This is a genomic window from Roseibium sp. SCP14 (assembly GCF_040329475.1).
Lineage (GTDB): Bacteria > Pseudomonadota > Alphaproteobacteria > Rhizobiales > Stappiaceae > Roseibium.
Window position 1 is genome coordinate 57,672 of the sequence record NZ_JBDZYH010000005.1, and the last position, 57,270, is coordinate 114,941.

The window sequence follows — 57,270 nt, forward strand, 5'->3', positions numbered from 1 at the left end:
TCGGTGTGCCATAGGCTTTCATATACACATCGCGCCTTGCAATCATTGCCCCCACGGCGGCCTTGCCGGCCCCAAGGGATTTTGCAAGCGCCGTCACATCCGGAACCACGCCGTAATGCTCGAAGGCATAAAACTTGCCGGTTCGGCCGTAACCGCACTGAACCTCATCCGCGACCCAAAGGACATCATGCTTGTCGCAAAGCTCCCGGACACCCTTCCAATAGGATTCCGGCGCGGAAATGATGCCGCCGCCGCCCTGAACGGTTTCCAGAACGACAACGCCGATGTCGGGGTCGCGCTCGATGACATCCGTGAGCGCCTGCAGATCCGCAAAGGGAACCCTGACACGGTTTTCAACCAGCTGAAAACTGCCCTGGTAAAGTTCCGAATCCGTCAGGGACAGCACACCTTTGGTTTTGCCGTGGAAGGAATTTTCCGCATAGACAATTTTGCAGTTTTCGCGACCCGATGCTCTTTCAGCGACCTTGACCGCGGCTTCCATCGCCTCCGATCCGGTCGACCCAAGAAACACCATGTCCAGATCACCGGGAGAGCACGCGGCAAGGTTCCTGGCAAGCGCAGTCGCATATTGCGACAGGAAGGCGATGGCGATTTCGTGCCGGTTCTCTTCCTGGAACTTTTGCCGTGCAGAAATGACGCGCGCGTGATTGTGACCGTGGGCCAACGAACCGAAGCCGCCGAAGAAATCGAGAATTTTCCGGCCATTCTGGTCGGTGTAATACATCCCTTCCGCGGTTTCGATTTTCACCTTGTGGAAGCCGAGCAACTTCATGAAATGATACTGACCGGGATTTATGTGATCCTTGAACAGATCCGCCATGGTCTTCGTATCAAGCGACTTTGCTTCTTCAACCGTAATCAGGTCTGGCTTCAGATCCTGCGGAACCTGATCCCGGTGGCTTTCAAGGTCTGATGCAGTCGTGGACAACATGTGTGTTCCTATCGTTACGCTGTCTCAGCTGTACCGTGCTTGACCCGGCTCTCAGCTTCCTTCGGTGAATGATATTCGTCGTAAGCGGCAATCAGCATGTCCTCGTCGCGGTAAGCCGGAACCCAGCCAAGCTCGCGCTCCCCCTTCGAGACATCAAGAACACACATTTCGTCGGCGATCAGGTACTGCTCGGGATCCATCAGCGGCAGATTGACCGCATCAAGTAAATCGAGTGTCCGCTTGACCGCGAATCCCCATGTCGGCAGCAACAGGGATCTGGAGTTTGCGTGCTTGATCAGATCCCCAAGCAGCTTTTTCACCGGCGGCGGATTTAGAGAGCCGAGATTGTAGGCCTCATTGGGCACTCCGGCCTTCCACGCAAGGTAAGCAGCGTCAGCGCAATCGAATACCGAGATAAACTGGTACGGATTTTTGCCGGAACCGATCATCGGTACCGGCAGGTTCAAATCGATGAGCTTGAAAAGCTTTGTCAGAATGCCCAGTCGGCCCGGCCCGATGATCAGCCGGGGACGGAACAGGGTGATATCCATCCCCCGCTTGCGCCATTCGGCGGCCAGAAATTCGGTATCAAGCTTGGACTGGCCATATTCACCAAGAGGAGCGACCGGATGGTCTTCGGTCATCGGGAACGTTACCGTGTGGCCATAGACCATGTCGGTCGTGTAGTGCACGAGCTTTCCGGCCCCTGCCCGATCCATCGCCTCGATGATGTTTTTCGTGCCGTCGTAGTTGACCGGATAGAAAAAGTCGTGCCGCTTTGCGCGAACCTGGATCGGCGACAGCATCTTTGCCGACAGGTTGTAGATCATGTCATCAGCCGCCATTGGCACCTGGGCAATCGCCTGCGGGTCGGTCACGTCACAAGTGATGAAATCGGCCTGAGCATAGATCGCACGATTGCCATCTGTGATGTCGGCGACGACAACTTCCTCGCCTTCATCCAGGAGACGCTTGGCGAGTTGTCTGCCTACAAATCCATCTCCGCCAAAAAGGATATGCTTCACTTTGAGGTCTCCTTGAGAGCAACTGTTTGAACTTTCGCGTCCAATTGGCCGTCATTGTGGTTTGAGCCGCCCTGCGCAATGAAAACAGTTCCTACGCAGATCAACCCAATTCCCAATATTCTCATCACATTCAGGTCTTCCTGGAAGATAAAATACGCATAAACAGCAACGACAACATAAGCCAAGGACAAAAACGGATAAGCGAACGACAGCTCTACTTTTGACAAGACGTATAGATGCGATGCCATGGAAATAACAAAGGTACACAAACCCAAGAATACAAACGGCGTGAACACCACTTGAAACAGTTTTATTACGATGTTGCTGGAGAGCGTTTCAAACCCGCCTATCTGCGTCATTCCATATTTGAGCATGATTTGAGCAGCAGCATTCGTCAGAACGGTAAATAAAATAAAGGGTAGGTAAACGCTCATATGACATTTGCTCCGCTTGCGTTTGTGCAACAGCGGGACTATCGATCGAATTCAATTAAATTACCTTAATTTCAGGCCAATTATCGTGAGGTGTTTTTCTATAAATAATAAATGGTTATCAAGAAACACCACACCCTACCTTTAATTATACAAAAAATTTACTATAACTTAATTTGAAAGCACTGTTCTTCTCCAGAAATCCGAAAGCAACGCCGGATCGCGCATCTCCTCCAGAAGCTTCCACTGCGGGAATGAGGTCTTGAATGTTTCCGGTGACATTCTGCGATCCTTGTAGGGATTGATGCCGCCGCCCGCCGAAAGTGTGATCTCGTCAAGACGTTGTAAAAGATGAAGGGTCTTGAGGCCTTTGTCCGGAAAGTCCAGCGTCAACGTGTAGCCTGCGCGCGGGAAACTCATAAACCCGGGGCTGGCGACGTCCCCAAAGCGTTTCAGCACCGTCAGAAAGGAACCATGCCGATGTTTCTGGGTACACTCCAGAAGCGACTTAACAATCTCGAAGGCACCTTTCTCTGGAATAACGCTCTGATGCTGGTGCAGTCCCCTCGGGCCGTAAAGGCGGTTCCACCGTCCGATCCGGTCCAACGGGAAAAAAAACTTGCCGGAAGGCACTGTTTTTGCCGACACGCCGGGTGGACTGCCGCGGAAATAGGTTTCGTTGAAAATGCTGAGGAAAGGACCCTGCAGTGGTGAGATCGGAGGCGTGAAGGGTACTCTGAACAATTGCGCAGCGGCCACCTCCGTGCCGACATCTCCCCCCACATGGTCCCCGGCGATCAAATGCCCGCGACCGAAGTACTTCCCAGTGCTGAGGGAGTCGATCCAAGCCACCGCATATTCGTGCTCCTGATCCGCAGCATGAACCAGATCGAAATATGTTTCCAGATTGTCAAAACGGGTCGTGACCTGACGGATAGATGATGAACCGACCGGCATCAGCTGAAGCACCGCCTTTCGGATCAAACCCGTCAGGCCCAGTCCGCCAACCGTTGCCGCGAACAGACCGGTTTGGTCATCCGGTTTGAGGATCAGCCTGCCTTCGCCAGATCTTTCCAGATGGATTTCCGTCACATGACGGCCGAATGTTCCCTTCCGGTGGTGGTTCTTGCCATGAATATCATTCGCGATTGCTCCCCCAAGCGTCACAAACTGCGTTCCGGGCACGACCGGAGGAAACCAGCCCTGTGGCGCCGACAAGGCAATGACCTCGGAAAGCAAAACCCCTGCTTCGGCTTCCAGAAGACCGGTAGAAGGATCGAACGACAGAACCCTGCTTTCCGCCCGCGAGGTAATGACGTTTCCTTCAGCGTTCAGACAAGTATCGCCATAGCTTCGACCGTTGCCGAAAGGGAGCGCGGATCCAGGCAAAACGGGTTGCGAAAGATATTGGGCAGGCACCATCGGATCAGGCACATCGACAGCTAATCCGCCCCAGCTTTCAATACGTTGTTTTTTCACTTCAGATCACCAGACGGCGGCAATGAGGAACAGCATGGCACCGCACGCGATCATCAGCTGGCTCCGCCAATCCTTCAAAATGAACACAATCGGATCTTCATGCATTTCATCCCGCCGTGCGAGAATCCAGATGCGCATGATGATGTAAAGGACAAGCGGACACAAAAGCCAGATCAACTGCGGAACGGCATAAGCCCTCTCGATTGTCGGGCTCTGAATGTAAAGGGCGAGAACAAGAACCGCGGCAAATCCGGACGTCATTCCCGCCTGAGAGATTGTCTCAAGATCGACATGCCGGTAACCGCGTCCCGTTACTTCCCGACTTGCAGTCTCGCCAACCTGCTGCAGCTCCGTAAAACGTTTCACGAGCGCAAGAGACAGGAAAAAGAAAATGGAGAATGCAAGCAACCAGAACGAATATTCAATGCTCCCGGCGACACCTCCGGCAAGGACACGAATGGTGTAAAGCCCCGCAAGCACGAAGACATCCAGGAGCAACATGCGCTTGACGGAAAATGAATAGGCAGTGGTAACCAGCAGGTAAAGCAGCAGAATGCCGGCAAATCCGATCGGAAGGAAAAGGGCAATGCCGAATGCAGCCGCAAGAGATCCGAACCCAAGCCAAAGCCCGTTCGGAACGCTCAACCGTCCACTGGCAAACGGCCGTTTCCATTTGCTGTGATGCCTGCGATCCGCTTCAAGGTCCAGAAGGTCGTTGAGCAGGTAGATAGCAGAAGCCGCCAGGGAGAAGGCAATGAAGGCCAGCAGTGCGCTCAACAGGACCGAGCCGTTAAAAATCTGATGCGCCATGATCGCCGGCACAAAAACAAGTGTGTTCTTGAGCCATTGATGTGGCCGCATCGCCTGAATGGCTGCCTTGAGACCGTTGCCGGTGTCTTCGATCCTCTCTGCTCCAGACTGTTTTTGCCACCGGTCTGCAGACCTGTCGGGAGCAACCACGGTCGCTTCCGATGCGGCTTCGAAGAGACAAATGTCATGCTTTGAATTGCCGAAATAGGCAAAGCTTTCGTCACCGGAAGTTTCCCTGATGCGAGCCAGCTTGCGCTCTGCAGTCAAATTGGTCCGCTCATCCGATGCAAAAACCTCATCGAAAATTCCAATATGGTCAGCAATTGCCTGGGCAAGTTTTTCGTTTGATCCGGTCGCAAGAACGATCCTGCATCCCGCTGCCTTTTGCTGCTTGAGCCGTTCAACAATATCTTCGCGATATGGAAGCAGGGTGGCGTCGATTCCGGCAACTTCCGCCAATCTCGCCTTTGTGAAGGCAAGCCCGTGCAACAGCCATCCGAACAAAGAAAAAATTACCGTCGGGTGTTGGCGGAGGGCATGAAACAAACTTTCCCACAACAAGTCTGTTCGAAGAAGCGTCCCGTCCAGATCCACATAAACTGTTCGTATCGGAATTTCTGAGCGCTGATCCATTAAGCTGATGCCCTAAAGCCAAATCCGACAAATTTGTCAGTTCAAAGCACTTGAACTTGAACGACAGCACTGTCGCTCAAACTCAGTCGCGTTGTACTTTCTCGATCGGTTCTATTGCTTGCTTTACAGCCAATTTCTTATCATGCGCTTTAAAAACAGTTTGATTTGGCTCCCAACCAGTAATTTTCGGCATAAAACCGATTATTATTCAACCACAAATCCAGATATACTTACCAAGATGTTAAGTGCAAGTTGACAGAGACCAGCACAAAGCAAATGGCCTCTCACCGGGTATCGATCACGTCACTCTGGAAATGCTGCAAAATCGATGTGTCCGATGACCACGCGAAGTTTTCCTTGGCGGATCTGCGCTCTACGCTCCTGCCACCAGATGTCCAGCGTGGCAGGATCAAGTCCGACTTCCTGACCAACACGAACCCAGCCGCCCAGAAACTCGGTCAGAAAATCGCGGGATGACGGCTCCACCTGCCAATCCGACAAACCTTGAACCACACGGTATCCCTGCTGTTCGAAAAGCGCGATCGCCCTTTGGGCAGCATCCGGTCCGAGCGCCGTGCCAAATCCTTTTTCGATCTGCTGATGGGTGTTGAGCGCCGTCAGCAGATCACCATCCAGCGCATGGTCAGGTGAAAACTGCGCGCGTCCGTCATAAGTGAGGCTCGCAAGGAACGGTTTGCGTGCTTTGATCACTTGACCGACAAGACGGGCAAGAAAACTCTCGGAAACCAGATCGAGAAAGGCGGACGTCGTCACTGCGTCGACCTTGTCGAACGGCAGCTGCTCCAGATCGGCCGCCAGATCGATCGTCCGGACAGCGACATCGCTGCCGGCAAGACTATTCCAACGGTGGCTGGCCACCTCCAACAATGCAGGATCGTAATCCGTCAGCAGCCAGTCGACCTTTTCCGGCAGGCGTTTGCCGAGGGCCGCAACGGTCGACCCCGCACCGCTTGCCAGGTCCAGAATGCGCGAGCGACGCACAGGAAGTTGAGCAAGGAAAGCCTCTTCAACCGATTTATCCCGGGCATTCAGATCAAGTGGTTCACGCAGCGCGAGCCATTCGGAAGAAAATCCGCTCATGTCTTAGCAACCTTCAAAACATCTGCAAATCTGGTGGCGGCATCTTCCCAGCTCGGGAGCTTCAATGCCGCAACTCGTGCTGCCTCTGCCATCGTCGACCGCTTTACACGGTCCGACATCATCAGCTCGAGAGCCTCCCGAAGAAGACCTACATTTTCCGTTCCGCAATAGATCGCGGCTTCTTCCGGCAATGTGTCCCTGACCGCGCCGCCGCCACTGCCGATGACGGGAAGGCCATGCGCCAAGGCTTCCGTATAGGCCATACCATAACCTTCGTAACGGCTAGCCAGGACGAATACGTCTGCTCTCCGGTAAAAGCCCGACAGTTCATCAGGCGAAATTGCGCCGTGAAACGTGATGCAGTCGGCAAACCCGCACGCGTCAACCTGCACCAACAGAGAAAGATAGCATTTTGGGTCGACATCAATCCCGCCGACGATATCCAGCTGCCACTGGTGGGTAGACAGCTCCTTAAGTGCCTCAAACAGCAAGTCGTACCCTTTTCGCGGAACGACCGTACCGACGGCAAGAAGTTTCAACGTTTCCGAGGGCTGACGAAGAACAGGTTCCTGTCTTTCGTTTCCCGGCAGGATTACCGTTATCTGTTCCTTCGGTATCGTGAAGAGTTCTTCGACCTGAGTTGCCGTCGCCGCGCTGGTGACAATCACGTGCCGGGCAAAGCTCAATGCTTGCCGTTCACTAGCCAGCAGGTCCTCTGCATTGTCGGACCCCAGACCATTTTCCTGACAAAGCGGATGGTGCACCAGTGCGATCAGTGTCATCCGACGGCTGACAGCTTCAGCCGCCTCCGCCAGGACACCGTAGGCGAGGCCATCGACAACCAGACAGGTTTCAGAGGGAAGGTCTTCGAGTTTCCTGCGCACGTCATCCAGGGTTTCCGCCGAAGGAAACGGGAATCCCGGCCCGAGCGGCAGCAGCTCGACCTGCCATCCAAGCGCCTGCAATCCTGCGATTATTCGCCGGTCATACCCGTAACCGCCCGTAGGCGTATCGATGTCACCCGGATAGGCAAAGACAAGCTTTTGCATCTGTGTGTCAGATCTTCGCTTCGTACCAGGCACGGGCCACATGGGATTCCGAAATCGTCACGCGAATGGCATTCAGCTCTGTTCCTGGACGCCCAAGACGGTCTTCACGAGCTGCTGTTGCCAGATGGTCATGGACATGTTTGGTCAAGAACTCCGTTGTGGTGTTGATACCCTCAAACTCGGGAACCTCGTCCAGGTTCTTGTAGTTCAGAGGCTGCAAGACCTCCTTCAGAGCCTCGTGCGCACGGCCTATGTCTATGACGACACCGTTCGCGTCGAGTGTGTCGGCCAGGAAGGCCGCGTCGATGACAAAGGTTGCACCGTGCAATGCCTGCGCGGGGCCGAACAGCTCTCCCTTGAAGGAATGGGCAATCATGACGTGGTCGCGAACTTCAACTGCAAACATGTCCAGGTTCCTGAAACTTATGACTTAATGTCGGAAGGTGATTTGTGTAACGGTTATCTCGACGACTGGTCATATACAACGAGCGCGGCGAGCACATCTGAAGCTTTGTTCAACAAATCGGGAAGTTGGTGCGGAAGGTCCCTGAAAGGCACCCGATGGCTGATCAACCGATCCAGGACAGGGTCCTGCAGAAGCGTCAGGGCGGTTTGAAGGCGTCGGCGATAAGTCCAGCGCGGTTGCCGGTCAAAGGGTATGGTTCCGACCTGACTTGAAACCAGTTTCAGGCGCCGGCAATGAAAGTCTGCGCCGAGCGGGGCCGAGACCTCCTGTGCCCCGTACCAGCTCATTTCGACAACCGATGTCCCGTCCCCGGCGCAGGTCAATGCGGTTGCGAGACCTGCGGGGCTCGCACTCGTATGGAACACAAGATCTTGATCGCGTGGTGAAGCCTCGGGCAGCGAAAAGGCGATACCGAGCGCCTCTGCAATTGCCGCGCGGCGAGGGTTTGTGTCGACTACAGTCACTTTTGTTCCAGGTATCCGGCCCGCAATATAGGCCGTGAGCAGGCCAACCACTCCGCCTCCGACCACGCAGATGTGATCCCCAGGTGATGGTTTTCCGTCCCATAAAGCATTGAGAGCCGTTTCCATATTGGCTGCCAGAACAGCACGTTCGGGCGAAATGCCTTCAGGAACCGGCACACAGGAAGCAGATGGGAGCGTAAATTCATTTTGGTGCGGAAAGAGCGAAAAGACGATGCGGCCGACGAGATCGGGGTCTCCTTCATGGACACGGCCGACATTGGCGTAACCGTATTTGACGGGAAACGGGAAATCACCGGATTGGAACGGAGCCCGCATGCGTTGCCATTCGCTTTGCGGAACTTCACCCCTGAAAATCAGCCCTTCCGTCCCGCGGCTTATACCACTATAGAGCGTGTGCACCAGCACTTCGCCGGGTTGCGGGTCATCACAAAGGACAGTTTCAAGTTTGCAAAGTTCCTGACCCACATACCACAGAGCCTGCGGGTGGGCTGTGTCGTGCGACACCACCTCGTTTGCCGTCATTCCCATACCATTTCCGCTAATTCACCTTGCGATTGTCAATATTAGGACATTTTGACATGCGCACTATCGTTACGATTGCCCTGATTGGAAGTCACAATAATGTTTCAGGTCTTTGACATGTCCATTTCAGAGAAAACAGACACCAAAATGACGGTCAGACGCTTCATCTTTCTCAGCCTCCTTGTCGTGAGCTTTCTGTCATTAACCGCCTTGATGACCGTTACCTTGACGCCAGGCGGGCTCACACCACTCGATCTGTTCATTCTGTTCTGTTTCATGGTCACCCTGCCATGGACCATCATCGGCTTCTGGAACGCCGTTATCGGCCTCCTGGTCATGCGAGTGTCAAAAAATCCGGTGGAGGCCGTCTGTCCGATCGACGCCGGGGATCCGGACAGTCCACTAAAAAGCTCAACGGCCCTGCTTTCCTGCATCCGGGACGAGGACACGGAAAGCCTGGAAGTCAATCTCAGCGCGATGGTTTCTCACCTGATACGCGCTGGCCAGGCGGATCATTTCACGCTCTACGTTCTGAGTGATACGTCAATGGACGACATTGCCCTTCAGGAACAACAGATGAGCGCGCGTTTGTCCGAGCGGTTCCAGGGCCAGATGGACGTCATCTATCGACGGCGTTCCCTGAACACCGGTTTCAAGGCGGGGAACATCGAGGATTTTTGCGACCGCTGGGGGGATGAACACGACTTTGCACTGGTTCTGGATGCGGACAGCTACATGTCCGCTGAAGCAATGGTCGACCTTGTCCGACGCATGGAAGCCAATCCCAAAGTGGGTATCCTGCAAAGCCTCGTTGTCGGATTGCCGACCGACAGCGCATTTGCGCGCATCTTCCAGTTCGGAATGCGCCTCGGTATGCGCTCCTACACGATCGGCAGTGCCTGGTGGCAAGGTGATTGCGGCCCTTACTGGGGACACAATGCGCTTCTGCGGCTGAAACCGTTTAAGGAGCATTGCCGCTTGCCCGTGCTGCCGGGCAAAGGACCGCTGGCAGGAACAATCCTCTCACACGACCAGGTTGAAGCTGTCCTGATGCGCCGGGCCGGATATGAGGTTCGCGTGCTGCCGCTTGAAACAGGCAGCTACGAAGTCAACCCGCCACACATCCTGGAATTCATCAGGCGCGATTTGCGCTGGTGTCAGGGGAACCTGCAGTATCGTCGTTTGCTGAGCATGCCGGGGCTTAAGCCGGTCAGCCGGGCACAACTCTTTTTGGCCATCCTGATGTTCCTAGGCTCTCCGGCCTGGATCGGCTTTATGACGGCCGCGGCGGTTCTTGGCATGACCACGGACTATGCACCCTATCGCACCGATACCGGTCTGGCCCTGTTCGCCACGATCCTGACGATGGTGTTTGCACCCAAGCTGGCCACCGTTGCGGATGTGCTGGCGCGAGCTGACCTCAGGAAGGCGTTTGGCGGGCCCATCAGGGTGGTTACGAGCGTTTTTACCGAAATTCTCTATTCGGCAATGCTGGCACCAATCATGGCCGTAGCGCACACATTGTTCATGGGTGGCCTCATTGCCGGCAAGACAATCGGATGGGGAGCGCAGGCACGAGGAGTTCAACGTCTGCCCGTGGCGCTTGCCGCGCGCAAACTGTGGCCGCAGACACTGTTCGGTCTTTCCGGCCTGACATGGCTGTACACGCAGCCGATTGATCTCGTGTGGCCAGTCATTCCGGTGGCTATCGGTCCGCTGCTGGCGACAGTGATCGCGGTGACGACCTCGACAAGATCCCTTGGCAAACTCGCAATCCGGTCAACGTTGTGGCGCATTCCCGAAGAATCCGCACCACCGGAAGAACTGGCGGACCTGCAATTGCCCGCCCTCACGCAAGGCCCGTTGCCCGTACCCGGCAAACACGGACTGGTGCAGGGCGACGCCAAACCGGCAGAAGCATAAAACAAAAAAAGACCGGCTCCCGCCGGTCTTTTTTTGGGGAGAGTTTTGGCCCGATTAAGCCGCGTTGGAAGATGTCAGAGACTGGGTCAAAAGACCGTACATTTCCTCAACATCGGAAGAGCCGCGCAAACCTTGCGTTACATTGGCATCCCTGAGTTGACGGGCAATTCGAGCCAACGCCTTCAAATGATCGGCTCCCGCACCTTCAGGTGCCAACAGCAAGAACACCAGATCGACAGGCTCATCATCCAGCGAATCAAAGTCGACCGGCTTTTCCAACTTGGCAAACAGGCCGACAAGGCGGTCGAGACGCGTCAGTTTGCCGTGCGGGATCGCGATGCCGTGACCGACACCTGTTGATCCCAAACGCTCGCGCTGAAGCAGCGTGTCAAAGATTTCGCGCTCTGAAAGACCGGTGAGACTCGCCGCCTTCGCAGCAAGCTCCTGAATAGCCTGCTTTTTACTCTTTACTTTCAGTCCGGCAATTACCGCATCTTTAGCTAGAAGATCACCAAGATCCATAAGTTCGCCTACAAGTTTCAGAAGCCGGCTTCTTAAGGGAAGCCGACTTCTTCCGCATTAATTATTGGGCAGCTTCACTCGCTACCAGTGCCGGGTCTATCCACCCTATATTGCCATCAGCACGGCGATAAACAACGTTTACACCGCCATTTGCCGCATTTTTGAACATGACAACGGGGGCTTCCGTCAGATCCAGCTCCATAACAGCCATACCGACAGTCATGGTTTTTACCTTCGCGGAGGTCTCGGCAATGACAAGCGGATTGAAGTCCGCCGGCACTTCCTCATCATCCTCCGGTGAGGCAAGCACATAGGAAGCTGCCTCGAATGTCTCGCGACCATTACCATTGTGGCTATGGTGGTCCTTAAGCTTACGCTTGTAGCGCCGCAACCGCTTTTCGATCTTATCCGCGGCCTGGTCGAAACTGTTGCGCGGGTCCTGATCCTGTGCGGACACCTGAAGCACAATGCCGGTATTCAGATGCACGCTACATTCGGACTTGAAACCCGTGCCCTCCCTACTGAGAGTTACGTGGCCAGTGAATCCGCCTGTGAAATACTTCGACAAAGCATCTTCGATTCGGTCTGTGATGTGCTCGCGCATTGCATCGCCGACATCAACATTCTTACCCGAAATCCGCAAAGCCATGGGGACCTCTTCTTTTTCTATTGACCGATAGGTCACCGGCGGGCAGCCGGTGTCGAAACGCGAAACGTTTCAGGCCCACAGAATGGACCAGTAAGCGCCGAAGCGCCATCCCCTGATTACGCCATGAGGGCGGTGCTATAATTGCGGTAACGCAAAGAGTCAATTCTTTATGAAAAAACCTTGCAACCAACGTTGAATAACCGCGTAAAGCCACTGTATTGTTTCAGTGGAAATCCCTGATTTATTTAAAAATTTTTATTCTAACGCGCTACCTTGCGTCACGGCAGTTTTCTAAAGACGGACTTTTTTCTCTCTTCTGCGCTGTACCGAAGATCCGATTTTCATGGCCTCGCGATATTTCGCGACGGTTCGGCGAGCGATGTCTATCCCGTCGTCCTTGAGTATTTTGACAATCGTATCGTCTGAAAGGATGGCCTTCGGATCCTCAGCGTCGATCATCTGCTTGATCCTGTGCCGAACGGCTTCGGCCGAGTGGGCATCGCCACCAACCGTGGCCGAGATTGCTGAAGAGAAGAAGTACTTCAGTTCATAAATGCCGCGCGGCGTTGCCATGAACTTGTTGGACGTGACCCGGCTCACGGTAGATTCATGCATGCTGATCGCCTCGGCAATCGTCTTCAGGTTCAGCGGTCGCAGATGTTCAATGCCATAGGTCAGGAAGCCGTCCTGTTGCCGGACAATCTCCGTGGAGACCTTCAGGATCGTTCGTGCCCGCTGATCCAGGCTTTTCGCCAACCAGTTGGCCGTCTGCAGGGAATCTGTGAGATATTCCTTCTCAACCTCGTTCCTCGCCGTCTTAATCACCTTGGCAAAGTAGGTTTGGTTGACGAGAACCTTCGGCAAGTTGTCGGAGTTCAGTTCAATGGCCCAGGTGCCGTCATTTGCCGGGCGCACAAAAACGTCCGGGACCACCGGTTGAACCAGCGACGTTCCGAACACGCTGCCCGGCTTGGGGTCCAGTGCCCGGATTTCCGAAATCATCTCAATGAGGTCTTCATCGTCCACACCGCAAATTTTCTTCAACGCGGCGAGTTCGCGCTTTGCCAGCATTTCGATATTGTCGATCAATGCTTCCATGGCCGGATCGAAGCGGTTTTTGTCGATTAGCTGTAGCTTCAGGCATTCAGCCAGATCTCGTGCAAACACTCCTGCCGGTTCGAAGGACTGCAAAACAGCCAGTACACGCTCCACTCGCTCGACATCCACACCGAGCTGATCGGCAGTATCTGTCAGATCAAGATAGAGATAGCCGTTCTCATCTAGAGAATTGATCAGGTGTCCACCAATCAACTTGTCTACCTCGTCGCTCAGAGCAAGATGCATCTGCTCTTCAAGAGTGGTCGCAAGCGAGGCTTCCTCGGCAACGAACGCTTCCAGGTTGTAGTCTTCCGAAGCACCGTTCGAAGCGTTGTTCTTGTAACTGTCCCCCGTCTTCAGAACCGCCGGCTCAGGCGAGGCCGGCACACCTGGCTCATCGGGAAACACATTGCCAAGATCGGTGTCCATGCGCGAAGCAATAGCTTCAGAACCGGTTTCCAGATCGCTTTGCATCCAGTCGTTGGCACCCGGCTCTTCGCCTTGCGGATCCAATGCCTCGTTGCCGTCTGAATTTTGCCCGGCGCCAGTCCCCGGCTCAGCTTCGCTTGAATCAGTCGTGCCGGCCGCATCCCCTTCTCCCTTTTCCAGAAGAGGATTGCGCTCAAGTTCCGCTTCCACGTAGGCAACCAGATCGAGGTTGGACATTTGCAACAGCTTGATCGCCTGCATGAGCTGCGGCGTCATGATCAGCGACTGACTTTGCCGCATCTCCAGCTTGGTTGAAATGGCCATGGATTTTCTGTGCGCCTATTAGGTCGTTCTGGTCTGCTTTTTGCTTCTTTGTTAGCGACCGAGTTTATAACCTAGCGCACCGCCTGTCATCAAAGCGTAAATTGTTCACCCAGATAAAGCCGCCGCACGTCGGGATTGGTGACAATCTCTTGCGGCAGGCCTTCCGTCAGAACTTCACCGGCTGCAATGATATAGGCGCGATCGATCAGGCCTAGCGTTTCACGCACGTTGTGATCCGTTATCAGAACTCCAATGCCACGCTGCGTCAGATGCCTCACGAGTTGCTGAATGTCACCGACTGCAATCGGGTCGATACCGGCAAATGGTTCATCGAGAAGCATGAAGGATGGACGGCTCGCTAGAGCGCGCGCGATTTCAACACGCCGCCGCTCCCCCCCCGACAAGGCGATGCTGGGAGACTTGCGCAGATGGGTTAGACCAAATTCGGCAAGCAGCGAATCAAGTTCTTCACGCCGTTTTTGCCGATTTGGTTCGATCACCTCCAGGACTGCCCGAATATTCTCTTCAACGGTCAGTCCCCGGAAGATTGAAGCTTCCTGCGGCAAGTAGCCGATTCCGAGCCGGGCACGGCGGTACATGGGCATGCGGGTGATGTCGAAACCTTCGAGAGAAATCTGCCCCTGATCCGGCCTGATCAGACCTGTGATCATGTAGAAGGTCGTGGTCTTACCTGCACCATTTGGACCGAGCAGACCGACGGCCTCCCCCGGCTTCACGGTCAGGCTGACATACTTCACGACCTGGCGGCGACCATATGTCTTGCCGATGCCCTCGACGACCAATGCCTGCGAGAGGTCTCCCCGGTCATGTTCATGACCGGGTGTGCTTCCCTGCAACCCGCTAAAATCTGTAGGGTTAGTCTTCACCGATGCGCCGTCCATCCGATCCTTGCCGAAGCTCCAAATAGGGTCTGTGACAGGTTCTGTCGAGTCAGCTTGCCCAACAAACTCAATTGCCCTGAACACTGTTTGGCTGAATCCGAACCTTGACCCGGCCGCTACCACCGCCTTGTCCGGAGACTTTTCCGGAGCCTGCCGTCAGGTTTGCCTGACCTGTTTTCAGATTGACGGTAAGCTTGTTGCCGACAACCACGTTCGGCCCCTGGGAGAGTACGACTTCCTTGCCGGTCATCACCATGATTTCGCGGTTCATGTCAAAACTCGCCGCATCCCCTTTGGCGGTTTGGTCCTTGGAGGTGATATAGACCCCTCCTTCGGCCTCGAGGCGTGAAATCCGCTGCTGAACGGCACTTTCCGAGGCCTCGGCACCTGATCCGGCGTAAAACACCTTGAGCCGTTGGGTTTCCAGGCTGGTTTCGCCCTGCGTAACCACAACGTCGCCAACGAAGGTCGCGGTGCTGTTGTTGTCTTCCACACGCAATTCGCCTGCTTCGATCTCGATTGGTTCGCCGTCATTGGAGCCAAAGCCGGCAAAAGCGTCCGAAAATGTCTGAGCCTGCGCAGCACCGGCAATGAGCGCCGCCGCAGATGCAATCACGATGCGTTTCAATAAGGTCATCTTTACCGTCCTTCCGAGGCCGGATTGAGGGTCATCTTGATCCCGTCGGAAAATCGGACGAGACCTTTGTTCTGATCATAAGAGAGTTTGCCGGCGACAACGTGCCCCTGGTCAGAGCGGATCGAGACCGGTTCCGTCGTCGACATGGCGCCGTTGTTCAGGTCTATTTCCACTTCCGACAGGTCCACCTTGTAACCCTCGCTCCATTCAAGTTGAATACCGTCATAGAGGCGCAAGGTTTCCGCGGCATTATTGTACGTGCCTTTCAAGGCGATAATATCGGCGTTCTCATCCTTGCTGAGAACGATGTCTGCCCGAATGATCTCCAGATCGATAATCCGCGGATCGCTCAATCTCTGAATCGCCCGGCGCGCCGTCACCTTGTAGGAACGGTCATCGTCGTGACCTGAGAGTTCGGGATGATCCATCACCAGACCTTCGCTGGTCAGCATCATGTTTGCAGCGCCGAACCCGCTCAAGAAATTGAAAAGGACGACCAGACCAACCATTCCGCCCAGGATCAGAAGTCCGATTGCAGGAAACAGCCACCGCAATATCCGCACGAGCACGCTGTGCCTTCGCGCAGAACGTTGCACACGACTTAGCTGCCGCCTGGGAGCCTTTCCTCCCGGAAAATCGCTGGTGACGCTCAACGCGACCTCCGAAACCAATGGCACCCGCTCATATGGCCGGGATGCCCTTTCAAATCCTACGAATGAGCGAAAATGTCCGTTTCGTCCCATCCCTTCAAGTCGAGTTCTGCACGTACCGGCAAGAACTCGAAGCAAGCTTTGGCAATATGGCTGCGCTCTTCCCGCTGAAGCATGAATTCAAGCTTTTCCTTCAAGGCGTGCAGATGCAGCACGTCCGAAGCTGCATAAGCCAGCTGAGCATCTGACAACGTTTCCGCTGCCCAGTCCGAACTCTGCTGCTGCTTGGACAATTCCACTCCCAGGAGTTCGCGCGTAATATCCTTCAATCCATGTCGATCCGTATATGTGCGCACCAGCTTCGAAGCTATTTTGGTGCACCAGACCGGTGAAACCTCGATGTTCAGATAGTGCCGCAACACGGCAACATCAAATCGGGCAAAATGAAATATTTTCGGTTTTGACGGATCGGTAAACAGGGCTGCGAGGTTTGGGGCCTGTGTCTGGCCGCGAGCTATCTGGACTACATCCGCGCTTCCGTCCCCCGGCGACAACTGCACGACACACAACCTGTCCCGGTGCGGATTGAGGCCGAGGGTTTCAGAATCCACAGCCACCGCGCTTGCCGTTTCATAGGCTTTCAGGTCGGGGAGATCCCCCTTGTGATAGCGAATGGTCATGTTTTTGGTCTCCTGTTGCCGCGTCGGCGAAGCACATATTCTTCAATTCGGCCACGACCTTATAACCGAATATCATGACCAAGTTGACCGTCAGGTAAAACATGCGGCCTGCTGTGGCAAGCAGATTGCTGTGTGCGGCAAACAGGAGAATGGTTTAAGCGGCTATTTCTTGATCCGGAACGCCTCGTGACACGACTTGCAGGTTGCCGCAACCTTGCCAAACGCGCCTGCAACGGCCTTCTTGTCCGCGCCCTGTCCGGCAAGTGTCTTAAGATCAAGCGCGGAGGCTTGCAGCAGACCGGCCATTTCGGAAAATTTCGTCCAGTCGGACCAGATAGCCGGACTGGCTTCGGTCGGTGCCTGCAAACTTCCTTCGGGAAACAATTTCGTCAGTGCTGCGCCGCCGTGATCGGCAATTGCTCCGCTCGCGGTCTCTATCGTCGCCGGATCGTAGGCCGATTTCCCTTTCAGCATTTCACCGATCGATTTCACGTTCTTGCCGATTGCGGACATCGCGTCCATGCGTTCCTTGACGATACCTGTCGCTCCGCCATGCGCCCAGGCTGCGCCCGCCATCAAGGCTGCCGCAATCAGAACTCCTCCTGCGTATCTGCGTTTCACGTCCTCAACCCTCCTCAATAAATTCCATTTGCGCGTTGGAGCGCCCGTACGTACTTGACGATTTTGCCGATGTCCTGCCCGTTCACGCCCGAAACAGGCGGCATGTCGCCAAATGTCCAGTGGTGTGCCCGCACACCCCGGTTGGCTGCCAGAAGAAAGGCACCGTCGCCGTGGTGGGAAGGTTTGTAGATATTGTGAACCAGTGGAGGCCCGAGCCCTTGCCTGCCTTCGGCGTTACCGCCATGGCAGGCTGCGCAACTTTCCTGAAACGCAATCTGGCCCTCCAGCGCTTCACCTGTAAGGTCCGGGACGGTAACGATCACGATAGGCCCTGCCTCTACCGGTGGCAGACCAGCCCGTGAGTTCTGATCTTTCCAAAACATTCCGCCGGCAACAAGCACAGCAACTGTTACCGCGAGAGCCGCAATCAGCCTGATGTTCAATGCTGATCGCTCCCGGATTTCCTGGTGTTGCCCGAGAAAGCTCCCGCAAGGTCGTCAATGATCGGGCAATCCGGCCTGTCGTCGCCATGACAGGCTTCCATCAAGGTTGTCAGAACGCGCTTCAGCGAATTGAGTTCGTCGATCTTCCGGTCGATTTCCTGAATTTTCGTCCGGGTGATAGCTTTGACATCGGCGCTTGCCCTGTTCCTGTCCTCGTAAAGGGAAAGCAATTCCCGGCATTGTTCAATCGAGAATCCCAGACTGCGCGCACGCTGAAGGAACTTCAACCGCTCGACATCCGTTTCGGAAAAATCGCGATAGCCATTTCCTGTCCGCCCTGGATCAACCAGTCCGATTTCCTCGTAATACCGGATCGTCTTGACCGGGAGCTGACTGAGTTCAGATGCTGTTCCAATGTTCATGGGTCGCCCTCACAGTTTCAGAGCCCGCAAACGCAGGGCGTTGCTGATCACGGATACGGACGACAGGCTCATCGCCGCGGCTGCAAGCATGGGCGATAGCAGAATTCCGAACACCGGATAGAGAATACCTGCCGCGATCGGCACGCCGACCGTGTTGTAGATGAAGGCGAAGAACAGGTTCTGCCTGATATTGCGCACAGTCTCACGAGCAAGCGTGCGTGCTCGCAAAATGCCTTCAAGGTCACCTTTCAGAAGAGTCATTGCCGCACTCTCCACGGCAACATCCGCTCCGGTTCCCATGGCAAGGCCGACATCGGCCGCTGCCAGAGCAGGTGCATCATTGACGCCATCACCCGCCATGGCGACTGTATGCCCTGCGGATTTCAGATCTTCGATGAGCCTCTGCTTTCCTTCAGGAAGCACACCTGCGCGAACTTCATCGATCCCGAGGGATTTAGCGACCGCTTCAGCCGTTCTCGGCGCATCACCTGTGGCCATAACGATCCGGATACCGTCATCATGAAGGGCGTTGATCGCGGCCCTGGCGTTTGCCTTGACCGGATCCGCCACAGCAATCAGGCCCAGCAAACGGGCATTATCACCGGACACCCTGACCAGATGCATGACTGTCTTGCCAAGCTCTGCCAGCTCCTCGGCCCTGCCTTCCAATGCTGAAATGTCTGCGCCCGCATCCTTCGCAAAGGCGGCGTTTCCGAGAAAAACCTGCTCACCATTGATAGAAGCCCTGACACCCTTGCCGGTAACCGCCTCAAATGCTTCCGCTTCCGGCAGTTCCAGGGCCCGGTTTTCGGAGGCAGCGAGGATTGCTTCCGCCAAGGGGTGTTCAGACCCCTTTTCGAGCGCCGCTGCCAGCTTCAGGACCTCCTCCTCGGTGCTGCCTGATGCGGGCAGGATGTCGCTCAATGCCGGTCGGCCCTCTGTAAGCGTTCCGGTCTTGTCGACGACAATCGTGTCCACGGAGGCCAGTCGTTCTAGTCCTTCCGCTGTCTTGACCAGAACACCAGCCTGCGCGCCCCGGCCCGTTGCCGTCATGATCGACATCGGAGTTGCAAGTCCGAGTGCGCAAGGACAGGCGATGATCAGAACCGAAACGGCTGCAATGACCGCATGAACCAGAGACGGCGTCGGGCCGAAAATCAACCAGACGACAAAGGCGAGAATTGCAACGGCAACGACAGTCGGCACGAAATATCCGGCAACACGGTCGGCCAGACCCTGAATCGGTGCGCGGGAGCGCTGTGCCGATGCAACCATGTCCACGATTTTGGAGAGCATCGTGTCTTCGCCGACCAGCTGCGCTTCCATAACGAATGTGCCGGTCTTGTTCAGCGTACCACCGGTTACCGAATCACCTGCCGCCTTTTCCACCGGAACGGGTTCTCCCGTCACCAGGCTTTCGTCAATCGACGATCCACCTTCCAGAACCATACCGTCCACAGGCACGGCCTCGCCCGGTCGGACCCTCAACTTGTCTCCTGCAAGGATGTTTTCCAGTGGCGCATCATACTCCTCCCCTTCGGGAGTGATGCGGCGGGCGGTCTTGGGAGCAAGGTCCAGAAGTGCTCGAATTGCATCTCCGGTCCGCTCCCGGGCATTCAGTTCAAGCACCTGCCCGACGAACACCAGTGCGACAATGACAACCGACGCCTCGAAGTAGACCGGCATGTGACCGGTTGGTCCTTTGAGGGTATCAGGAAACAGAAATGGCAGAAAAGCGGCGATCATCGAATAGAGATACGCCGCTCCCACCCCGATCATGATCAGGGTCCACATGTTGAAATGACGCGTCACCAGGGAGGTCCAGCCGCGCTGGAAGAAAGGCAACGCCGCCCAAAGTACGACCGGAGTTGCCAGAAACGCTTCCAGATAGATCGCAACACCTTCACCGATCCAGTCGCGGATCGGCACACCCACCATCTGCCCCATTGTCAGGATCAGAAGCGGGATTGCGGCAATTGCACTCACCCAGAGCCGGCGCGTGAAATCGATCAGCTCGTGATTGGGTTCATCGGAAACACCACTCATGGGCTCCAGCGCCATGCCACAGATCGGACAGGTCCCGGGTCCTTCTTGCACGATCTCGGGATCCATGGGACAGGTAAAAAGCACGCCGCCCGCGGATTTTTCCGCTTCCAGCGCCTTCTTTTTCTGGTTGTTGCCAGACAGGTAGAAGTAAGGGTCGGCCTCGAACTTGTCGTGGCACTTCGGATTGCAGAAATGGTAGTCTTCACCCTTGTATCTCAGGGTCGGCTTGCCCTTGCCCAAGGTCACCGACATTCCGCAAACTGGGTCGGTCACCTTTTCAGGCTCCGTGGACTGTGCGGGCTGAATGGCTGTTTCCTGCATTTTCTCTGACGCTCTGCTCTGAAGACTATATGGGGACGCGGTCCCCAAAACACGATCTTGAACATCAGTTAGGGCTTCCAGTCGCTGGAAGGTCAAGCCGGAGAATTGCGTAGACAGGAGATCTTTGATCGGCCTTGTGAGTTTCGCCTGATTCCGAAACGCAAAAAACCGGCCAGAAAGGCCGGTTTCTTTGTGTCCCAGAGCCTGAAGCTCTGAGGGAATTGGTGCCCAGGAGAGGACTCGAACCTCCACGCCCATAAGGGCACTAGCACCTGAAGCTAGCGCGTCTACCAGTTCCGCCACCTGGGCTGTGAGGGGGGCTTGTAAGGGCCGTACCCTGCCTTGTCAATCACTGAAACGGACTTTTTTTATTCATTCACAGCAAGCACTTCACACACAGGGCACAAAGGTCTAAGAAACGGGGTAATTGACCTGGCGGATTTGCTTGGCCGGGTACCTTTTTTGGACGCGACAAAAGGCATTTCACGATGTCCACATCTCTTAACGGCAAACTCGTTACCGTTTTCGGCGGATCCGGTTTTCTTGGCCGTCATATCGTTCAGGCGCTTGCAAAACGCGGCTACCGCGTTCGCGCGGCTGTCCGCCGGCCGGATCTGGCGACGCATCTGCAACCGCTCGGCGCTCCGGGCCAGATCATGCCGGTGCAGGCAAACCTGCGTTACCGATGGTCCATTGACCGTGCAGTAATCGGTTCGGATGCCGTTGTGAATGCCGTCGGCATCCTTGCGCCGACCGGGAAACAGTCCTTCGATGCGGTCCAGGCATTCGGACCGCGCGCCATTGCCGAAGCAGCGCGTTCTGCCGGTATTTCCGGCATCACTCATATTTCGGCTATCGGAGCGAATGCCGACAGCACCTCCGCCTATGCGAGGACCAAGGCTGCGGGCGAAGCAGGTGTCCTGGAAACGCTTCCCGACAGCGTCATCCTGCGCCCATCCATCGTTTTTGGCCCTGAAGACAATTTCTTCAACCAGTTTGCCGGAATGGCGCGCATCTCGCCGTCCCTGCCACTGATTGGCGGCGGTGAAACGAAGTTCCAGCCGGTTTATGTCTGCGATGTTGCCGAAGCAGTCGCCCGCGCTGTGGATGGCGATCTGAATGCCGGCGCGACATACGAACTCGGCGGGCCGGAAGTCAAAAGCTTCCGCGAATGCCTGGAAGACACGCTCGAGATCACCAGGCGCTCAAGGTTCCTGATGCCGATACCTTTCCGCATTGCCTCGATCATGGGCAGGATCATGCAGAATTTCCCGGGAGCTCCCCTGACCGCGGATCAGGTGGAACTGCTCAAGTCGGACAACGTCGTTTCGCAAGCGGCGAAATCGGAAGGCCGTACCCTGGAAGGCATAGGCATTGCTCCGGCAACGCTGGCGACCATCCTGCCAACCTATCTGGAACGCTTCCGTCTGCACGGCCAGTACGACGCCCATCGGCCGGCCTGAGGCAAGCCGCATTCGAACGTGAAGAACGGGCCGGATCGGCCCGTTTTTTTTGTGCCGGATTGCTCTTACTGGGCAACCAACGCGGCTTTGGGCAGCTAACCGCCTGTGAAATTTACAGCTTTCCATTGCCGGTTGCCCCAGCTTCGCCTACCCTCTTTACGCAAGGGAGGGGCTGATGCCATTTCTTGCAAAAGTCACAATGCTTTTTGTCGTGTTCGTCGACCTTTTGGGTCAGGGGCTGGTATTTCCGATCATCAACAGTCTGATCATGGAACCCAGTACGTCGATGTTGCCCAGGGACACGACGGACGCAGTACGCCATTTCAACTACGGCCTGATCATCGGCGTGTTTTTTCTATGCTGGTTTTTCGGCGCACCCTATATCTCCAAACTGTCCGACGTTATCGGCCGGAAAAACGCAATCCTGATCTGCCTTTTTGGCGCTCTGGGCGGGTATGCGTTGACGATTGCCGCGCTCTACATGAACAGCTTCCTTCTGCTGATCCTGGGCCGCGCCATTACCGGACTGACAGCAGGCAATCAGCCCATCGCGCAGGCGGCCATGGTCGACGGCAGCGTTGATGACGAAGATCGCAACCGGAACATGGGATACATCATCACCGGGGTCAGCTTCGGCCTGGTCGGCGGTCCGATCATCGGCGGGTTCCTCTCCGATCCAATCCTTCTGGGCAGCATCGCGAGTATCAAGCTGCCCTTCTACGCAAGCTTCGTGCTGGTGGCATTTGCGATTTTCATGGTGCTCACCTTCTTTAAGGACCAGCACGACCAGGTCGCCGAGCGTCAACCCTTCGTTTTTCGCCCGGCAGAGATTTTCGAATCTCTCTGGTTGATCAAGAACTATCCGATCGTGGTCAGGATAACGGTGGTGTTCTTCTTCTTCCACATCGCCAATCTTTCCTTTTATATTTTTGTCGACAATTACCTGACCAGCCGGTTCGGATACGGGACGCTTGGCGGCAGCATGGTGATGCTGACGATCGGTGCCGCACTGGCATTTTCCAGTACTTTCCTGGTTGTTCCGGCACAAAAGCGCTTCAGCAAGGAAGCGATCCTGGGCATCACCTTCGTCGTCTGGGCCATCTCCGGTGCAGCCTTTGTTGCCTCGCCGGTCGCGATCCTGACTTTCATTCCCGTATTCTGCTTCTATTTCGTTTTCGGCATTGCCTACCCGACGTTCCTCGGCCTCTATTCCGCGGCCGTGAATGATGAGGAACAGGGTTGGATCATGGGGGTCACGATTGCCGTCTTCACCCTGATTGCCGGGATTATTTCACTCATTGGCGGTGAGTTGATCGGCCTGAACCTGGATATTCCGTTCTATGTCGTGATCGTGGCGGCACTGATAGCGCTCCTCGTAATGTTCCTGGCGTGGAACAAGCCGGAGTTGAAGGCGCTAACGCGCAAATCCGGCGGCTGACCCGAGCTGGATCAGCCGTCTAGATTTCACAATCTCCTGGCTCTGTTGAATTCGTAATCATCGAGCTTCCGATATCCAAACTCGGTGCGCTCCAGTCCGATGTCCCGCAACTCATTGCAGGTCAGGCCAGATAATGCGCGATTGGTTGCCCGGCGATGCATGTAGTCGCGTACAAATCGGGCAACAACAGCAAGGGCTGACCATAAAATGCCGCGGCTGCGCGCACGACTGCGAAATACGGTATCAATCTCAAGGCTCATCTCACTTCTCCTGGAAACATATGTCCTCACTCTCCTGGGGACGAAGAGACAATGACGGATCAATCCTGACAGCTGCGAGTCAGGTTTGATCTCGTTATGTTCTCGCGGTATGATTTTTTTCGAACCAACGCCTCAAGAGCCATTTCCATGAACCCGATTGAACGCGCACTCGGCATTTTGTTGCTGCTGACAGGAGGAAAACTTGTTCCGGCAACCGTGCTTGCCGAAAGGTTTCAGGTCTCACTGCGGACGATCTACCGCGATATCGACCGTTTGATCGCACTTGGCGTGCCTGTCGATGCCGAACGTGGCGCGGTAGGCGGCTACAGGCTTGCAAAGGGGTATCTGCAGCCACCCGTCGCTCTGACGCGGGACGAGACAGCGGCCCTCCTGGCAGCCATGGCCCTTGTCCGCAGCAGCCGGACAGTCCCGCTGGCAGACGATCTCACCTCGGCAGAGAAAAAGCTGCTCGCAACGCTGCCAAAGAACCTGCATGGGCTTTTGAAGGAAGCCGACCGGATCGTCGGCATCGAGCCGATTCCACCGGATATTTTTCATTCCGGAACAAAGGCCGAGCCCACACAGGACTGGCAAACCGCTCTGGACGGGTTCATGTCCGGAATTCTGGACGGCAAGCGGGTTCGGTTCGATCACGTCAATCCGTCCCGCAAAACCGTGAAATCGCATGATGTGGAACCGCATGGCGTCATGTTTGACCGGGACCTTTGGTATCTCGCAGGCCGTTGCGTCGACACGGACCTGGTCAAGGTTTACCGGGCAGACAGAGTTCGAAACCTGGAAATCAGCGGGCTGTTTTTCCGACCTGCCAAGGATTTTTCGATCCAGAACCTTCTGGGCGGAGCCTGGCTGTCCCAGGCCATGCGCCGCTGGGAACAGGAAGAACAAATCGCCGAGATCCTGATTACCTCCCGGCAGGCCAAGAAGCTCAGCGCCGACTGGTACTATCGTCACGCGATCTTCACGCCGGCAAGGGATGGCAGGATCCTGATCAGCATTCCAAGCACCGAGCGAGCCCGTATCCTGCCTCTGGTGCGCTGGCTGGGTCCCGGAGCCGAGCTTCTAACGCCTGACACACTGCGCCGCGAATTGGCCGAAGAGCTGGCGGAGCTTTCCGGTCTTTACGGCGATGCCGCATCGTTTGAAAAGTCAGCCTGAAACGCGCCTAGCCCAGAAAATAGAGCCCGGCGAAGCCGGCCAGGCCGACAAAGATCCGCCACCAGGCAAACGGTGCAAAACCGTGCCGTGAAACAAAATCCAGAAGCCCCCTGACGACGAAAACGCCGGCGATGAAAGAAGCAACAAAGCCGACAGTAATGATCATCGCATCATCCATCGAAAGCACGTTGCGGTTCTTGTAGAGGTCGTAAGTGAATGCACCGGCCATGGTCGGCATCGCAAGAAAGAACGAAAACTCTGCGGCGGACCGTTTGTCTGTCCCCATCAAGAGGGAACCGGCGATGGTCGCGCCGGATCTCGACACACCCGGAACCATGGCAAGACACTGGCAAAAGCCGATCTTGAGGCACAGAGACAGAGGATAATCCATCACGTTCGTATAGCGCGGTTTGAGCGGCATGCGATCAATCCATAGAAGGATGACACCGCCGACCAGCAAAGTTGTGCAGATCAATGATGGAGTTTCGAACAGAACTTCCTTGATGAAGCTGTGCAGCAGAACGCCAATGACCGCGGCAGGCAAAAACGCGATCAGAATTCCAAGAACGAACCGGCGGCTTGACGCATCGCTCGGCAGCATGATCGCAAGTTGCCAAAGTCTGCCGAAATACACAGAAAGAATCGCCAGAATCGCACCAAGCTGAATCAGGACTTCAAATGTCTTGCCCGTGCTTTCAAATCCAAGGAAATGCCCCAGCAGCAGGATATGCCCGGTCGAGGAAACGGGGATGAACTCCGTCAACCCTTCAACAATTCCCAAAATGAGAGCGTTTACAATCGTTTGACCGTCCATTGCGTATGTTGTCTCCAACAGGCTTGATGATTTTTCCCGGGCCGAGCATGAATTCCGGCGTGGGAAAGGACCGGAGCGGTCGCCTATTTGCAGGAACCGTCCCGTCTCGTCAAACCCTTGATAACCATATGTGGGGCAAACTATCCGTTAACGCGATTTATTAATCCCGGCCTGGGTCGATGACCTAAGTCTTGCCACAGTTCAGGCTCTAAACCGTTTCATGCTCACGCTATACCATCACCCGTTTTCGCCTTCGTCCCGGTTTGTCAGGCTCATATTGAGCGAGTACGGCGCTGCATTTGAAGAACATCACGTCAATCCGTGGGAACGGCCGCGGGAGCTGTTGATGCTGAATGCGGCCGGAACAGTGCCGGTGATGGTGGAAAATGAAGGTCCCGCCATCTGCGGGCCGAGCCCGGTCATGGAATATCTGGACGAAACCAGGGGATATGCCGTCGCTGACCGCCGCCTGATGCCGGACCATCCCGAAGCTCGTGCCGAAACCCGGCGCCTGGTGGAGTGGAGCCTGAACAAGTTCGATCAGGAAGTGGTCGGACACCTTGTCCGCGAACGACTTTACAAGCAGATCATGCCAAAATCGGCCGGTGGCGGTGAACCCGACTCCGCTGCCTTGCGGGTCGCGCGGGCGAACATTCATCATCACCTCAAGTATTTCGGCTATCTGGTCGCGTCACGACGCTGGATCGCCGGGGAACGACTTTCCTTTGCCGACTTTGCACTGGCCGCCGCACTCTCCTGCGCCGACTATCTGGGAGAAGTTCCCTGGAGCGAGCAGGAGGACATAAAAAGCTGGTATGCACGGGTCAAATCACGACCGAGCATGCGTCCTCTCCTGGGCGAGAAAGTGCTCGGCATGCCTCCGGCGCCATCTTATGCGGATCTGGATTTCTAGCTTTCAGCCTCATAAACTGAATGCATGAGCGGCCCAGCGGCCGCCGCAACACGCGCTGCACACGAAATTGGACAAAAAGACACAAAAGCTCCTGGCCGCCTTTCGGGAAAAGGCAGAGAAGCTCGGTTTTGACGGTGTAAACATCGCCCCGGCGGACGGCATTCCCCAGGCAGGGGGGCGCCTGCAGACATACCTGGACAGGGGTTATCACGGCTCGATGGGCTGGATGGCCGAAACGGCGGAACGCCGCAGCTCTCCGGCCGGACTGTGGCCGGAAGTCAGATCTGTCATCATGCTGGCCATGAACTACGGGCCTGATGCAGCTCCGGAAAACCATCCCCTCGCTCATCTGAAGGACAGAAGCACGGGCGGAATTTCCGTTTACGCGCGGCACCGGGACTATCATGACGTCATGAAGGGCCGCCTCAAGGAATTGGCGAGTTTCCTGATTTCGCGTGCCGGCGGTGACGTGAAGGTCTTTGTCGATACTGCCCCGGTAATGGAGAAACCTCTTGGCCAGGCGGCCGGTCTCGGCTGGCAGGGCAAGCATACGAACCTTGTTTCCCGTGACCTTGGTTCCTGGTTCTTCCTGGGTTCCATTTTCACGACGCTCGAACTGCCGCCGACCGGGGCTGAACGAGACCATTGCGGCTCTTGCCGGGCCTGCCTGGACAGTTGCCCGACGGCCGCCTTTCCCGCGCCCTACCAGTTGGATGCAAGACGGTGCATTTCCTATCTCACGATCGAGCATCCAGGCCCGGTTCCGGCGGAATTCAGACAGGCAATCGGCAATCGGATTTATGGATGTGATGATTGTCTGGCGGCCTGCCCCTGGAACAAGTTTGCAGAGGCTGCCAGGGAGGCGAAGTTGATTGCCCGGGACGATCTCAAGAACCCGAAGCTTGGCGACTTGCTGGACCTTGACGACCCCGCGTTCCGGAAGCTCTTTTCAGGTTCTCCGGTAAAACGCATCGGCCGAAACCGGTTCTTGCGCAACGTGCTGATCGCGGCCGGAAACTCCGGCCGACCCGATCTGCTGGAAAAGATTGCCCCACTTCTGACCGACCCGGATACAACTGTGAGGAGCAGTGCCGTTTGGGCATTCTGTCAGCTTGCGTCAGCAGAAGACGTCAGAAGCCGCAAAACGGAAATCCTGCCCCTTGAAATGGACGAAAACGTGCGAAAGGAATGGCTCGCACATCCATCGTGAATATTGCCATGTGATTCGACCTTGTCATAAGAATGGTCCATAGTCATGGAATGGCCAAAGATGCGTCACTATATCCGGTCTGACCTGTTCTTAAGTGGTCATTTCCGATCATCCGATTTGGAGCCAAGACATTGATTTCTATGCCCTCATCCTCCTCTTCAATCCAACCTGCCAGGGCCCGCGCAAGCCTTCTTTCGCTGAGCACCGCGCTGGTTCTGATTTCAGGATCCGCCCTTGCCGAAGACACCGGTCTGGCGGCCTTCAATGCCTATGTTGAAGGCCTGAAAAAACTTGGCCTGGAGGTCGAAAACGGCGCCATCAATTATGATGAAGGCAGCGATACGCTGACCGTGACAGACAGCAAACTCGTGTTTGCGGGCACCATTACCGAACCCGGTTCACAGACGACAGATACGACCGACACGGACGATGCGACGGATGCCACGCCAGATGAGCCTGGCAGCCTCGATTATTCGATTTCAATGGCCTCGGGGACTGTCACCATTACCGGGCTGTCTCACGACAACAACGAATTCTCAGCAGGCAGCTGGACCTATTCGGACGACACGAAGCTTCTTGTTACCGGTGAGGCGAAAGGCGAAGGTCGCTTGAAGATCGATAGCCGTCTGTCCGGCATTTCGGCCACGAACTACAGTTTCGTCATGCCGGAAATTCCGGCAGAAGACCCTGACAATCAGGTGAGCCGCTGGCTGCCGTTCCTGAAAGCCACCTTCCTGACTTCCTATGACGAAGTCAGGGTAGACAACACGGGAATGACCGTCGAAGCCCATGCCACGGAAGATGGCAAGGATACGCTGGTTCTGTCGGGAACCATGCAGATGGACGGCTACCGTATGGCGAACGCCGTGGACGGCCAGATTGGTGAATACTCCCTCGACCGGCTTACTCAGGACCTGCGGACGATCGACCCAGCTTCAGGTGAGATGCTTGCCCAGACGACCAGTCAGGGCAAGACCGTCTATCAGGACATGAATGCCGCAGCCATTGTCGACCTGATCGATCCGGACGTACCGGAAACCGGTGAGGAAGTAACCCTGATCGGGTCCGCTTCCGCAGTTGATTACAAGAGCACCCAGGAGATTACACCGGGTATTGCAATACAGGCGGACATCGAAAAGGCAACAATCGATAACGTCACCATCGTCAAGCGGGAAAACAACTTCCTGAAGATGTTCGACAGCATGCTGAGCGACAAAGAGCCGGTCGCTCCTGAAGAGCTGATTACCAATATTTTCCAACTCTATCGGTCTTTCGCTGTGGCCGACGCACGTGTGAGCGGAATTACTGTCACCGTCCCACCGATCGCTTCGCCGAAAGAAACCGTCATTTCCATCAAGGAACTGGCGATGACCGACTTCAGCTCGGACGGCATTGGCGAAATGATGCTGGTCGGACTGAACGCACCAGACTTGCCGGAAGGTGCCTCGGTCAAGCTTGACTGGGCCGCGATCGGCGACATCGAATTCGCTGACTACGCGCCAATGCGCTCGATGATTGATACTCTGATTGCCGACCCTTCCTTCGGTGAAGATAATCCACTCGATGTCGCCCGCGCATTCATGCCGCGTTCCTTCGGATACGAGGTTGAAGGCCTGGACGTAAATGTGCCGAATGAAGGACGCGTTCAGATCGGTCAGACCGAAATGAAAGTGTCCACGACCGTTCCGCCTATCCCGACAAGTTTCTACACGCGAAGCAGTGGCATCCGGATACCGGTCCAGGCGATTGACGATGCCGAAGCGGTCGCCATGCTCCAGGCCCTTGGGCTGGATGAAGTTGTCTGGTCGGACGAAACGCGCCTTTACTGGGATGAGGCAACGCTTGAACTGCGCCTGGAACGGCTGATGCTTGAAGTCGAAGGGCTCGGCATGGCGGAAACTTCGGCCCGCTTTGCAAATGTGCCGAAAGAACTGTTCGAAGACCCGGAAGGACAGGGACAGATGGCTGCCATCGTTGCCCAGTTTGTCGATGCTTCCTTTGTCTTCCGGGACGGTGGTCTCACTTCCAAGGGCCTGAAGCACATTGCCGAAGCTCAAGGCGTTCCGGAAGATGTCTTCCGTGAAGTCCTGATCGGCCAGGCTGCGGAGGCGACAGCACCGATCCAGAACGAAGCCTTCACCAAGATGGTGCAGGATGCGGTATCAAAGTTCCTGAATGACCCGAAAGAATTCAAGATCACGCTCGCACCTGCAAACCCGGTGCCTCTGGCCCAGATCCTCGGCAGCATGGCAGCACCGCAAACCCTGCCGGATCTACTGAATGTGAAAGTCGACGCTAACTGAGTTCAAACAAGCATCTTTACAAACAAAAAGGGCGGCCTGCGGCCGCCCTTTTTTCTTTGATTGCCAGCTGACCGGTTACTCGGCTGCCTGCTGCTGTTGAGCCGGACCGATCCGGGCCGCGCAGAACTTGAATTCCGGGATCTTTCCGAACGGATCCAGCTGCGGGTTCGTCAGGAAGTTCGCCGGTGCTTCAAAGAAGCAGAACGGAATGAACAGCATTCCGGCCGAGACATCCCGATCGGCACGCAGTGTGAGCGTGATCGCTCCACGCCGTGTTTCCACGGTAACCTGCTGTCCACCTTCCAGACCGGCGAGCTTGATATCGCGCGGGTTCATGGAAACGACCGGTTCCGGCTCGATGGCATCCAGAACCGCAGCCCGGCGGGTCATGGCGCCGGTGTGCCAGTGTTCCAACATCCGGCCCGTGGTCAGAACCAGCGGGAAATCTTCGTCCGGCACTTCGTCGGGCGGCACCAGATTGGTCGGGACGATCTTGCCTCTGCCATCGGCCGTCGGGAACGAATGACCGAACAGGATTTCGTTGCCCGGCATGTCCGGTGCGTCCGCCGGGTATGTGACCGTTCCGTCCCGTTCCAGCCTGTCCCAGGAAATGTTGTTGAGCGAGGCCATGTGTGAGCGCATTTCCTCGTAAATGGCCGGAACACCGTCATAGGACCAATTCAGGCCAAGTCGGTTGGCCATTTCGATCATCAGCTCCCAGTCGGCGCGCGCCTCTCCCGGCATTGGGACACAAGGCCGACCGATCTGGACCTGACGGTTCGTGTTGGTATAGGTGCCGAGTTTCTCCGCATGGGCAGAAGCCGGAAGGATCACGTCCGCGTGCCAGGCAGTTTCGGTGAGGAAGATGTCCTGCACCACCAGGTGTTTCAGGCTTGCCAGAGCCTTGCGTGCGTGGTTCTGATCCGGATCGGACATAGCCGGGTTTTCACCCTGGACGTACATCGCCTCGATACCACCTGCCAGAATGTCGTCCATGATCTCGACGACTGTCAGGCCACGTACGGGATCAAGCGTCCGTCCCCAGGCATCTTCCGTCTTTGCACGGATGTCCGGATTTTCGACGGACCGGTAGTCCGGGAAGAACATCGGGATAAGGCCGGCGTCAGATGCGCCCTGCACGTTGTTCTGGCCACGAAGTGGATGCAGACCGGTACCCTCACGGCCGATCTGACCTGTCGTGAGCGCCATCGCGATCAGACAGCGGACATTGTCCGTGCCGTGAACATGCTGCGACACGCCCATGCCCCAGAAAATGATGGATTTCTGGCTGGTTGCGTAAAGCCGGGCGACGTCGCGCAACGTCTGGGCATCGATGCCGCAGACCGGTTCCATCGCTTCAGGGGTGAACTCCTTGATCGATTCCTTGAGAGCTTCAAAGCCATCGACATGCGCAGCGATATACTGCTGGTCGTAGAGCTCCTCCGTGATGATCACGTTGAGGATCGCATTCAGCATGGCGACGTCGGTACCTGGCTTGAACACCAGGCCGTAATCCGCATAGCGCATGAGGCGCTGGCCGCGCGGGTCCATCACGATCAGCTTGGCGCCGTTCTTGACTGCCTGTTTGATGTAGGTTGCTGCCACCGGATGGTTCTGCTCCGGCCGCGCACCGATCACGATCATGCAGTCGGCGTCTTCCGCCGCGTTGAACGGTGCCGTCACCGCCCCGGAGCCGATGCCTTCGATCAGCGCCGCAACGGATGATGCGTGGCAAAGCCGGGTGCAGTGGTCGACGTTGTTGGTCTGGAATCCCTGACGGATCAGCTTCTGGAACAGATAAGCCTCTTCGTTCGAGCCCTTGGCCGATCCGAAGCCGGCGATACCGGCGCCACCCTTGGCATCGGAAACAGCTTTCAGGCCGCCTGCTGCCCTGTCGAGAGCCTCTTCCCACGTCGCTTCACGGAAGTAGTCGAGGTAATTCGACAGGTCCATGGAAATGTCACCACATTTCGGCGCATCGTCCCGGCGAATGAGTGGTTTGGTCAGGCGTTCCGGGCTGGAGACATAGTCATAGCCGAACCGGCCTTTCACGCAGAGCCTGTTCTCATTGGCCGGACCATCACGGCCATCAACCTTGACGATCCTGCCATCCTTCACCGAAACGGTGGTAAGACAGCCGACGCCGCAGAACGCACAGACGCTGTCGACGGTTTCCTCGGCAAATACCTCACGTTTCCTGGAAGCATCGTCCAGCAGGCTCTTTTCCATGAGCGCGCCGGTCGGACAGGCGGAAACGCATTCACCGCAGGCCACACAGGTGGAAAGACCCATCGGGTCGGCCAGATCGAAAACAGGTGCCGTGTGAGATCCGCGATCGGCCATGCCGATTACGTCGTTGACCTGAACTTCGCGGCATGCGCGTTCGCACAGGTTACAGGCGATGCAGGCATCCAGATTGACTGCGATTGCCGGGTGTGAAATGTCCTGTGCAGGTTTGGCGCAGGGTGCAAACCGGCTTTCGGTGACCCCGACGGCGTCGGACCATTTCCAGAAGTCGCTTTCCGGGTCCGGATGCTCGTCGCGGCTCGGCTGATCGGCTGCCAGCAGCTCAAAGACCATTTCACGCGCCTTGCTGGCGCGTTCGGTTGCCGTCTTGACGACCATACCTTCCGCAGGTGTGCGGATGCAGGACGCGGCCAAAGTCCGCTCACCTTCGATATCCACCATGCACGCGCGGCAATTGCCGTCCGACCGGTATCCGGGTGAGTCCTTGTGACACAGATGAGGAATGGCGACGCCTTCGCGCTTTGCCACCTGCCAGATGGTTTCGCCTTCCTGGGCGGTGACGTCTTTGCCGTCGAGAGAGAAAGTGACCTGGCTCATTTCTCGAACTCCTGCGGGAAAAATTTCAGAACAGAGGTCACCGGATTGCTCGCTGCCTGACCCAGGCCGCAGATGGAAGCAGAGCGCATGACCGCGTCAAGATCGCCGATCTTCGTTTCGTCCCAGTCACGCTCGGACAAAAGCTGTTCCATCTTGTCGGTGCCGGAGCGGCAAGGCGTGCACTGGCCGCAGCTCTCATGCTTGAAGAATTGCATGAGGTTGAGCGCAATGTCGCGCATGTCGTCCTGATCCGAGAAGACCACGATGGCGTGACTACCGATGAAGCAACCGTGCTTGTCCAGCGTGCCGAAATCGAGCGGCTCGTCGGCCAGTGACGCCGGTAGAATACCACCGGAAGCGCCACCTGGCAGGTAGCCCTTGAAGGTATGCCCCTCTTCCATGCCACCGCAGAACTCTTCCAGGAGTTCGTTCATGGTGATGCCGGCCGGTGCAAGCTTCACACCCGGTTCTTTCACCCGACCTGACACGGAGAAAGACCTGAATCCCTTGTGATCACGGCGTCCCTGAGAAGCGAACCATTCCGGTCCCTTCTCAACGATATCCCGGATCCAGAACAGGGTCTCGACGTTGTGGTTCAGCGTCGGACGGCCGAAGAGGCCGACCTGCGCAATGAATGGTGGACGGTGGCGCGGCAAGCCACGCTTGCCTTCGATCGACTCGATCATGGCGCTTTCTTCACCGCAGATATAGGCTCCGGCACCTCGGCGTAGCTCGATATCGATGCTGGTGATGATGCCCGCGGACCGCAGCGCTTCAATTTCGGCCTTCAGAATTTCCAGAACCGCCGGATATTCGTCGCGCATGTAGAGGTAGACACGGTCGGCCGCAATCGCATGTGCGGCAATCAACGCACCTTCCAGCAACCTGTGCGGATCACGTTCCAGATGATAACGATCCTTGAACGTTCCCGGCTCGCCTTCGTCACCGTTGATCGTCAGGTATTTCGGGCCTGGAAGATCGTTGACGATCTTCCACTTGGTGCCGGTCGGGAAACCCGCGCCGCCGAGACCGCGCAAACCTGCTTCCAACGCCTTGTCCGCGATCGCGGTTGCGTCCAGCTCCCCTGCCCGCACGCGCTCCAGAAGCTTGTAGCCGCCGTCCGCGCGATAGGCATCCAATTTGACATAGTCGGAAACAATTGCTTCGGATTTGCCTTCGAACAGGGCAGAGCGAACGGAAACTTCGCTGGCGTTGTCAATGGCCCGCTTGCCGACTTGAACAGCCGGAGCCCCAGCGCAACGACCGATGCAGGGCACCTTCTGGATACGGACCTTGGCGGGATCAACGCCGCTTTCGAGCGCAGCGGCCAAGGCGTCAGCGCCCTTGATCGAACAGGCGACGCTGTCGCAAACGCGCACCGTAAGCGGAGCCGGCTTTGGTTCACCTTCACGTACGATATCGAAGTGATGATAGAAGCTGGCAACCTCATAGATCTCGGCTTGCGAGATCCGCATTTCCTCGGACAGGGCCCGCAGATGCCGAGCCTCGAGGCAACCGTATGCGTCCTGAATCTTGTGCAGATGCTCGATGAGCAGATCGCGGCGCCGCGGTTCATCGCCCAGAAGAGCCTGAACTTCGCTGAGAGCCGCGTCTTCCAACTGACGCCCTTTTGGCTGGGACGGCTTCCTTGAAAGCCCCTTGCCGAAAGACATTGGCGTTCCTCCCAAATGGTCCGAAGCACACTCCATTTATAGGGCACTTCGGTGGTCGTTTCCCGCATTTCCGATCAGCAGCCCCGCGTCAGGGACTATCGGCAATGCTCAATTTGGTCGGGATGTTATCTTCGGAAACCAGACCAGTCTGTTTGAAAAACGACAAAGGAACTTCAAATGCTGACGCATTGGCGACGACGGCGGCCCGGATCGCCAAGGTCACATTCAGGAGGTCAGGTGGGAAAACGCGGCAACCACACGCTCGTAAACCGGGCGTTTGAAGGGAACAATCAGTTCGGGCAATCTGGCGGCATCCTCCCAGCGCCAGGCGCTGAATTCGGCGGTATGGCCGTCCGGCGGCGTGAGAATGTTGACTTCGTCGTCGCTGCCGTCAAACCGATAGGCGACCCATCGTTGCGCCTGGCCTCGATACTTTCCCTTTCTGGATTTGCGAACCACTTCCGGCGGATAGTCGTAGGCGAACCACTCCGGCGCTTCCTCCAGCAAGGTCACCGAACGGATCGACGTTTCCTCGTAAAGTTCCCGCCGAGCGGCAAACTCCGGGTTCTCCCCCTTGTCGATCCCGCCTTGTGGCATTTGCCACGAATATTCGTAGTTGGAAGAATTGCCGCCATCGTCGCGACTGCCAATCCAGACCTGACCGGTCTTGTTGATCAACATGATGCCGACGCAAGGGCGATATGGCAGCCCTTCAACCGGCTCCGGAAATCCCGGTCCAAGTTCAAGCTTGGTCACTGATACACCTGTTCAAAAAATGAAAATTTACCGGTCGACGGTTGCGCTGATCGGAACGAGCTGCAGACCGCGCTGCTCCAGATCCTGTACCCACTTTTCCAGCTGACGGATAGTCACCGGAAGAGCTGATCCGGAAGCGACCGCCACCCCTCTGGCTCTCGCAACGCCTTCAAGCTGCAAAAGCTTGGCATCAATATCATCTTCCCTCGGGACCTCGTCCAGCACAACATCGACTCCGCTGAATGGAATGCGCGTTTGCGTCGACATGTCCGCCGCGATGCTGCGTGACGATGTTCCGTTGTCGACAAACATCAGACCGCGGGACTTCAGCTTTTCCAGAAGATATTCCATGGAGGGCTTTGTTGACGTGAAGCGAGCTCCCATCTCGGCAATAGTGCCGACGTAATTCGTGGCTCTTGTCAACAAAAAGGCTAGCCGATCCAGCATTTCGTCGGGCCGCAAGCTCACCAGAAGCGTGTGGGGGCCCGGGTCATTGTCCGGAAAATCGAACGGCTCCAGCGGCAACTGCAACAACAGTTCATGGCCCTTCATTCTGGCCTGCTGCATCCACTGGTCCAGATCTTCGCCATAGGGTGCCAGGGCAAAAGTCACATCCGCCGGCAGACGGTCTATGGCATGCTGTGTGCCCGCTTCGCTCAAACCCAAACCATTGACGATGACGGCAATTTTCGGAATGGACGTAAACTCGCGCACGATCGGCCGTGAATATGCATCCAGGGGTCGAACGCCTGCGTCACTGATCTTTGGAAGAAAACCGACATCGGAGCGTTCACTGACGCGCGTATCAGGATTGACAGAAAGACTTGTCACGACGGCATCCGGACCAAGCCCGTCCGGCCTCATGATCATCTCATAGCGTGGTCCCATCAAGTCGCCGCTTGATCCAGGCCGCAAGTTTGGTCCCAGATCGTCTCCGATACCGGGCCGAATCTCTACGACTTCAATATCCTGGGACGTCACACCTTCGACAATCGCATCAAGTGGCAACACCGCGACCGGTTCACCACCGAACGGATCATCCACCACTGCGATCCAAACCAGAATGGTGGTGACCGCGACACTTATGATTCCTGCGCCGATAAGACCAAACGGCAGCCTGACCAGCCGCCGCTTGCCCATCCCTAGGGGAGCTGTGAGATCTTCGCTCGACATACCGTCCTGAGCCTTTTGACCGGCACTCAGCCGGCGTAGTCATTGTTTTTGGAATACGCAGAACGAGAATGGAGGCTGCGCGCCGGAGACCGGCGCGCAGGAAAGGGTTCAGTTTTTGACCGCAGCGCTGTCGGAGACCGGTGGGAAAGCGCTGTTGACCTGAACTCCGCGCAGGAGATCCAGAGCAAGATTCAGCTGGGTGTCGTCTTCAGGATCTGAAGGAACGTAGGCCTGGCTGCCGCCCTGCTCTTCGCCATCAGCTTCCAGGTGACCGCGCAATCCCGCTTCGCCCTTGGTCTCCACCCGACCAACGAGATCTTCCGGAAGTTCCTGAAGGGCTTCAATATCAGGAACGATGCCTTTGGCCTGGATGGAATTGCCAGACGGGGTGTAATAGCGAGCTGTGGTCAAGCGGATCGCACCGTTGGCACCCAATGGAATAATCGTCTGAACCGAGCCTTTGCCGAAAGAGCGTGTGCCGAGAATTGTTGCACGGCGATGATCCTGCAGCGCACCCGCAACGATTTCCGAAGCGGAAGCAGAGCCGCCATTGACCAGAACGATCACTGGCTTGCCGTTTGTGAGATCACCGGCGCGAGCGTTGTAGCGCTGCGTTTCTTCCGCTTCGCGGCCGCGGGTAGAAACGATCTCACCCCGATCCAGAAACGCATCGGACACCGCAATGGCCTGATCGAGCAAACCACCGGGATTGTTGCGCAAATCGATGACGTAGCCCTTCAGCTTGTCTTCACCGATGTTGGCCGTCATTTCCTCGATACCGTTTTTCAGACCATCGAATGTCTGCTCGTTGAACTGTGTGACACGGACGTATCCGACATCGTCTTCCTCGCGCCAGCGAACAGAGCGGATACGAATGATATCGCGGGTAATTGTGATGTCGAACGGTTCGGCCCGGCCCTTGCGGCGGATGGTCACGACGATGTCGGTATTGACCGGCCCGCGCATTTTCTCGACGGCTTCGTTCAAGGTGAGTCCCTGCACCTGTTCGCCATCGATGTATGTGATCAGGTCACCGGCAAGAACACCGGCCTTTGCAGCAGGTGTGTCGTCAATTGGCGAAACAACCTTCACGAGACCTTCTTCCATGGTGACTTCAATGCCCAGGCCACCAAATTCACCACGGGTCTGAACCTGCATGTCGCGGAAGCTCTTCGGCGACATGTAGCTGGAGTGCGGATCCAGTGAGGTCAGCATGCCGTTGATCGCACTTTCGATCAGCTGAGCATCATCTGGAACTTCCACATAGTCTGAACGCACCCGCTCAAACACGTCACCAAACAGGTTGAGCTGCCGGTAAGTGTCCGTCGCTGCGGCGTTCGCTGCCGCCGAAACGTTGAGCGGCATCTGGGACAGTGTTGTAACTGCTGCAGCACCCATCAGGGCTCCCACCAGCAGCAAGGAAGTTTTCCGTATCATCCGCGAGCCTTTTCTTCTTCTGTGCGCGCCCACCAGGGTGTGGGATCGATCGCACGGCCGTCCTTCCGAAATTCTACATATAGGATCGGCTGGGTCGAGCCCAAGCCGAACGTTGATGCGCTTGCCCATTGGGTAGCGCCCATGACACCAACTGGTTCACCAGTAAGAACAAACTGCCCCAACTCTGCGTCTATCCGGTCCAGCCCGGCCAGGAGTACATGGTAGCCGTCGCCGGTGTTCAGGATCAAGAGCTGTCCGAAAGATCGGAACGGTCCTGAATAAACCACCCAGCCATCCGCAGGCGACGTTACATTAGAACCGGGCCTTGTGGCGATAGATTGTCCTTCCGTCAGACCACCAAATTCGTCTTCCTGGCCAAAATCTTTCAGCATGGTGCCAACAACAGGTTGAGGTAACTGGCCCTTTGCCTCCTGAAATGCAATTGCTGGCGCCAATCTCCCTGGATCAGAGAACGGATCAAACTTGCGCGAGGCCTTCCGTTTGGCCTCCAGCGCCGCCTGTTTCGACTTTCTGGCAGCCTCGCGCGCGCTTTCGATTTCCGCTTCCAGGCTCGCGATCAGCTCTTGCAGGCTTCCCGCCTGAGCAGCCAGTTCCGCCGCCCGTTTCTTCTCGTCCTCGAGAACCCTCACCGACTTTTGATGTTCCTGTCTCTTGGCACTCAGAAGAAGTTCCAAACGGGACTTTTCCTCAGCCAGTCGCATGGCATCCCCACGCAGCCGGTTTTTTTCCTCAGCTATCACCGCCCGCAGCCGGTTGAGTTCTTCCAGATCCGCCGCAAGGGCCTCTGTTTCGACCTTCAGCTCCGGCATTACCGCGTTCAGCAGGATCGCACTGCGAACAGCGGAAAGCGCATCGCTTGGACGCACGGCCAGTGCCGGAGGCGGACGCTTGCCAATGCGCTGAAGTGCTGCAAGGACCTCAGCAAGAATGTCCCTGCGCGAAATCAGCGAAAGCCTGACCGCATCTTCATTTTCACCAAGGCTCTTCAACCGGCGCTCGGTGTCAGTCAGTTCCGTTTCCAGTCCCTTGATCGTATCGGAGGTACCGATGATCTTGGCATTCAGCGTTTCGCGGTCCCGGTCGAGCGCACGGATTTCGCGCGCAATCGCCGCCTGTCGATCTGTTGATACGTCAATGTCCTGCGAGAGCGATGCCAGTTCCGCTTCGCGCTCCTGCTTGCGTTTCAAAAACGCCTTGACCTCCGGCGAAACCTCGATCTTTTCCTGCGGAGACTCGCCAAGGCTTTCAGATGCCTGCACCTGAGTTGGAGCCATGATCGTGCTCATGACAAGCCAGCTTACGAGCGATCCGGATATTAACCGGCGCCCGAGTCCTGGACGCACTGCCATGATGCGATCCGGTGTCAAACTGCCTAAGCTCCCACAAGGTTTCGTCTAACTGCGATACACAAACTGCGTTAACGAACCGTTTACCAAAATGACCGGTTGCTTAACACTGCTCCCACTCGTGTTCCGCCGAACCTCTTTCTTTCGTTCATTCCGTTACGTGCCGAATACGGCGACATACGGGCAAAACTGTGTTTTCCCGCCATTTTGGCGAGAGGATGCGCTTTTCCGGTCACACGACAATGTCGATCGGGCGGCCCGGTCGAAACGGCCGGCGATGCCCGCATGTCACTGGAATCTGTGCCTGAATACCAGATCTTCAGGATCATTCCGAGGGGCTTCAGCATCCAATTCAGCCCCCAGACGCTCCGCCAGCTTGCGCGAACGCAAATTGTCGCGGTCCAGATAGCTTACAAGCGTTTTCAGGCCTTTTTCCCGGAACCCCCAGTCGCGAAGAGCTTTGGCCGCTTCAAAGGCGACCCCTTTGCCTTCGGCCTGCGGATACACGAACCAGCCTATTTCATGCTCGGGAAAAAGCGGACCATGATTGATACCAACCTGTCCGAGACACTCCCCGGAAATCCTGTCTTCGATCATCAGAGCCCCGTGGCCCAAAAGCGTCCACAAAGCGACATCGTGGCAAAACATGCCCCAGGCCGCTTCCCGCGTCATCGGGCCGCCCATATATTGTGCGCGGTCAGACTGCATGAGCTCGGCGTAGGCCGGCCAATCCTCCATTTTCATGGGCCGCAAGACAAATCGTTCCGTCTCAATCGTAGGTGCGTTCAATGTTTGGTCTCTGAATTTCACTGAAAAGAGAAAATACGGACGGCGCGAACCGAGGATCGGTCCCGACCAACCGGAGTTTCGCCGTCAATGGCTCAAACACGGTGATAAGGATGCCCCGACTGAATGGTCATTGCGCGATAAATCTGCTCGGCAAGGAGAATCCGGGCAATCTGGTGCGGCCAGGTCATGGCTCCCAATGCGAGCTTCAAATCCGCACGGCCGATCACATCCTGCCCATGTCCATCGGCGCCGCCGATCGCAAACACGACTTCCGGAACGCCTTCGTTCTTCCAGCTTTCCAGTTTCTGGCTGAAGGCTGGACTCGTCAGGTTCTTGCCATTCTCGTCAAGCACGACAAGACGGGCACCAGCCGAAACGTTCTGAAGGATCGCCTTTGCCTCTTCCGCTTTCCGGTCGTCCGCGCGTTGCGCCCGGCTTTCAGGCATTTCCGCCAATGTCAGCCCGGTAATTCCCAGACCACGGCCAGTCTTGCGCGCCCGATCCATGTACCGGTCGAAAAGATCTTTGTCCGCACCGGCCTTCATCTTGCCAATGCAGGATAGATTGAAGCGCATAAAGTCTCCGCCGGATCCCGATCCGGGTCTGTATTTCAGTCTCTCGGCTTTTGGAGGTCCTCGTAAAAGGACCTCAAAGCCGGTTCAGCCGATGAATTGCGGCGCGTCATCCGTATCCGGCGCCCACATCTTCTCCAGGTTGTAGAAGCTGCGAACTTCCGGACGGAAAATGTGAATGATCACATCGCCCGCATCGATCAGCACCCAATCGCAAGTGGTCTGGCCCTCGACCGTTGCCGCTCGGGCACCGGCCGATTTCAAATCCCTCAGCAGGTGGTCGGCTATCGCACCCACATGACGGTGGGAGCGTCCGGACACAATCACCATGTGATCTGCCAGCGAGCTTTTGCCTGCGATGTCGAGAGTAACCAGGTCCTCAGCTTTGGAATCGTCAAGACTGGTGAGAACCGTATCGAGGAGGTCTGCCGCAAGATCTGCGCTTACGGAAGCCTTCATAGGAGTGGACATATTTGTCCGCCCACTTTCAAAGGTCATGGTCAGGTGTATTGCCTTTCGCCTTCTGTGCCGTCCTGTGCCCAACGTCGTCACGAACTGGTATGTCCGACTTCGCACGTCACCCGTTTTGGATGCAGGACCGGTTGACCCTACCTCGGCCGCGCTCGTCGCGACCATGTTCATAATACCGCTTCCCGTTTGGCATTTTCAAGACAACCGAAATATCTCGGTAAATTTGCCAATCACGGTTTTTTGTAGCGCCTCAGCTCCGTCGAGGATGCCGGATCGAGAGGCGTGTGTAAAAATGTCCAGACCGGAGCTTTCATATCAGGCAACAAAACGGCATCTTCCTCCGGAAGTCTATATTTTTCATAGGCTTTTGCCATAGGCGCCGACATGACCGAGAGCGACGCCCCCGGACGATCGACAATTGCGATCGGAACCGTGTCGACAATTGATCGCCAATTTTGCCACCTGTGAAAACCTGCCAAATTGTCAGCACCCATGACCCAAACGAATCGCGTTAACGGACGCCTTGCCTGCAATGCCGTTATCGTCCTGGCCGTGTAGGGAGACCCCAATACAGCTTCATAAGCCGTCACCTTCATGAGGGGATGATCGGCAAGCGCGCTCGTCTTGTGCAAACGCATTTCCAGCGGTGCCAGGTCCGAGTGGCTCTTGAGCGGATTGCCGGGCGTGACAAACCACCAGATCTGATCGAGCCCCAGTCTTTTCAGTGCTGTCGCAGCAACCAGCCGATGCCCGGAATGCGGCGGGTTGAACGACCCGCCAAAGATTCCGATGCGGTTTCCGGCTTCCGAGTGCGGCAGCTTCAACCAGTCGCGATCAAGTGCAGGCCCGAGACCTATCTGATTCATGGACGCGTCTGACCCGTACCGCGAACCTTGTACTTGAAGCTGGTCAGCTGTTCGACACCAACCGGGCCGCGCGCATGCATGCGGCCCGTGGCAATGCCGATCTCAGCGCCCATGCCGAATTCACCACCGTCGGCAAACTGTGTCGACGCATTGTGCAAAACGATGGCGGAATCCACTTCTGCCTGAAAACGGTCTGCCGCCGCCTGATCTTCGGTCAAGATGCAATCGGTATGGTTGGAACCGAAAGTCGCGATATGCTCCATGGCGGCATCCAGGTCCGCAACGACCCTCACCGACAGGATCTTGTCCAGATACTCGGTCGACCAGTCGTCCTCGCTCGCAGGAACAATGTTCTCGCAGATGTCGCGCACGGTTGCGTCGCCGCGGACCTCACATCCCTTGTCCTGCAAGGCCTTGACGATGATCGGCAAATGACTGTGCGCCACGCCATCATGAACCAGCAGCGTCTCCAGCGCGCCACAGATGCCCGTCCGGCGCAGCTTGGAGTTCACGACAATATCGACCGTCTTCTGCAACTCGGCTTCCTTGTCGACAAAAATATGCACCAGGCCTTCCAGATGAGCGAATACCGGTACGCGGGCTTCTGTCTGGACACGCTCGACCAGGCTGCGGCCGCCTCGCGGCACGATCACATCCAGATTGCCTCCAAGCCCTTTCAACATTTCTCCAACGGCAGCCCTGTCGGTCACCGGAACGATCTGGATGGCATCTTCCGGAAGACCGGCTGCGGCGAGACCTTTTTGCAAAGCCGCATGAATTGCTCTGTTGGACTGAATGGTGTCGGAACCACCTCGCAGTACAACCGCATTTCCGGCTTTAAGGCACAGGGCCCCGGCATCCGCAGTTACATTGGGCCGGCTTTCATAAATGACGCCGATTACGCCCAGCGGAGTGCGTACACGCTCGATGTTGAGACCGTTCGGACGGTCCCAGGCAGCAATCACGCTGCCAACAGGGTCCTCGAGGGCAACAATATCTTCAAGCGCCTTGGCGATGGCCTCGATCCTGTCCTCGCTCAGGGTTCCCCGATCAAGAAAGGCAGCCGTCTGACCATTGGCGGTCATGGTTTCAACATCGGTCTTGTTGCCTGCAAGGATTTCTGGTGTCGCCGCCCGCACGGCTTTCGCCATTTCCAGCAGCGCCTTGTTCTTCACCTCGGTTGGAGCAGTGGCAAGAACCCTGCCGGCAGCCCGGGCACGTTGCCCGATCTCAGCCATCAAAGTTTCAGTCGTGTTCGCCTCGACCATGTCCAGCATTCCAACCAACTCCTAACTAGCGGCTCCAAGAGCCAGAATTCCTGAAGCCTTTTAACGCGTTCCGTTCAAAAAGGCATCCTCGAGAACCAAATCGTCCCGGTGGATCATCTCCGCGCGGCCCGGATAGCCGACAATCGCTTCGATTTCGCGGCTGTTGCGTCCGGCGATCAGTTTGGCTTCATCGATGTCGTAGGCAATCAGACCACGACCGATCGTGCGTCCGTCCGGGTTGAGCAGAACAACCGCATCTCCTCGCGAAAACCGGCCCGATACCGACGTCACCCCGGCCGGCAGCAGGCTCTTGCCCGACTTCATCGCCTTGACGGCGCCCTCGTCCAGTCTGATTTCTCCACGGGGTTCCAGATGCCCGCCGATCCAGGCCTTGCGGGCGCTCGCAGGCGAACTGAGCGCCGGAAACCACGTTCCACGAGCACCGTCGATCAAACGGGAGAGAGGATTGAGTTCCTTGCCGGAGGTAATGACCATGGAGGTCCCGGCAGCGGTTGAGATCTTGCCTGCGTCGATCTTGGTCTTCATGCCTCCGCGGGAAAGCTCCGATCCGGCGCTGCCGGCCATAGCCTCGATTTCTGCCGTGATCCTGGGCACTTCAGGCAGGAAGACCGCGTCGGGATTTTGTGCAGGGGGTGCTGTGTAAAGCCCGTCGATATCCGACAGGAGCACGAGGCAGTCAGCGCTGGCCATGGTGGCGACGCGTGCCGCCAACCGGTCGTTGTCGCCATAACGGATTTCGGACGTTGCGACGGAATCGTTTTCGTTGATGATCGGTACCGCACCCATCTTCAGCAGCATGCCGATGGTTGCGCGCGCGTTCAGATATCGGCGGCGTTCTTCCGTGTCGCCAAGCGTCAGCAGGATCTGGCCGGCTTTCCTGCCGTGAGCGCCAAGCGCATCGGCATAGGCTTGCGCGAGCGCAATCTGACCGGCGGCGGCAGCTGCCTGACTTTCTTCTAGTTTCAGCGGACCTTTCGGCAATCCCAGAACGCCACGCCCCAGCGCAATCGACCCGGACGACACAATCAGCATTTCCGCGCCGCCATCGGCCAGTGACACCAGATCGGAGACCAGCGCGTCCAGCCAGGTTCGCTTCAACTCACCCTGCTCGACCAACAGCGCTGAACCGATCTTGATGACAATACGATTGTAACTCTTGAGACTGCGCGTTTCCGACATCAGGGATGCCACCCCTCCTGTTCGGGTGACGGCACCTGGTTGGCTGCTTCTTCCTTGTCCTTGTCGATGGCGCGCACGATCATACGCAGGGCACGGTCCACGTTGAGACCGCTCGCCGATGACAAGATCAGAGGTTTCTGGCCGCAGGCGGCCTCAAGGCTCGCTGATTTCTCTGCGATCAGCTCATCGGTCAGAGCATCGCATTTGGAAAGAGCAACAATCTCCGGCTTGTCGGTCAGACCGGCGCCGTAAGCTTCCAGTTCGCCGCGCACGACCTTGTAGGCCTCACCCGGATCTTCTACCCCAGAGCCGTCGACGAGATGCAAAAGGACGCGCGTGCGCTCCACGTGCCCAAGGAAACGATCGCCAAGACCCGTGCCTTCGTGAGCGCCCTCGATCAGGCCGGGAATATCGGCCATGGCAAAACTGTTACCGTCGATCTGCACGATGCCGAGATTTGGGTGGATGGTCGTGAACGGATAGTCCGCAATCTTGGGCTTGGCAGCCGAAACCGTGGCCAGAAATGTGGATTTGCCGGCGTTGGGCAAACCGACCAGACCGGCGTCGGCAATCAGTTTCAGGCGCAGCCAGATCCATTTTTCCTCGCCCTCAAGTCCGGGATTGGCCCGGCGCGGCGCCTGGTTGACCGAGGACTTGAAATGCGCATTGCCAAATCCGCCATTGCCACCTTTCAAGAGCAGCACACGCTGACCAAGCTCGGTCAGGTCGGCAATGAGCGTTTCATTGTCTTCTTCGAAGATCTGCGTGCCGACAGGCACTTTCAGAACAACGTCGTTGCCATGCGCTCCGGTGCGGTTCCGGCCCATCCCGTGAATGCCGGTTTCGGCTTTGAAATGCTGTTTGTAGCGGTAGTCGATCAGCGTATTGAGGCCGTCGACACACTCTACGATGACATTCCCGCCCTTGCCGCCGTCGCCGCCGTCCGGGCCTCCATATTCGATATACTTTTCACGCCGGAACGAGACGCAGCCCGCGCCGCCATTGCCGGACCGCACATAGATCTTGGCCTGATCGAGGAATTTCATTTTTCTTCTCTATTGTCCTGTTTTCAGGCCGTGATCCGCTGGATCAATGACCGTTCAAGAAGGCTTCCCGGGTTAGCTCGGTCCGGATCGCAAGTATTGTTCCGCCTCGCGACAGGCTTGCACAGCCGACCTCGGCCACCTTCTGGAAACCGAGTTTTTCCGCCACGTTGAGGGAGGCCGGATTGTCTTTCATGGCTTCGCAGGCGACACGCGTGTGGCTGGTGTTTTCGAACAGCCAGGAGATTGCCGCCTTGACCGCCTCACTCATAAAGCCCCTGCCCCAGTAAGAACGCCCTAGCCAATAGCCGATCTCTGGGGTGTCCTGCAACTTTTTGAAGGAGAAACTGCCAATCATTTCGCCATCATGGTCAATCTGTAAACCAAGATCTTCAGCGTTTTTCCAATCGTTCCATCGATCGGCAGCCCGTTGCAACTTCTGTCTTCCAGCTTCCAGGTCATAAGGATAGGGAACACGCGAGAGCATCTTGGCAACTTCATAGTCGCCAAGCAAATCTGCGCAGCACGCAAGATCCTGTACCGATGGCGGACGCAATACCAGGCGTTCGGTCTTTATTTCGACTCCACTCATTGAAGCTTTCCTCGGCAGAATTCAAAAGCTTCGCGTGTCAGCATCATCCGCGTTCCGGGAAGAACCTCTCCCCTGGATCTGATTTTCAGCCCATAGGGACCTGTTTCGCTGAACCCGAGTTTCGCCAGCACGTTAAGCGAAGCCCGGTTTTCATTAAGCGCACCGCTTACCAGTGCCGTGTCCGGCATGGATTCAAAATGCCAGGCCGCCGCCGCGCGCCCTGCTTCCGTCATGATACCGTTGCCCCAGTGATCCTTGCCGAGCCAATAGCCGAACTCCGGATCGTCACCTGAACGGCCGACCGAGACGACACCGATCAGGCCTTCACCGTTATCGATGGCAAAGGCCCGCTCGCCGTCGCCTTTGCAGACCGCGTTCTGCCCGAACCACTCCCTTACATCTTCAACAGCGTAAGGATGCGGAACGGCGGACAACATTTTAGCGACTTCGAAGTCACCGATCTGCTGCACGATGGCGTCGAAGTCTTCAGGACCAACCGGGCGCAGAAGCAACCGCCCGGTTCTCAGCTCCGGAAGGGTCATGCCAATTCTCGTCGCGCTTCGAAGTCATTTCTTTCCAGCCGAACGACGACATTGGACACCCTGCGGTCCAGAGCTTTCGCGAACCGCTCGGTCAGGCTGTAGGGTTTGAAGCCCATCTTGCGCAACAGCCCCCTCGACCTGGAATTGTCCTCGAACGCGCGAGCGGCGATCGCTTCGGCGTCATAATTGTCAAACGCCCATTCCAGGACCGCCTCGACAGCTTCGGTGGCGTAACCGTGGCCCTGGAAAGCCCGGCCGATCCAATAGCCAACCGTCGGGAGGTCCGGCAAATCTTCCAGATCGCCCGGTGCCTGGATAGCCGCAACGCCGATGAAGACGCCGCCAAGCGTGATTACGAAATCCGCCTCTGTTTCCATCGGGTTGGTACCGACGATCTTGCTGACGAAGTCCTCAGCTTCGCCTTCGACATAAGGCCAGGACGCTCCGGTCAGCCAGCGCACGATTTCAAAATCACGGCCGCCAAGATCGGCAATCGCAGCCGCGTCGTTTGCTTCCAGCGGGCGCAAAATCAGGCGCCGCGTTCTCAGTTCCGGCAAATTGGTCATCGTCCTTGCCCCCACCCTTTCAATGACTTCCAGACAGCGCGTTCCAGTGTGTAACGCTCGATCGGAACCGATCCGCCTGCACCGACAGAACGGATCATCGCCTGATCCCGAAACTGGAACCCGGACTTGATCAACACCCGGCGCGAGGCGGGGTTGGTCACCCTGCACGAGCCCTGCAGTTCTTCGATGTCGTTGTAGGTAAATGCGTGATCGACCAGCGAATGAACCGCTTCGGTCGCCAGGCCCTGTCCCCAGAAAGGCTCACCCAGCCAGTAGCCGACATGGACCGGTCCGCCCATCTCGATATTCGCATAACGTGCGACCCCGATGAGCCTGCCCGTGCTCTTCAGGCGGATTGCAAACAGCGCGGCATTGGAAGGATTCAGGTTGGCCTTGGCGATCATCGCCCGGCCGTCCTGTACGGAAAAAGGATGAGGCATGGTGGCGAGGTTCGCCGCCACTGTTTTGTTATTGGCCAGAAACACCAGGTCGGCCAAATCGTCCTTGCGCGGTTTGTCGAGCCGCACACGAACCGCTTCCTGCGGCAACGGGGCCGCAACCAAACTGCTTTCGTCTAACAATCCATCGCTTTCAACAACCATCTTTTCCTCCAGCCAAAACAAATCAAGGGAGAGATGGCGCCCCATCTCCCCCTTGGATCTTCGACTGGTCTTTGGTTGCTGACCTGTCTCGAACTGCCGGGGTCTAACGGGACGCCGGCGTTTCGAAACTTCACGTCGGCTTTACTCCGCAGCTTCCGCTACCGGGACCACATTAATGAAAGTTCGTTTGTTGGCTTTCGCCTGGAACTGAACCTTGCCTTCCACGGTCGCGAAAATGGTATGGTCTTTGCCCATGCCCACGCCGGTGCCCGGGTGCCACTGAGTGCCACGCTGACGTGCAATGATGTTGCCGGGAATCACAGCTTCCCCGCCGTATTTCTTGATGCCGAGACGGCGGCCAGCTGAGTCGCGGCCGTTGCGGGATGAACCGCCTGCCTTCTTATGTGCCATCGTTAGAACTCCTCGTTCTTCGAATTTCAGATCAGGTGTTAAAGAGCGGCGGCTTACTTGCCAGCCAGTTCCTTAGCCTGTTCAACCCAGTTTCCGCGTTCGAACTTGCCTTTCAGGCCAGCTTCTTCTTCAACGCGTGCGACGTCGTCGGCAGTCATTGCTGCGATCTGAGCGAAGGTGGTGATACCCGCTTCGTTCAGTTTTTTCACAGCAGCCGGACCGGCGCCGTCCAGTTTCTTCAGGTCATCTCCGCCTTCTGCAGCCTCTGCGGCGGCCGGAGCCTCTTCCTTGGTTTCTTCAGCCTTCGGCGCAGCCTTTTTCGGCGCTGCCTTCTTGGCCGGTTTCGCGCCACCGGTCAGGATGTCGGTCACCTTGACGAGGGTGAAAGACTGACGATGGCCATTGCGGCGGCGGGAATTCTGACGCCGGCGCTTCTTGAATACGATGATCTTGCGGCCACGGCCCTGTTCGACCACTTCCGCAACAACGCTGGCACCTTCAACGGTCGGTGCACCAACGGTGGTGTCTGTGCCGTTACCAACCACGAGCACTTCGTCAAACGTGACGGTGCTGCCGGCTTCGGCGTCGAGTTTTTCGACCTTCAGGAGGTCGTCAGCAGCAACAGTGTACTGTTTACCGCCGGTTTTGATCACTGCGAACATGTCTCGCACGTCCTTCTTTTCGTTTTTGAACCAACCAGACACCCGCAAATCAATGCCGGAATGCTGGCAGCTTTCAGGTCGAACTTAAGGCGCCTGCCCCTCCAGGTCGAACACCCGGTTGACAGGTCTTTATGTCGGGTTGCGCTTGAAGCTTGAAGCCCGCCAGGCCTTGATCGACAAAGAAATCCCGAAAAAGCGAACCTTTTCGAGCTCGCGCAATATAGTCGGAACGCGCGTGATGTCAAACGGAAATATAGGATCAGCCAGATATACCGGCATTTCGGAAACCTTGCCGGATACTCGCTCGAACTCGGCACCGCCACTTGCCAATCCGAGGCCATCACAGGGTCTACCGGAACAACAGGCAAGTCAGCCCACATACACGTTATTTAACCGCCTGACCATTCCCGTTGAAGAATGAAAATCTTTGCTTGCAGGTGACGTCCCGCTTGTCTATGTTCCGCGCCACTTGAGACCCGTTTAGTCGAAAGTGCCGCGGAGAGGTGCCGGAGTGGTCGAACGGGGCGGTCTCGAAAACCGTTGAGCGCGCAAGCGTTCCGAGGGTTCGAATCCCTCTCTCTCCGCCATTTTGCTCATCCGACACATATCATCCGGCCCGTTACTTGTTTAACGCCGAATCTTGTTCAGGTGACGGAAATTACGCTTGCCTGGTCTTCTCTTTCTGAGGCTATCCGGCGGCTCGCGGCCCTGGCGTATCGGAAAATGTGCCTCAATGCGATGCTTCCGTTGCCGCGTCGGCTTGTGTCTGCGGGACCTGGCTGAGTGCCACCGTCAGCAAAATTGCAAGCGGAACACTGAGTGCCCAGAACCCGAAAAGCTTCATGGCAATGGAGCCTGCGAAACCACCGGCTGCGAAGGCTGCCATTGTTGAGCCGGTGTTCAATGCGGCTGTACGGGCGGCGCCGGTAGAGGGGAACGTCTCCTTTCCACCAAACCAGCCATCATAAAGACCGGCAACAAGCCGGTTTGTTTTTCCGGTCATGAATGTGGTTGGCCCGTGACTACGCAGAACTTCCGTCATGATTGTGGCCTGCAAGGACATTGCCGAGGTCGCAAGACAGACAGAAATCAAGGTCTGCAGCGCCGCAGGTCCGGAAAAGGGGACAGAAAGTCCGGCAAACATCATGAACGCGGCAATCAGAGCGGCTTCGAGCACGAACAGGTTTCTGAGTGAAACGGCACCGCGTCGCTTCAGTTTGGAAATCACCGCGTACCAGACGAAACTCATGAAAAGGTACGCAGTAATCACGGTGATGTTGACCGGCAGATAAGAAGGCCTGTCCACCATGTTGACGAACAGCATGACGAAGGAACCGGTGATCACGGCCGTAAAGGTGTGAAACAGTCCGATGATGCAGATCAGCTCGACGAAACAGGCGCAAAAGGCAAGGGTTGCCGGCAAAAACCAGTGATCAGGATGAAAAACACGCGCCAGATGACCCGCCGATGAAAAGACTTTCAAACCTGCCTCCGTTCGCCGGCAGCGCGCATGCCTTTGACGCTCCCTGCCCTGCGGTCCTCATTCAAGTTTGCCGGCGCGTTCGAGGGTTTCGAAGCTAGCAGCATTTCTTGTCGCCGCCGGTTTCGGCAACGCCGTTCAAATCCGGGTGTTCCCAGTGCTCGGCAAATAGTGGGCCCGGAAGAGTGAACAGCTCGTTTCCCTGCCAGGCTCCCACCACCAACGGCGGTTTATCGTCAGCATAATTTCTCTGCTCGCTGCCGTCTGGAAGCTCGAATATCACCTGGGCAGCGTCTATCGCGTTTTTGAACCTCAATCCTTCAGGCCGCCCCATGTCTGGCTTGGCGAATTGCGGCACTTCACCGGAAGATTTCGGGCCGAGGGGGTAACCTGCCGAGCGCAATTCCAATGGGAAGGATGGGTGACCGACCATGTCATTGTCGACCGTGATGCCCAGTTCCTGCCAGGCCTTGGTAAAGCGCTTCTTTTCCAGCTTTTCAATCTCTTTCCACTCGGCCGTGCCGTCGTGGGACGTATGCCATTTCGGACCGAACGGATTGACGTCTTTGAGTTCAAACGCTTCTGCGTCCTCGTTGTAACCAACGGCATTGTTGAGATGATGGAAGTTGGCGATGCGCTTTTTCTTGAAGATCGGATTGCGAACGTACCAGCTGTTGTGAACGACATAGTGCGGTCCGACAGCCTCGTGTCGGGTGCCCAGCTTGAAAAGCCGACCGGTATTCGCTTCACCGTCCTCAGGCCCCGGACGCTCGCGGCTCCAGCCCAGATTGCCGTATATGTAGAAGAAACCGGAACGCGGCGGCTCAAGGGAAAAAGCGGCGTAGCAATCCACAAACCTGTTGTGCCTGACCGTCCAGTTGAATGCGTAGTTTTCAGGCTCGACGGCATTGTCTCGAATGCGAACGAACCAGTTGTCGCTGATCAGGACGTTTTTCGAATATCTGTCCTGAATTTCCTTTGGCGACTGGTTGAAGAAATGAATGCCGTTGAACGCGTCCATGATGCAATTGTTGCGCAGGATGACGTAACCGGCGATCGTCCAGGCTCTGAAGAAATCCCCGTCATAAGCCCTTGCATCTTCAGGCTCGACATACCTCCCGGTCACACTGTGGTCGGCATGAATTCGGTTCCAGTGCGTCTGCCGCCATAGGCAGCAGCATGCATCGTCCGTCACGTCCTTCAAGTAACCATTGTCCCTGATGAAGCGGACCTGGGCATCGCCGTGACAACTGGTGTCCTGGATCCAGTCACAATTCTCAATCAGCAAATGACGGGTGTCTTCACCTGTTGCACCGATCGCAAACGTACCGCCGCGAAAGTGCACGCCGCGGATTGTGATGTGCTGGCAATTTTCGATATAGATGGCCGTCGGCCAGCAGTTTTCGAAGGTCAGATCTTCCAGCACGATCCATTGACAGTCCCGCAAGATCAGCTGGGCATTGTCCGCCATGAAATAGATGCCCGGAAAGTTTCCGGCAGCTTCATGAGCTCTGGAAAGATCGTTCGCGCGGCGATTGAACTCGTCGAAATCTACCTGTGTTTTGAAGATCGTCGGAGAGCGCTTGGCCATGTTCGGTTTTTTGGCTTCCGGGGGCAATCCCCGAACGACGACCGGCTTGTCCCTTGAACCGCTGATCCCGGAAATGACGACCGGATCGGTAATGCACTCTTCACCGAGTTGCAGCAAAGACCCCGGCTTCAGTTTTCTGACCGCACAATGAATATCCACACGAAGCCCCCCGAACTGAGTGTCAGGGGCTCATCCTACAACCAAAAACTGCTGAAGCGCTACGGGCATCTGCCCGCTTGCGTGTCTCATTTGCGCGGAAGTATCAGGGGTGTTTGCCGGACGCCATCGACAGCTTCCGGCTACTTCACATCTCTGCTGGCAAGGTAGCCAGGCAGGCTGCCGATGGACGGCAGGATAACGTCCGCGTGGCCGGTCAACTGTTCTTCCGTTGCAGGTCCCGTCAGTACTGCAACACTCAATCCGACATCTGCGTTCCGGGCGCAATCCATGTCGTGAGTGCTGTCGCCTACAAAGATGATCTCGTGCGGCTCAATATCCATGCGTTCGCAGAAACCGTGAACCATTCCGGCCTCGGGTTTGCGCCCGAAACCGCTGTCGGAACCGCAGACAAAGTCGAACAAAGTCATTGCCGACGCTTCCTGAAGCTGGGTCACGGCACCGGCTTCGTAGTCGTTGGTGGCAACGCCCAGCTTCAGACCGAGGTCCCTGAGATCGGTCATCACACCGGACAAGTCGCAGGTCGGGAACACCGGCAGACTGGCGTAGACCTCATGGTTCAGGCTGACGATTTCCTCCAGGCTCCGGTCCGGAAGCAACCCCGACCAGGCTTCATTCACCTCGTCCGCGCTGGCATTCACGATCAACGACCCGGTCTTGAAGGTCCGGCTGGCCCTGTCATAGCCACACACTTCCGCGAGCCGGTCTTTCAACGGCTCGTCATCTCCGGCGAGCGTATCAAACATCAGATCGCAAAAATGACCCCAGGTTTCATTGAAATTGAAAAGAGTTCCGTCCTTGTCGAACAGGACAGCCTTAAATCCGTTAGTCGAATGCGCTGTTTTCATTATCGATCCAGACCTTCCGCATAATGCGGCCCTTGTTCCGTTACAGAAATGGTTCGTCCGTCATGGTTTGCGGAATCGGAACTCCCAACCGGTTCAAGATGGTCGGAGCCAACTGCGTTTGCCGCAGCAGTGTATCCGCATCCGGCCCTGCTGCATCACCAAAATAGTACAGTGCAAAATCCTGCTGTTCCTCGCCTCGCCCGCCATGGTGCCCCCGGTCATTCTGGCCATGGTCGGCGGTCACGATGACTTCATACCCGGCGGAGCGCCAGCGCGAGATGTAGGGCGCGAGTGTCTCGTCCATATGCGCGCAGGCGTGATCCATTTCCTCGCAAGCATGCTTGAAGCGATGCCCCATGCTGTCGAGAGTGCAGGTGTGCAGGATGCCGTAGTCCAGACCGAACCGCTGACTCAGCATCGTAAGCGTGGCGAACAGATCCGCGTCGGAAGGCGTCATCTGGTTGGCGTGACCGTAGCCGGCCATCGTGTGAAAACGCCCGTGGTTGATCGAAGCACTGTCAGGCTCGTCATATTCGATGTCACGGACAGGGTCGAAGGGCGCACGATTGAAGAACTCCGACCAGAAGGAATGCGTCACCGCGCCGGTCTTGCCACCTGATTTGCGTACTTCGGAGAAAATGTCGGGCACCGATAGCCGGAACACATTGGCATTGCCCGTCGATCCATGAACGGCAGGTGTGACACCGGTATGGATCGATGCGTAGCAGGACGCCGAAATGGAAGGCAGAACGGAACGCATTCGCCAGACCCTGGCTTCACCGCTGTCGACCCAGCCTTCCAGATTGCCGAAGAGGGATCGCCAGTTGCGCCAGGGCACACCGTCAAGAATGATCAGAAGAAGCCGCGTGTCCATCAGTTGCCTGCACTGTCCATTTTACGGGTTGAAATAACGTCTTCGAGCCAGCCCAGCTTCATTTCCGGGACGGACGAAAGCAGAAGATCGGTGTAGTCGTCGAACGGCGGCTCGAGAACTTTTGACTTAGGACCGTAGCGAACCACGTTGCCCTGGTACATGACAGCTATCGTGTCTGCGATTGCACGAACCGTTGCCAGGTCATGAGTGATGAAGAGATAACTGACGTGCTCGATCTCCTGAAGGTTCAGGAGGAGTTTCAGGATCCCGTCGGCCACCAGAGGATCAAGGGCGCTGGTGACTTCGTCACAAATGATCAACCGGGGTTTCGCGGCCAGGGCGCGCGCGATGCAGACCCTTTGCTTCTGTCCCCCGGAGAGTTCCGCCGGGTAGCGCTTCAGGAAGCTCTCGCCAAGTTCGATCTCGTCAAGAAGTTCGATAACGCGCGCGCGCTTTTCGGCCCCTTGCATACCGAAATAGAACTCCAGAGGCCTGCCGATAATGGTTTCGATGGTCTGGCGCGGGTTCATCGCCACATCGGCCATCTGATAAATCATCTGCAGTTCGCGCAGCTGTTCCTTGCTGCGCTCCTCCAACGCCGCCGGCAAGGTTTCACCATTGAAGGAGACCGAGCCCTGGCGAAGCGGCAAGAGCCCTGTCATGACACGTGCCAACGTCGACTTTCCGGATCCTGATTCCCCAACGACCGCGAGGGTCTGGGAGGGATGTATTTCCAGCGTGACATCCTTGACCACGTCGAAATTCAGTCCCCGGTAGCGAGCCGATACATTGTTCAGCTTGAGCACGGGTTCGCCTTTGGCAGGCGTTTCGTCGTGAATGGTCGAGCGGATCGACACCAGCGCCCTGGTGTAATCCTTCTGCGGATTGTTGATGATCTGGTCCGTTGTTCCATATTCGACCATCCGTCCGTGCTGAAGCACCATGATGTGGTCGGAAACCTGCGCAACAACGGCAAGATCGTGCGTGATGTAAATGGCGCCGACACCGGTGTCCTGAATCGCTTCCTTGATCGACGCCAGCACATCGATCTGTGTGGTCACGTCCAGAGCCGTTGTCGGCTCATCGAAGATCACCAGGTCCGGCTCCGGGCAAAGGGCCATGGCCGTCATCGCACGCTGCAGCTGGCCTCCGGAGACTTGGTGCGGATAGCGCTTGCCGAAGTTTTCGGGATCGGGCAGACCGAGTTTCCTGAAGAGCGTGACCGCCCGTTCCTCTGCCTCCTTGCGTGAGCACAGCTTGTGACTCAGGCAGGATTCAACCACCTGATCCATCAGCCTTTTGGACGGATTGAAACCGGCAGCCGCCGACTGGGACACGTAGGTCACCTGGCGGCCACGCAGATCCCGAAGCTCACCCACGCTGTTCTTCAGGATATCGATGCCGTTGATGAAGATCTCACCACCGGTAATCCGGATGCCACCCCGGCCATAGGCCAGCGTGGACAGACCAATGGTGGATTTTCCGGCGCCCGATTCTCCGATCAGGCCCAGCACCTTGCCCTTTTCCAGATTGAGATCGACACCATGGACGATTTCGACATCCTTCGGTTTTTCACCCGGGGTGAAGACTGTCGCACCGATTTTCAGGCCACGTATCTCAACAAGGTTGTGTGCCACCGCCTCACGCATTGCGGCCTCCCTTCAGGCTTGTGGTCCTGTTGAGCACCCAGTCGGCGACGAGGTTGACCGAGATCGCAAGCGTCGCGATCGCAACGGCCGGGGCCAACGCTGCCGGAATGCCGTAGACCAGACCTTCCTTGTTTTCCTTAACGATAGCGCCCCAGTCGGTATCGGGCGGCAACACGCCAAGTCCGAGGAATGACAGAGTGGAGATGAACAGAACCATGAAGATGAAACGCAGGCCCAGTTCGGCGACCAGGGGCGACAGGGCGTTGGGCAGGATTTCCCGCAAGACGATCCAGCTGGTGCCCTCGCCGCGCAGACGTGCTGCTTCGACATAGTCCATGACGTTGATATCGACCGCGACTGCACGCGCGAGACGATAGACACGCGTGGTGTCGAGAAGCCCCATCAGGACAATGAGGATGAGGATGGATGTCGGCACGACCGACAGGACGACCAGCGCAAAAATCAGCGTCGGTATCGTCATGATCAGGTCGATGAAGCGGGACAGCGCCATGTCGACCCAACCACCAAGAACCACAGCGCTGAGCGCCAGCAAGGTTCCGAGAGTGAAGGAAAGCACGGTTGCCGCGGAGGCGATGAATATCGTTGTCCTTGCTCCGTAGATCATACGCGTCAGCAGATCCCTGCCGATATTGTCCGTGCCAAGCCAATGCTTGGCCGACATAGGCTCCCAGACATCGCCGACAACTTCCCCGATCCCGTAGGGTGCAATGAGCGGGGCGAAGACAGCCAGACAGAAGAAGAAAGCCATCATGGTCAGCCCGATGAGGGCGCTCACTGGAATTCGCATCGTCATGAGGGCCTCACTTGGGATGTCTCAGGCGGGGATTGGCAACAATGCCGATAATGTCTGCCGCCATGTTGAGAAGAATGTAGACACTCGCAAAAATCAGTCCGGCTGCCTGCACCACCGGAATGTCACGCTTTGCAACGTGATCGACGAGGTATTGCCCCATGCCGGGATAGACGAAGATCACTTCCACGACAACGACCCCCACGACCAGGTAAGCCAGATTGAGCATCACCACGTTGACGATCGGCGCAATGGAGTTCGGCAACGCATGCCGCGTGATCACCGCAAAGCGGGACAACCCCTTGAGTTCGGCGGTTTCGATATAGGGCGATTCCATCACATTGAGGATCGCGGCCCGCGTCATGCGCATCATGTGGGCGAGCACCACGAAGGTCAGAACGATGACCGGCAGGGCAATCGACTGAAGCTTCTGCATCAGGCTCATGGAATCGTTGATCATGGAAACCGACGGCACCCAGCGCAGTTTCACCGCAACGAAGAACATGAAGATGTAACCGATGACGAACTCAGGAACCGAAATGGTTGCAAGCGACATCGCGGAAATAAGCCGGTCCGGCCAGCGATTGCGGAACCGGACTGCAATGAGACCGAGAAGGATCGCCAGGGGAACGGATATGACGGCCGCCCACAAGGCCAGGAACAGCGTGTTGCCCAGACGCTTTGATATGGAGGCCCCAATGTCCGCACCATTGGTGAGCGCGTTGCCGAAGTCGCCCTGCACGGCTCCGAAAAGCCATTTCAGATAGCGGGACACGGCCGGTTCGTTGAGCCCCATTTCCTCGCGCAGG

The 57,270-nt window shown here is 56.6% G+C and carries 55 protein-coding genes and 2 tRNA genes (2 of these 57 running past the window's edge); 8 read left to right on the forward strand and 49 right to left on the reverse strand.

What is annotated here, in order from left to right; all coding sequences use genetic code 11:
- The 9 genes from ABLQ08_RS20405 to ABLQ08_RS20445 form a co-directional block, all read right to left on the reverse strand.
- On the reverse strand, positions 1-952 hold the 5' portion of the coding sequence (locus ABLQ08_RS20405) for an aspartate aminotransferase family protein (protein WP_352945694.1). It extends 500 nt beyond the left edge of the window; only the first 952 of its 1,452 coding nucleotides appear in the window; its start codon is at positions 950-952; its stop codon lies off the left edge, out of view.
- 14 nt (positions 953-966) lie between these two features.
- Positions 967-1,977 (reverse strand): NAD-dependent epimerase/dehydratase family protein, encoded by a 1,011-nt coding sequence (locus tag ABLQ08_RS20410; protein WP_352945696.1) that lies wholly within the window; start codon positions 1,975-1,977, stop codon positions 967-969.
- Positions 1,974-2,411 (reverse strand): EamA family transporter, encoded by a 438-nt coding sequence (locus tag ABLQ08_RS20415; RefSeq protein WP_352945698.1) that lies wholly within the window; start codon positions 2,409-2,411, stop codon positions 1,974-1,976. Before ABLQ08_RS20415 ends, ABLQ08_RS20410 begins: the two co-directional genes overlap by 4 nt.
- Before the next feature lie 168 nt (positions 2,412-2,579).
- Entirely contained in the window at positions 2,580-3,887 is a 1,308-nt protein-coding gene (locus ABLQ08_RS20420) for an FAD-binding oxidoreductase (protein ID WP_352945699.1), read from the reverse strand.
- Positions 3,888-3,893: 6 nt separating this feature from the next.
- Positions 3,894-5,330, reverse strand: coding sequence for a UbiA family prenyltransferase (locus tag ABLQ08_RS20425; protein WP_352945701.1), 1,437 nt, complete (start codon positions 5,328-5,330; stop codon positions 3,894-3,896).
- A 303-nt stretch (positions 5,331-5,633) separates the two neighbouring features.
- Positions 5,634-6,431, reverse strand: coding sequence for a class I SAM-dependent methyltransferase (locus ABLQ08_RS20430; RefSeq protein WP_352945703.1), 798 nt, complete (start codon positions 6,429-6,431; stop codon positions 5,634-5,636).
- Positions 6,428-7,480 carry a glycosyltransferase family 4 protein gene (locus ABLQ08_RS20435; protein WP_352945705.1) on the reverse strand — a complete coding sequence of 351 codons (1,053 nt, stop codon included), beginning with the start codon at positions 7,478-7,480 and terminating at the stop codon, positions 6,428-6,430. Before ABLQ08_RS20435 ends, ABLQ08_RS20430 begins: the two co-directional genes overlap by 4 nt.
- 7 nt (positions 7,481-7,487) lie before the next feature.
- On the reverse strand, positions 7,488-7,886 hold the full coding sequence (locus ABLQ08_RS20440; protein WP_352945707.1) for a 6-pyruvoyl trahydropterin synthase family protein: 399 nt from the start codon (positions 7,884-7,886) through the stop codon (positions 7,488-7,490).
- Positions 7,887-7,939: 53 nt separating this feature from the next.
- Positions 7,940-8,953, reverse strand: coding sequence for a zinc-dependent alcohol dehydrogenase (locus tag ABLQ08_RS20445; RefSeq protein WP_352945708.1), 1,014 nt, complete (start codon positions 8,951-8,953; stop codon positions 7,940-7,942).
- 99 nt (positions 8,954-9,052) lie between these two features.
- Here ABLQ08_RS20445 and mdoH point away from each other — a divergent pair, with 99 nt between their 5' ends.
- Entirely contained in the window at positions 9,053-10,876 is a 1,824-nt protein-coding gene (mdoH, locus tag ABLQ08_RS20450) for a glucans biosynthesis glucosyltransferase MdoH (protein WP_352945710.1), read from the forward strand.
- Between the two features lie 54 nt (positions 10,877-10,930).
- Here the strand turns inward: mdoH and ptsN are convergent, their stop codons facing one another.
- From ptsN to ABLQ08_RS20510, 12 genes are all read right to left on the reverse strand, one after another.
- Positions 10,931-11,398 carry a PTS IIA-like nitrogen regulatory protein PtsN gene (gene ptsN, locus ABLQ08_RS20455; protein ID WP_352945712.1) on the reverse strand — a complete coding sequence of 156 codons (468 nt, stop codon included), beginning with the start codon at positions 11,396-11,398 and terminating at the stop codon, positions 10,931-10,933.
- Positions 11,399-11,459: 61 nt separating this feature from the next.
- Positions 11,460-12,047 carry a ribosome hibernation-promoting factor, HPF/YfiA family gene (gene hpf, locus ABLQ08_RS20460; protein ID WP_352945714.1) on the reverse strand — a complete coding sequence of 196 codons (588 nt, stop codon included), beginning with the start codon at positions 12,045-12,047 and terminating at the stop codon, positions 11,460-11,462.
- 291 nt (positions 12,048-12,338) lie between these two features.
- Entirely contained in the window at positions 12,339-13,898 is a 1,560-nt protein-coding gene (rpoN, locus tag ABLQ08_RS20465; protein ID WP_352945716.1) for an RNA polymerase factor sigma-54, read from the reverse strand.
- Between the two features lie 89 nt (positions 13,899-13,987).
- Positions 13,988-14,800: an LPS export ABC transporter ATP-binding protein gene (lptB, locus tag ABLQ08_RS20470; RefSeq protein ID WP_352945718.1), complete on the reverse strand. Its 813-nt coding sequence runs from the start codon at positions 14,798-14,800 to the stop codon at positions 13,988-13,990.
- A gap of 67 nt (positions 14,801-14,867) precedes the next feature.
- Positions 14,868-15,437 carry an LptA/OstA family protein gene (locus ABLQ08_RS20475; protein ID WP_352945720.1) on the reverse strand — a complete coding sequence of 190 codons (570 nt, stop codon included), beginning with the start codon at positions 15,435-15,437 and terminating at the stop codon, positions 14,868-14,870.
- A 2-nt stretch (positions 15,438-15,439) separates the two neighbouring features.
- Positions 15,440-16,006: an LPS export ABC transporter periplasmic protein LptC gene (gene lptC / locus ABLQ08_RS20480; protein WP_352945722.1), complete on the reverse strand. Its 567-nt coding sequence runs from the start codon at positions 16,004-16,006 to the stop codon at positions 15,440-15,442.
- A 140-nt stretch (positions 16,007-16,146) separates the two neighbouring features.
- A complete protein-coding gene (locus ABLQ08_RS20485; RefSeq protein WP_352945723.1) occupies positions 16,147-16,767 on the reverse strand; it encodes a ribonuclease D in 621 nt (206 codons plus the stop codon).
- Between the two features lie 162 nt (positions 16,768-16,929).
- Positions 16,930-17,388 (reverse strand): c-type cytochrome, encoded by a 459-nt coding sequence (locus ABLQ08_RS20490; protein ID WP_352945725.1) that lies wholly within the window; start codon positions 17,386-17,388, stop codon positions 16,930-16,932.
- 14 nt (positions 17,389-17,402) lie between these two features.
- Positions 17,403-17,831, reverse strand: a complete 429-nt coding sequence (locus ABLQ08_RS20495) for a c-type cytochrome (protein WP_352945727.1) — start codon at positions 17,829-17,831, stop codon at positions 17,403-17,405.
- Entirely contained in the window at positions 17,828-18,253 is a 426-nt protein-coding gene (cueR, locus tag ABLQ08_RS20500) for a Cu(I)-responsive transcriptional regulator (RefSeq protein WP_352945729.1), read from the reverse strand. The genes ABLQ08_RS20495 and cueR overlap by 4 nt, the downstream gene beginning before the upstream one ends.
- 9 nt (positions 18,254-18,262) lie before the next feature.
- Positions 18,263-20,572, reverse strand: coding sequence for a heavy metal translocating P-type ATPase (locus tag ABLQ08_RS20505; protein ID WP_352945731.1), 2,310 nt, complete (start codon positions 20,570-20,572; stop codon positions 18,263-18,265).
- A 270-nt stretch (positions 20,573-20,842) separates the two neighbouring features.
- Positions 20,843-20,929: transfer RNA gene (locus tag ABLQ08_RS20510), tRNA-Leu, on the reverse strand.
- Positions 20,930-21,108: 179 nt separating this feature from the next.
- Here ABLQ08_RS20510 and ABLQ08_RS20515 point away from each other — a divergent pair.
- Positions 21,109-22,083 carry a complex I NDUFA9 subunit family protein gene (locus tag ABLQ08_RS20515; protein WP_352945733.1) on the forward strand — a complete coding sequence of 325 codons (975 nt, stop codon included), beginning with the start codon at positions 21,109-21,111 and terminating at the stop codon, positions 22,081-22,083.
- Positions 22,084-22,258: 175 nt separating this feature from the next.
- The gene (locus ABLQ08_RS20520) at positions 22,259-23,521 is read left to right on the forward strand and encodes an MFS transporter (protein WP_352945735.1); all 1,263 of its coding nucleotides are present in this window, start codon (positions 22,259-22,261) and stop codon (positions 23,519-23,521) included.
- A 26-nt stretch (positions 23,522-23,547) separates the two neighbouring features.
- Here ABLQ08_RS20520 and ABLQ08_RS20525 read toward each other — a convergent pair whose 3' ends face one another.
- Positions 23,548-23,781, reverse strand: a complete 234-nt coding sequence (locus tag ABLQ08_RS20525) for a DUF1127 domain-containing protein (protein ID WP_352945736.1) — start codon at positions 23,779-23,781, stop codon at positions 23,548-23,550.
- Between the two features lie 147 nt (positions 23,782-23,928).
- Between ABLQ08_RS20525 and ABLQ08_RS20530 the strand changes: the two genes are divergently transcribed.
- Positions 23,929-24,957, forward strand: a complete 1,029-nt coding sequence (locus tag ABLQ08_RS20530; protein ID WP_352945738.1) for a helix-turn-helix transcriptional regulator — start codon at positions 23,929-23,931, stop codon at positions 24,955-24,957.
- A gap of 7 nt (positions 24,958-24,964) precedes the next feature.
- Here the strand turns inward: ABLQ08_RS20530 and ABLQ08_RS20535 are convergent, their stop codons facing one another.
- Entirely contained in the window at positions 24,965-25,771 is an 807-nt protein-coding gene (locus ABLQ08_RS20535) for an undecaprenyl-diphosphate phosphatase (protein WP_352945740.1), read from the reverse strand.
- Between the two features lie 220 nt (positions 25,772-25,991).
- Between ABLQ08_RS20535 and ABLQ08_RS20540 the strand changes: the two genes are divergently transcribed.
- The 3 genes from ABLQ08_RS20540 (at position 25,992) to ABLQ08_RS20550 (ending at position 30,197) form a co-directional block, all read left to right on the forward strand.
- A complete protein-coding gene (locus tag ABLQ08_RS20540; protein WP_352945742.1) occupies positions 25,992-26,684 on the forward strand; it encodes a glutathione S-transferase family protein in 693 nt (230 codons plus the stop codon).
- A gap of 67 nt (positions 26,685-26,751) precedes the next feature.
- Entirely contained in the window at positions 26,752-27,894 is a 1,143-nt protein-coding gene (gene queG / locus ABLQ08_RS20545) for a tRNA epoxyqueuosine(34) reductase QueG (protein ID WP_352945744.1), read from the forward strand.
- Between the two features lie 140 nt (positions 27,895-28,034).
- A complete protein-coding gene (locus ABLQ08_RS20550) occupies positions 28,035-30,197 on the forward strand; it encodes a hypothetical protein (protein WP_352945746.1) in 2,163 nt (720 codons plus the stop codon).
- A 75-nt stretch (positions 30,198-30,272) separates the two neighbouring features.
- Here ABLQ08_RS20550 and fdhF read toward each other — a convergent pair whose 3' ends face one another.
- The 19 genes from fdhF to ABLQ08_RS20645 all read right to left on the reverse strand — a co-directional run bounded on the left by fdhF (position 30,273) and on the right by ABLQ08_RS20645 (position 49,031).
- Positions 30,273-33,041 carry a formate dehydrogenase subunit alpha gene (gene fdhF, locus ABLQ08_RS20555; RefSeq protein WP_352945748.1) on the reverse strand — a complete coding sequence of 923 codons (2,769 nt, stop codon included), beginning with the start codon at positions 33,039-33,041 and terminating at the stop codon, positions 30,273-30,275.
- Positions 33,038-34,714 (reverse strand): NAD(P)H-dependent oxidoreductase subunit E, encoded by a 1,677-nt coding sequence (locus ABLQ08_RS20560; protein WP_352945750.1) that lies wholly within the window; start codon positions 34,712-34,714, stop codon positions 33,038-33,040. The genes fdhF and ABLQ08_RS20560 overlap by 4 nt, the downstream gene beginning before the upstream one ends.
- Positions 34,715-34,939: 225 nt before the next feature.
- Positions 34,940-35,470: an RNA pyrophosphohydrolase gene (locus ABLQ08_RS20565; protein WP_352945752.1), complete on the reverse strand. Its 531-nt coding sequence runs from the start codon at positions 35,468-35,470 to the stop codon at positions 34,940-34,942.
- Between the two features lie 27 nt (positions 35,471-35,497).
- Positions 35,498-36,643 (reverse strand): divergent polysaccharide deacetylase family protein, encoded by a 1,146-nt coding sequence (locus ABLQ08_RS20570; protein ID WP_352945754.1) that lies wholly within the window; start codon positions 36,641-36,643, stop codon positions 35,498-35,500.
- Positions 36,644-36,751: 108 nt separating this feature from the next.
- Complete coding sequence (locus ABLQ08_RS20575) at positions 36,752-38,080, reverse strand: S41 family peptidase (RefSeq protein WP_352945756.1); 1,329 nt, start codon at positions 38,078-38,080, stop codon at positions 36,752-36,754.
- A complete protein-coding gene (locus tag ABLQ08_RS20580; protein ID WP_352945758.1) occupies positions 38,077-39,450 on the reverse strand; it encodes a murein hydrolase activator EnvC family protein in 1,374 nt (457 codons plus the stop codon). The genes ABLQ08_RS20575 and ABLQ08_RS20580 overlap by 4 nt, the downstream gene beginning before the upstream one ends.
- A 285-nt stretch (positions 39,451-39,735) precedes the next feature.
- A complete protein-coding gene (locus ABLQ08_RS20585) occupies positions 39,736-40,236 on the reverse strand; it encodes a GNAT family N-acetyltransferase (protein ID WP_352945760.1) in 501 nt (166 codons plus the stop codon).
- Between the two features lie 92 nt (positions 40,237-40,328).
- On the reverse strand, positions 40,329-40,811 hold the full coding sequence (gene rlmH, locus ABLQ08_RS20590; RefSeq protein ID WP_352945762.1) for a 23S rRNA (pseudouridine(1915)-N(3))-methyltransferase RlmH: 483 nt from the start codon (positions 40,809-40,811) through the stop codon (positions 40,329-40,331).
- Between the two features lie 84 nt (positions 40,812-40,895).
- Positions 40,896-41,279 (reverse strand): ribosome silencing factor, encoded by a 384-nt coding sequence (gene rsfS / locus ABLQ08_RS20595; RefSeq protein ID WP_352945764.1) that lies wholly within the window; start codon positions 41,277-41,279, stop codon positions 40,896-40,898.
- A 230-nt stretch (positions 41,280-41,509) separates the two neighbouring features.
- The gene (locus tag ABLQ08_RS20600) at positions 41,510-42,145 is read right to left on the reverse strand and encodes a nicotinate-nucleotide adenylyltransferase (protein ID WP_352945766.1); all 636 of its coding nucleotides are present in this window, start codon (positions 42,143-42,145) and stop codon (positions 41,510-41,512) included.
- Positions 42,142-43,422, reverse strand: coding sequence for a glutamate-5-semialdehyde dehydrogenase (locus tag ABLQ08_RS20605; protein ID WP_352945768.1), 1,281 nt, complete (start codon positions 43,420-43,422; stop codon positions 42,142-42,144). Before ABLQ08_RS20605 ends, ABLQ08_RS20600 begins: the two co-directional genes overlap by 4 nt.
- A 51-nt stretch (positions 43,423-43,473) precedes the next feature.
- A complete protein-coding gene (proB, locus tag ABLQ08_RS20610) occupies positions 43,474-44,613 on the reverse strand; it encodes a glutamate 5-kinase (RefSeq protein ID WP_352945770.1) in 1,140 nt (379 codons plus the stop codon).
- The gene (obgE, locus tag ABLQ08_RS20615; protein ID WP_352945772.1) at positions 44,613-45,659 is read right to left on the reverse strand and encodes a GTPase ObgE; all 1,047 of its coding nucleotides are present in this window, start codon (positions 45,657-45,659) and stop codon (positions 44,613-44,615) included. The genes proB and obgE overlap by 1 nt, the downstream gene beginning before the upstream one ends.
- A 43-nt stretch (positions 45,660-45,702) precedes the next feature.
- The gene (locus ABLQ08_RS20620; RefSeq protein WP_352945774.1) at positions 45,703-46,248 is read right to left on the reverse strand and encodes a GNAT family N-acetyltransferase; all 546 of its coding nucleotides are present in this window, start codon (positions 46,246-46,248) and stop codon (positions 45,703-45,705) included.
- On the reverse strand, positions 46,245-46,790 hold the full coding sequence (locus tag ABLQ08_RS20625) for a GNAT family N-acetyltransferase (RefSeq protein ID WP_352945775.1): 546 nt from the start codon (positions 46,788-46,790) through the stop codon (positions 46,245-46,247). The genes ABLQ08_RS20620 and ABLQ08_RS20625 overlap by 4 nt, the downstream gene beginning before the upstream one ends.
- Entirely contained in the window at positions 46,787-47,356 is a 570-nt protein-coding gene (locus tag ABLQ08_RS20630; RefSeq protein ID WP_352945777.1) for a GNAT family N-acetyltransferase, read from the reverse strand. Before ABLQ08_RS20630 ends, ABLQ08_RS20625 begins: the two co-directional genes overlap by 4 nt.
- A complete protein-coding gene (locus ABLQ08_RS20635; protein ID WP_352945779.1) occupies positions 47,353-47,958 on the reverse strand; it encodes a GNAT family N-acetyltransferase in 606 nt (201 codons plus the stop codon). Before ABLQ08_RS20635 ends, ABLQ08_RS20630 begins: the two co-directional genes overlap by 4 nt.
- A gap of 141 nt (positions 47,959-48,099) precedes the next feature.
- Positions 48,100-48,369 carry a 50S ribosomal protein L27 gene (gene rpmA / locus ABLQ08_RS20640; RefSeq protein ID WP_352945781.1) on the reverse strand — a complete coding sequence of 90 codons (270 nt, stop codon included), beginning with the start codon at positions 48,367-48,369 and terminating at the stop codon, positions 48,100-48,102.
- Positions 48,370-48,422: 53 nt separating this feature from the next.
- Entirely contained in the window at positions 48,423-49,031 is a 609-nt protein-coding gene (locus ABLQ08_RS20645; RefSeq protein WP_352945783.1) for a 50S ribosomal protein L21, read from the reverse strand.
- A gap of 497 nt (positions 49,032-49,528) precedes the next feature.
- On the opposite strand from ABLQ08_RS20645, the gene ABLQ08_RS20650 reads away from it, so the two are divergent.
- Positions 49,529-49,618 (forward strand) — tRNA-Ser (locus ABLQ08_RS20650).
- 143 nt (positions 49,619-49,761) lie between these two features.
- Here ABLQ08_RS20650 and ABLQ08_RS20655 read toward each other — a convergent pair.
- The 7 genes from ABLQ08_RS20655 to ABLQ08_RS20685 all read right to left on the reverse strand — a co-directional run.
- Positions 49,762-50,514 (reverse strand): DUF1275 family protein, encoded by a 753-nt coding sequence (locus tag ABLQ08_RS20655; RefSeq protein ID WP_352945785.1) that lies wholly within the window; start codon positions 50,512-50,514, stop codon positions 49,762-49,764.
- A 94-nt stretch (positions 50,515-50,608) separates the two neighbouring features.
- On the reverse strand, positions 50,609-52,261 hold the full coding sequence (locus ABLQ08_RS20660; protein ID WP_352945787.1) for a right-handed parallel beta-helix repeat-containing protein: 1,653 nt from the start codon (positions 52,259-52,261) through the stop codon (positions 50,609-50,611).
- A gap of 140 nt (positions 52,262-52,401) precedes the next feature.
- On the reverse strand, positions 52,402-53,127 hold the full coding sequence (locus ABLQ08_RS20665) for an HAD family hydrolase (protein WP_352945789.1): 726 nt from the start codon (positions 53,125-53,127) through the stop codon (positions 52,402-52,404).
- A 40-nt stretch (positions 53,128-53,167) separates the two neighbouring features.
- Entirely contained in the window at positions 53,168-54,001 is an 834-nt protein-coding gene (locus ABLQ08_RS20670) for an alkaline phosphatase family protein (protein WP_352945790.1), read from the reverse strand.
- The gene (locus ABLQ08_RS20675; protein ID WP_352945791.1) at positions 54,001-55,650 is read right to left on the reverse strand and encodes an ABC transporter ATP-binding protein; all 1,650 of its coding nucleotides are present in this window, start codon (positions 55,648-55,650) and stop codon (positions 54,001-54,003) included. Before ABLQ08_RS20675 ends, ABLQ08_RS20670 begins: the two co-directional genes overlap by 1 nt.
- Entirely contained in the window at positions 55,643-56,464 is an 822-nt protein-coding gene (locus ABLQ08_RS20680) for an ABC transporter permease (protein ID WP_352945793.1), read from the reverse strand. Before ABLQ08_RS20680 ends, ABLQ08_RS20675 begins: the two co-directional genes overlap by 8 nt.
- Before the next feature lie 7 nt (positions 56,465-56,471).
- Positions 56,472-57,270 carry the 3' portion of an ABC transporter permease gene (locus ABLQ08_RS20685; protein WP_352945795.1) on the reverse strand. It continues 161 nt past the right edge of the window, so 799 of the gene's 960 nt are visible here — the last part of the coding sequence; its start codon lies off the right edge, out of view; its stop codon occupies positions 56,472-56,474.

Bases quoted from the DNA above. Each gene is read 5' to 3' on its own strand.
- ABLQ08_RS20415 (WP_352945698.1), bottom strand. From the start codon at position 2,411: ATGAGCGTTTACCTACCCTTTATTTTATTTACCGTTCTGACGAATGCT.
- ABLQ08_RS20425 (WP_352945701.1), bottom strand. From the start codon at position 5,330: ATGGATCAGCGCTCAGAAATTCCGATACGAACAGTTTATGTGGATCTG.
- ABLQ08_RS20430 (WP_352945703.1), bottom strand. From the start codon at position 6,431: ATGAGCGGATTTTCTTCCGAATGGCTCGCGCTGCGTGAACCACTTGAT.
- ABLQ08_RS20435 (WP_352945705.1), bottom strand. From the start codon at position 7,480: ATGCAAAAGCTTGTCTTTGCCTATCCGGGTGACATCGATACGCCTACG.
- ABLQ08_RS20440 (WP_352945707.1), bottom strand. From the start codon at position 7,886: ATGTTTGCAGTTGAAGTTCGCGACCACGTCATGATTGCCCATTCCTTC.
- ABLQ08_RS20445 (WP_352945708.1), bottom strand. From the start codon at position 8,953: ATGACGGCAAACGAGGTGGTGTCGCACGACACAGCCCACCCGCAGGCT.
- mdoH (WP_352945710.1), top strand. From the start codon at position 9,053: ATGTTTCAGGTCTTTGACATGTCCATTTCAGAGAAAACAGACACCAAA.
- ptsN (WP_352945712.1), bottom strand. From the start codon at position 11,398: ATGGATCTTGGTGATCTTCTAGCTAAAGATGCGGTAATTGCCGGACTG.
- hpf (WP_352945714.1), bottom strand. From the start codon at position 12,047: ATGGCTTTGCGGATTTCGGGTAAGAATGTTGATGTCGGCGATGCAATG.
- rpoN (WP_352945716.1), bottom strand. From the start codon at position 13,898: ATGGCCATTTCAACCAAGCTGGAGATGCGGCAAAGTCAGTCGCTGATC.
- lptB (WP_352945718.1), bottom strand. From the start codon at position 14,800: ATGGACGGCGCATCGGTGAAGACTAACCCTACAGATTTTAGCGGGTTG.
- ABLQ08_RS20475 (WP_352945720.1), bottom strand. From the start codon at position 15,437: ATGACCTTATTGAAACGCATCGTGATTGCATCTGCGGCGGCGCTCATT.
- ABLQ08_RS20485 (WP_352945723.1), bottom strand. From the start codon at position 16,767: ATGACCATTCGCTATCACAAGGGGGATCTCCCCGACCTGAAAGCCTAT.
- cueR (WP_352945729.1), bottom strand. From the start codon at position 18,253: ATGAACATTGGAACAGCATCTGAACTCAGTCAGCTCCCGGTCAAGACG.
- ABLQ08_RS20515 (WP_352945733.1), top strand. From the start codon at position 21,109: ATGTCCACATCTCTTAACGGCAAACTCGTTACCGTTTTCGGCGGATCC.
- ABLQ08_RS20520 (WP_352945735.1), top strand. From the start codon at position 22,259: ATGCCATTTCTTGCAAAAGTCACAATGCTTTTTGTCGTGTTCGTCGAC.
- ABLQ08_RS20525 (WP_352945736.1), bottom strand. From the start codon at position 23,781: ATGAGCCTTGAGATTGATACCGTATTTCGCAGTCGTGCGCGCAGCCGC.
- ABLQ08_RS20530 (WP_352945738.1), top strand. From the start codon at position 23,929: ATGAACCCGATTGAACGCGCACTCGGCATTTTGTTGCTGCTGACAGGA.
- ABLQ08_RS20535 (WP_352945740.1), bottom strand. From the start codon at position 25,771: ATGGACGGTCAAACGATTGTAAACGCTCTCATTTTGGGAATTGTTGAA.
- ABLQ08_RS20540 (WP_352945742.1), top strand. From the start codon at position 25,992: ATGCTCACGCTATACCATCACCCGTTTTCGCCTTCGTCCCGGTTTGTC.
- ABLQ08_RS20550 (WP_352945746.1), top strand. From the start codon at position 28,035: ATGCCCTCATCCTCCTCTTCAATCCAACCTGCCAGGGCCCGCGCAAGC.
- fdhF (WP_352945748.1), bottom strand. From the start codon at position 33,041: ATGAGCCAGGTCACTTTCTCTCTCGACGGCAAAGACGTCACCGCCCAG.
- ABLQ08_RS20560 (WP_352945750.1), bottom strand. From the start codon at position 34,714: ATGTCTTTCGGCAAGGGGCTTTCAAGGAAGCCGTCCCAGCCAAAAGGG.
- ABLQ08_RS20570 (WP_352945754.1), bottom strand. From the start codon at position 36,643: ATGTCGAGCGAAGATCTCACAGCTCCCCTAGGGATGGGCAAGCGGCGG.
- ABLQ08_RS20575 (WP_352945756.1), bottom strand. From the start codon at position 38,080: ATGATACGGAAAACTTCCTTGCTGCTGGTGGGAGCCCTGATGGGTGCT.
- ABLQ08_RS20580 (WP_352945758.1), bottom strand. From the start codon at position 39,450: ATGGCAGTGCGTCCAGGACTCGGGCGCCGGTTAATATCCGGATCGCTC.
- rlmH (WP_352945762.1), bottom strand. From the start codon at position 40,811: ATGCGCTTCAATCTATCCTGCATTGGCAAGATGAAGGCCGGTGCGGAC.
- rsfS (WP_352945764.1), bottom strand. From the start codon at position 41,279: ATGTCCACTCCTATGAAGGCTTCCGTAAGCGCAGATCTTGCGGCAGAC.
- ABLQ08_RS20600 (WP_352945766.1), bottom strand. From the start codon at position 42,145: ATGAATCAGATAGGTCTCGGGCCTGCACTTGATCGCGACTGGTTGAAG.
- ABLQ08_RS20605 (WP_352945768.1), bottom strand. From the start codon at position 43,422: ATGCTGGACATGGTCGAGGCGAACACGACTGAAACTTTGATGGCTGAG.
- proB (WP_352945770.1), bottom strand. From the start codon at position 44,613: ATGTCGGAAACGCGCAGTCTCAAGAGTTACAATCGTATTGTCATCAAG.
- obgE (WP_352945772.1), bottom strand. From the start codon at position 45,659: ATGAAATTCCTCGATCAGGCCAAGATCTATGTGCGGTCCGGCAATGGC.
- ABLQ08_RS20620 (WP_352945774.1), bottom strand. From the start codon at position 46,248: ATGAGTGGAGTCGAAATAAAGACCGAACGCCTGGTATTGCGTCCGCCA.
- ABLQ08_RS20625 (WP_352945775.1), bottom strand. From the start codon at position 46,790: ATGACCCTTCCGGAGCTGAGAACCGGGCGGTTGCTTCTGCGCCCGGTT.
- ABLQ08_RS20630 (WP_352945777.1), bottom strand. From the start codon at position 47,356: ATGACCAATTTGCCGGAACTGAGAACGCGGCGCCTGATTTTGCGCCCG.
- ABLQ08_RS20635 (WP_352945779.1), bottom strand. From the start codon at position 47,958: ATGGTTGTTGAAAGCGATGGATTGTTAGACGAAAGCAGTTTGGTTGCG.
- rpmA (WP_352945781.1), bottom strand. From the start codon at position 48,369: ATGGCACATAAGAAGGCAGGCGGTTCATCCCGCAACGGCCGCGACTCA.
- ABLQ08_RS20645 (WP_352945783.1), bottom strand. From the start codon at position 49,031: ATGTTCGCAGTGATCAAAACCGGCGGTAAACAGTACACTGTTGCTGCT.
- ABLQ08_RS20665 (WP_352945789.1), bottom strand. From the start codon at position 53,127: ATGAAAACAGCGCATTCGACTAACGGATTTAAGGCTGTCCTGTTCGAC.
- ABLQ08_RS20670 (WP_352945790.1), bottom strand. From the start codon at position 54,001: ATGGACACGCGGCTTCTTCTGATCATTCTTGACGGTGTGCCCTGGCGC.
- ABLQ08_RS20675 (WP_352945791.1), bottom strand. From the start codon at position 55,650: ATGCGTGAGGCGGTGGCACACAACCTTGTTGAGATACGTGGCCTGAAA.
- ABLQ08_RS20680 (WP_352945793.1), bottom strand. From the start codon at position 56,464: ATGACGATGCGAATTCCAGTGAGCGCCCTCATCGGGCTGACCATGATG.